Origin of the sequence: Litchfieldella xinjiangensis, assembly GCF_000759345.1 — a bacterium.
GTDB lineage: Bacteria > Pseudomonadota > Gammaproteobacteria > Pseudomonadales > Halomonadaceae > Litchfieldella_A > Litchfieldella_A xinjiangensis.
Genome location: NZ_JPZL01000003.1, coordinates 513,228 through 557,437, shown reverse-complemented (window position 1 = coordinate 557,437; position 44,210 = coordinate 513,228). Strand labels below are relative to the sequence as shown.

Annotated in this window: 41 protein-coding genes and 1 tRNA gene (1 of these 42 only partly in view); 14 read left to right on the top strand and 28 right to left on the bottom strand. The window is 60.7% G+C overall.

The genetic code is table 11. The annotated features are described in order from the left end of the window. Positions 1–100 precede the first annotated feature (100 nt). On the bottom strand, positions 101–937 hold the full coding sequence (gene pssA, locus JH15_RS14830) for a CDP-diacylglycerol--serine O-phosphatidyltransferase (protein ID WP_043531626.1): 837 nt from the start codon (positions 935–937) through the stop codon (positions 101–103). A 145-nt stretch (positions 938–1,082) separates the two neighbouring features. Then, positions 1,083–2,099, bottom strand: a complete 1,017-nt coding sequence (gene ilvC / locus JH15_RS14825; protein ID WP_043531624.1) for a ketol-acid reductoisomerase — start codon at positions 2,097–2,099, stop codon at positions 1,083–1,085. 171 nt (positions 2,100–2,270) lie between these two features. On the opposite strand from ilvC, the gene ilvY reads away from it, so the two are divergent. Next, positions 2,271–3,149: an HTH-type transcriptional activator IlvY gene (gene ilvY / locus JH15_RS14820; RefSeq protein WP_043531622.1), complete on the top strand. Its 879-nt coding sequence runs from the start codon at positions 2,271–2,273 to the stop codon at positions 3,147–3,149. A 51-nt stretch (positions 3,150–3,200) separates the two neighbouring features. On the opposite strand, the gene ilvN is transcribed toward ilvY, so the two are convergent. From ilvN to clpB, 3 genes are all read right to left on the bottom strand, one after another. Continuing rightward, positions 3,201–3,692, bottom strand: coding sequence for an acetolactate synthase small subunit (gene ilvN, locus JH15_RS14815; protein WP_043531620.1), 492 nt, complete (start codon positions 3,690–3,692; stop codon positions 3,201–3,203). Next, on the bottom strand, positions 3,692–5,416 hold the full coding sequence (locus JH15_RS14810) for an acetolactate synthase 3 large subunit (RefSeq protein WP_043531618.1): 1,725 nt from the start codon (positions 5,414–5,416) through the stop codon (positions 3,692–3,694). The genes ilvN and JH15_RS14810 overlap by 1 nt, the downstream gene beginning before the upstream one ends. 505 nt (positions 5,417–5,921) lie before the next feature. Next, positions 5,922–8,528, bottom strand: coding sequence for an ATP-dependent chaperone ClpB (gene clpB, locus JH15_RS14805; protein ID WP_043531616.1), 2,607 nt, complete (start codon positions 8,526–8,528; stop codon positions 5,922–5,924). Between the two features lie 205 nt (positions 8,529–8,733). Here clpB and treF point away from each other — a divergent pair, with 205 nt between their 5' ends. After that, positions 8,734–10,356 (top strand): alpha,alpha-trehalase TreF, encoded by a 1,623-nt coding sequence (gene treF, locus JH15_RS14800; protein ID WP_043531775.1) that lies wholly within the window; start codon positions 8,734–8,736, stop codon positions 10,354–10,356. A 5-nt stretch (positions 10,357–10,361) separates the two neighbouring features. On the opposite strand, the gene pgeF is transcribed toward treF, so the two are convergent. Both pgeF and rluD read right to left on the bottom strand, forming a co-directional pair. Further along, complete coding sequence (gene pgeF, locus JH15_RS14795; RefSeq protein WP_043531614.1) at positions 10,362–11,132, bottom strand: peptidoglycan editing factor PgeF; 771 nt, start codon at positions 11,130–11,132, stop codon at positions 10,362–10,364. Continuing rightward, on the bottom strand, positions 11,129–12,088 hold the full coding sequence (gene rluD, locus JH15_RS14790) for a 23S rRNA pseudouridine(1911/1915/1917) synthase RluD (protein ID WP_043531613.1): 960 nt from the start codon (positions 12,086–12,088) through the stop codon (positions 11,129–11,131). Before rluD ends, pgeF begins: the two co-directional genes overlap by 4 nt. A 163-nt stretch (positions 12,089–12,251) precedes the next feature. Here rluD and JH15_RS14785 point away from each other — a divergent pair, with 163 nt between their 5' ends. Next, a complete protein-coding gene (locus JH15_RS14785; RefSeq protein ID WP_043531612.1) occupies positions 12,252–13,067 on the top strand; it encodes an outer membrane protein assembly factor BamD in 816 nt (271 codons plus the stop codon). Between the two features lie 73 nt (positions 13,068–13,140). Here the strand turns inward: JH15_RS14785 and JH15_RS14780 are convergent, their stop codons facing one another. Continuing rightward, positions 13,141–14,772, bottom strand: a complete 1,632-nt coding sequence (locus JH15_RS14780; RefSeq protein WP_043531610.1) for an NAD+ synthase — start codon at positions 14,770–14,772, stop codon at positions 13,141–13,143. A gap of 100 nt (positions 14,773–14,872) precedes the next feature. Between JH15_RS14780 and JH15_RS14775 the strand changes: the two genes are divergently transcribed. Then, positions 14,873–15,133, top strand: a complete 261-nt coding sequence (locus JH15_RS14775) for a PP0621 family protein (protein WP_043531609.1) — start codon at positions 14,873–14,875, stop codon at positions 15,131–15,133. Positions 15,134–15,159: 26 nt separating this feature from the next. Here the strand turns inward: JH15_RS14775 and thiO are convergent, their stop codons facing one another. Beyond that, on the bottom strand, positions 15,160–16,254 hold the full coding sequence (thiO, locus tag JH15_RS14770; protein WP_043531607.1) for a glycine oxidase ThiO: 1,095 nt from the start codon (positions 16,252–16,254) through the stop codon (positions 15,160–15,162). An 89-nt stretch (positions 16,255–16,343) separates the two neighbouring features. Here thiO and JH15_RS14765 point away from each other — a divergent pair, with 89 nt between their 5' ends. Further along, on the top strand, positions 16,344–16,901 hold the full coding sequence (locus JH15_RS14765) for a GspH/FimT family pseudopilin (RefSeq protein WP_043531605.1): 558 nt from the start codon (positions 16,344–16,346) through the stop codon (positions 16,899–16,901). A 102-nt stretch (positions 16,902–17,003) separates the two neighbouring features. On the opposite strand, the gene JH15_RS14760 is transcribed toward JH15_RS14765, so the two are convergent. The 15 genes from JH15_RS14760 to rplU all read right to left on the bottom strand — a co-directional run bounded on the left by JH15_RS14760 (position 17,004) and on the right by rplU (position 30,141). Continuing rightward, positions 17,004–17,543 carry a PilW family protein gene (locus JH15_RS14760; RefSeq protein WP_043531603.1) on the bottom strand — a complete coding sequence of 180 codons (540 nt, stop codon included), beginning with the start codon at positions 17,541–17,543 and terminating at the stop codon, positions 17,004–17,006. A 1-nt stretch (position 17,544) separates the two neighbouring features. Continuing rightward, the gene (gene pilV, locus JH15_RS14755; protein WP_043531601.1) at positions 17,545–17,964 is read right to left on the bottom strand and encodes a type IV pilus modification protein PilV; all 420 of its coding nucleotides are present in this window, start codon (positions 17,962–17,964) and stop codon (positions 17,545–17,547) included. After that, entirely contained in the window at positions 17,961–18,422 is a 462-nt protein-coding gene (locus JH15_RS17590) for a GspH/FimT family pseudopilin (protein ID WP_052384143.1), read from the bottom strand. The genes pilV and JH15_RS17590 overlap by 4 nt, the downstream gene beginning before the upstream one ends. Then, positions 18,409–18,780: a type IV pilin protein gene (locus JH15_RS14745; RefSeq protein ID WP_043531599.1), complete on the bottom strand. Its 372-nt coding sequence runs from the start codon at positions 18,778–18,780 to the stop codon at positions 18,409–18,411. Before JH15_RS14745 ends, JH15_RS17590 begins: the two co-directional genes overlap by 14 nt. Before the next feature lie 123 nt (positions 18,781–18,903). After that, complete coding sequence (ispH, locus tag JH15_RS14740; RefSeq protein WP_052384142.1) at positions 18,904–19,857, bottom strand: 4-hydroxy-3-methylbut-2-enyl diphosphate reductase; 954 nt, start codon at positions 19,855–19,857, stop codon at positions 18,904–18,906. 25 nt (positions 19,858–19,882) lie between these two features. Continuing rightward, a complete protein-coding gene (fkpB, locus tag JH15_RS14735) occupies positions 19,883–20,329 on the bottom strand; it encodes an FKBP-type peptidyl-prolyl cis-trans isomerase (protein WP_043531597.1) in 447 nt (148 codons plus the stop codon). Positions 20,330–20,366: 37 nt separating this feature from the next. After that, positions 20,367–20,909 (bottom strand): signal peptidase II, encoded by a 543-nt coding sequence (gene lspA, locus JH15_RS14730; protein WP_043531594.1) that lies wholly within the window; start codon positions 20,907–20,909, stop codon positions 20,367–20,369. Further along, positions 20,902–23,736: an isoleucine--tRNA ligase gene (gene ileS / locus JH15_RS14725; protein ID WP_043531592.1), complete on the bottom strand. Its 2,835-nt coding sequence runs from the start codon at positions 23,734–23,736 to the stop codon at positions 20,902–20,904. Before ileS ends, lspA begins: the two co-directional genes overlap by 8 nt. Further along, positions 23,733–24,818, bottom strand: coding sequence for a bifunctional riboflavin kinase/FAD synthetase (gene ribF / locus JH15_RS14720; RefSeq protein WP_043531590.1), 1,086 nt, complete (start codon positions 24,816–24,818; stop codon positions 23,733–23,735). Before ribF ends, ileS begins: the two co-directional genes overlap by 4 nt. 81 nt (positions 24,819–24,899) lie before the next feature. Beyond that, complete coding sequence (murJ, locus tag JH15_RS14715) at positions 24,900–26,423, bottom strand: murein biosynthesis integral membrane protein MurJ (RefSeq protein WP_081949059.1); 1,524 nt, start codon at positions 26,421–26,423, stop codon at positions 24,900–24,902. Positions 26,424–26,642: 219 nt separating this feature from the next. Next, positions 26,643–26,909, bottom strand: a complete 267-nt coding sequence (gene rpsT, locus JH15_RS14710) for a 30S ribosomal protein S20 (protein WP_043531588.1) — start codon at positions 26,907–26,909, stop codon at positions 26,643–26,645. A gap of 193 nt (positions 26,910–27,102) precedes the next feature. After that, positions 27,103–28,242, bottom strand: a complete 1,140-nt coding sequence (proB, locus tag JH15_RS14705) for a glutamate 5-kinase (protein ID WP_043531586.1) — start codon at positions 28,240–28,242, stop codon at positions 27,103–27,105. Between the two features lie 18 nt (positions 28,243–28,260). Continuing rightward, positions 28,261–29,454 carry an Obg family GTPase CgtA gene (gene cgtA / locus JH15_RS14700; RefSeq protein WP_043531584.1) on the bottom strand — a complete coding sequence of 398 codons (1,194 nt, stop codon included), beginning with the start codon at positions 29,452–29,454 and terminating at the stop codon, positions 28,261–28,263. An 85-nt stretch (positions 29,455–29,539) separates the two neighbouring features. After that, a complete protein-coding gene (rpmA, locus tag JH15_RS14695; protein ID WP_043531582.1) occupies positions 29,540–29,797 on the bottom strand; it encodes a 50S ribosomal protein L27 in 258 nt (85 codons plus the stop codon). Between the two features lie 32 nt (positions 29,798–29,829). Then, complete coding sequence (gene rplU, locus JH15_RS14690; RefSeq protein WP_043531581.1) at positions 29,830–30,141, bottom strand: 50S ribosomal protein L21; 312 nt, start codon at positions 30,139–30,141, stop codon at positions 29,830–29,832. Positions 30,142–30,394: 253 nt separating this feature from the next. Here rplU and ispB point away from each other — a divergent pair, with 253 nt between their 5' ends. The 4 genes from ispB to JH15_RS14670 all read left to right on the top strand — a co-directional run bounded on the left by ispB (position 30,395) and on the right by JH15_RS14670 (position 34,572). Further along, positions 30,395–31,369, top strand: a complete 975-nt coding sequence (gene ispB / locus JH15_RS14685; protein ID WP_043531579.1) for an octaprenyl diphosphate synthase — start codon at positions 30,395–30,397, stop codon at positions 31,367–31,369. A 71-nt stretch (positions 31,370–31,440) separates the two neighbouring features. Beyond that, positions 31,441–31,517 (top strand) — tRNA-Pro (locus tag JH15_RS14680). 210 nt (positions 31,518–31,727) lie between these two features. Then, positions 31,728–33,479: a mechanosensitive ion channel family protein gene (locus JH15_RS14675; protein ID WP_052384141.1), complete on the top strand. Its 1,752-nt coding sequence runs from the start codon at positions 31,728–31,730 to the stop codon at positions 33,477–33,479. A gap of 88 nt (positions 33,480–33,567) precedes the next feature. Next, a complete protein-coding gene (locus JH15_RS14670) occupies positions 33,568–34,572 on the top strand; it encodes an aldo/keto reductase (RefSeq protein ID WP_043531577.1) in 1,005 nt (334 codons plus the stop codon). Positions 34,573–34,579: 7 nt separating this feature from the next. Here JH15_RS14670 and JH15_RS14665 read toward each other — a convergent pair whose 3' ends face one another. Together JH15_RS14665 and JH15_RS14660 are read right to left on the bottom strand one after the other, a co-directional pair. Then, positions 34,580–35,545 carry a zinc-binding metallopeptidase family protein gene (locus tag JH15_RS14665; protein ID WP_043531575.1) on the bottom strand — a complete coding sequence of 322 codons (966 nt, stop codon included), beginning with the start codon at positions 35,543–35,545 and terminating at the stop codon, positions 34,580–34,582. A 760-nt stretch (positions 35,546–36,305) separates the two neighbouring features. Further along, positions 36,306–36,593, bottom strand: coding sequence for a hypothetical protein (locus JH15_RS14660; RefSeq protein WP_043531573.1), 288 nt, complete (start codon positions 36,591–36,593; stop codon positions 36,306–36,308). A 126-nt stretch (positions 36,594–36,719) separates the two neighbouring features. Here JH15_RS14660 and JH15_RS14655 point away from each other — a divergent pair, with 126 nt between their 5' ends. Further along, complete coding sequence (locus tag JH15_RS14655) at positions 36,720–37,142, top strand: VOC family protein (RefSeq protein WP_043531571.1); 423 nt, start codon at positions 36,720–36,722, stop codon at positions 37,140–37,142. Here JH15_RS14655 and JH15_RS14650 read toward each other — a convergent pair. Then, entirely contained in the window at positions 37,139–37,378 is a 240-nt protein-coding gene (locus JH15_RS14650) for a hypothetical protein (RefSeq protein ID WP_043531569.1), read from the bottom strand. The two genes, JH15_RS14655 and JH15_RS14650, sit on opposite strands and share 4 nt — an antisense overlap. A gap of 103 nt (positions 37,379–37,481) precedes the next feature. Here JH15_RS14650 and JH15_RS14645 point away from each other — a divergent pair, with 103 nt between their 5' ends. Both JH15_RS14645 and rapA read left to right on the top strand, forming a co-directional pair. Then, positions 37,482–38,282 carry a TlpA disulfide reductase family protein gene (locus JH15_RS14645; protein WP_043531567.1) on the top strand — a complete coding sequence of 267 codons (801 nt, stop codon included), beginning with the start codon at positions 37,482–37,484 and terminating at the stop codon, positions 38,280–38,282. 128 nt (positions 38,283–38,410) lie between these two features. Further along, entirely contained in the window at positions 38,411–41,356 is a 2,946-nt protein-coding gene (gene rapA, locus JH15_RS14640; RefSeq protein WP_043531565.1) for an RNA polymerase-associated protein RapA, read from the top strand. Positions 41,357–41,376: 20 nt separating this feature from the next. On the opposite strand, the gene JH15_RS14635 is transcribed toward rapA, so the two are convergent. Beyond that, positions 41,377–42,273, bottom strand: a complete 897-nt coding sequence (locus tag JH15_RS14635; protein WP_043531563.1) for a TIGR01777 family oxidoreductase — start codon at positions 42,271–42,273, stop codon at positions 41,377–41,379. A 280-nt stretch (positions 42,274–42,553) separates the two neighbouring features. On the opposite strand from JH15_RS14635, the gene JH15_RS14630 reads away from it, so the two are divergent. Both JH15_RS14630 and phrB read left to right on the top strand, forming a co-directional pair. Further along, entirely contained in the window at positions 42,554–43,465 is a 912-nt protein-coding gene (locus JH15_RS14630) for a MerR family transcriptional regulator (RefSeq protein WP_043531561.1), read from the top strand. 27 nt (positions 43,466–43,492) lie between these two features. After that, on the top strand, positions 43,493–44,210 hold the 5' portion of the coding sequence (gene phrB / locus JH15_RS14625) for a deoxyribodipyrimidine photo-lyase (RefSeq protein WP_043531559.1). It continues 689 nt past the right edge of the window; 718 of the gene's 1,407 nt are visible here — the first part of the coding sequence; it begins with the start codon at positions 43,493–43,495; its stop codon lies beyond the right edge, outside the window.

Below are 44,210 nucleotides of genomic sequence, written 5' to 3'. Positions count from 1 at the left end.
TTGCACCATCCTCCACCGCCTGCAACGTTGCCCGTCGCCGGCAGCGGATGCGTACTTTACGTTTCCCGGGGCGACATGACAAGCCCCTGGTGAAACTTTTTCATGGCTTGCTCGAGGCGGGCTTCATCTTGCGCATCACGGCCAATACTGGGCCCGATGCTACATAAGCGCCGAATAGCAGCAAGAGCATCACGGATGGCTCAACCGAGATGACCACGAAGCCCAGCACAATGGCCAAAAGCACAACAAAGGGCACCGGCCCTTTGAGGTCGATGTCCTTGAAGCTGTAATAGCGAATGTTGCTGACCATCAGCACACCTGCTGCTGCGACGACAAATAACATGAGTAGCTTGAAGGCGAATGCATCCGCGTCAAAGCTATGAAAGGTCCAGACGCTGGCAGCCACGACGGCAGCTGCCGAAGGGCTTGGCAAGCCAATGAACCACTTCTTGTCCACGCTTCCTATTTGGACGTTGAAGCGCGCCAGACGTAGCGCTGCGCAGGCCACAAACAGGAAGGCCACGACCCAGCCGGTTTTACCAATGTCCTGAAGAATCCAGGTAAAGGCCACCAACGCCGGAGCGACGCCAAAGGAGAGCATATCGGCCAGACTATCGTATTCGGCGCCGAAAGCACTTTGGGTATTAGTCATCCTGGCCACGCGCCCATCCAAGCCATCCAACACCATGGCAATGAATATCGCCACGGATGCCGCAGTGAAATCCCCGTTGATACCCGCCACCACGGCGAAGAAGCCCGAAAAAAGTGCCGACGTCGTGAACAGATTGGGAAGTAAGTAGATTCCCTTGCGTCGCACCTTCTTGCCATCTTCCACGGACTCCTCGACCACCTCGGTTTCGCGGATAAAGGTCGACGCGATATCGTCATCGGCGTGCTCGGCCTTTCGGTGCTCGGTGTTGCTGGGTTCTTGGCTCATGACTCAGGGCTCCCTTGCCGCACGTAAGCGCCTAGCTGGCGCCCGTCCATTTTACACACTGACCCTAAACGATAGCGAAGGATGACGACACCCCAACGAAAAAGGGCACGGAAATCCGTGCCCTTCTTGCCGTGCTGATGAACAATCAGTTTTTGGACTTGTCGACCAGCTGATTGGCAGCGATCCACGGCATCATGCCACGTAGCTTGGCACCGACCTGCTCGATCGGGTGCTCGGCGTTGAGGCGACGACGGGCAGTCATGGAAGGATAGTTGGTATTCCCTTCCTGAATGAACATCTTGGCGTATTCGCCGGTCTGGATGCGTTTGAGCGCATTGCGCATGGCTTCACGAGATTGTTCGTTGATGATCTCAGGGCCAGTCACGTACTCGCCATACTCCGCATTGTTGGAGATCGAGTAATTCATGTTGGCAATGCCGCCTTCATACATGAGATCGACGATCAGCTTGAGCTCGTGCAGGCACTCGAAGTAAGCCATCTCGGGGGCGTAACCGGCCTCGGTCAGGGTCTCGAAGCCCGCCTTGACCAGCTCTACAGCACCGCCGCAAAGAACGGTCTGCTCACCGAACAAGTCCGTTTCGGTTTCGTCCCTGAAAGTCGTCTCGATGATGCCGCTGCGTCCGCCACCGATGGCCGCCGCATAGGAGAGAGACAACTCTTTTGCCGATCCCGTGGCATCCTGGTGAATGGCAATGAGGTCAGGAATTCCGCCGCCACGCACGAACTCGGAACGAACGGTATGCCCAGGCGCCTTGGGCGCGACCATGATCACGTCGAGATCTTTACGCGGCTCGATCTGGTTGTAGTGGATATTGAAACCATGAGCGAAGGCCAGCGTCGCCCCCTCCTTGAGGTTGGGCTCGATCTCCTGCTCGTAGATGGCCTTCTGGTTTTCGTCAGGCGCGAGGATCATGACGACGTCTGCGCTTTGGCAAGCCTCCGGCACGGAAGCAACCTTGAGGCCAGCGCCTTCGGCCTTAGCCGCGGAAGAAGACCCCGGGCGCAGGGCAACGGTCACATCGACGCCGGACTCCTTGAGGTTATTGGCATGGGCATGCCCCTGGGAGCCGTAACCCACGATCACCACCTTCTTGGCCTGGATCAGCGACAGGTCACAATCCTTATCGTAATAAACGCGCATGACTATTCTCCGATTTTAAATTAGGTATCAGCGTTGATGGCCACCCGTGCCGTCTTATGCGGCACTGGGTTGAGTTGTCGTAACCCAAGGCATTGAGGGCACAATACGGCAGGCAAAACGTTGCGTAAAACGCTATATTTGCAATAACACATTTCATTTATTGAAACGCTAATGGATATCCGCTCGCTACAGCAATTTCTGACATTGGCCGAGAGCCTGCATTTTGGTCGGGCCAGTGACGCTTGCCACATCAGCCCATCGACGCTGAGCCGCACTATTCGCCAGCTGGAAGAGACCCTAAGCGCGCCTCTCTTCGAGCGAGACAACCGCCATGTCTCGCTGACACCCCAGGGTAAACGCTTCCAGGCATACGCCCGGGACGCTATCGAGCAGTGGGAGACGGTATGCCACGCCCTGATGGAAGAAACCCACTCGCTATCCGGCGCAATCAGCATTTATTGTTCTGTAACAGCCAGTTACAGCTTCCTCTATGAATTGCTGAGCGACTTTCGGGTGCGCCACCCCCGGATCGAGATCAAGCTGCACACCGGGGATCCGGCCGAGTCGACAGCGAGAGTGCTTAGCGGGGAAGAAGACATGGCAATAACGCCCCGACCGCGCACCTTACCCGATGCGTTGGCATTCAAGCCCATGACCACCTCGCCGCTGGTATTCATTACTCCGCGGGATGGCGCCGCCTGGCTCCCCGAGACGCCTGACATACCCACTCCCTCGCAATGGCGTGGCGTACCGATGATTCTTTCCGAATCGGGCCTGGCACGTGAGCACAGCGATACCTGGTTCAAGGCTCTAGGCGTGACACCACAGATCTATGCCCAGGTCGCCGGCAACGAGGCCATCGTCAGCATGGTGGGACTGGGCTTCGGGGTAGGCGTGGTGCCAAAGATCGTGCTCGATAACAGTCCGCTGATCGACCGCATCCGGATCCTGCCCGTCAAGCCTGAGCTTCCCCATTACGATGTGGGGTTATGCGTAGCGCAGCGGCGGCTCAAGAGCCCCCTGATTAGCGCACTCTGGGCGGAAGTGTAGGAGAAGCAAATAAAAAAGCCGCTCCGAAGAGCGGCTTTGAATGGCAAACACCTAGAGGCTCAACACCTTGTCGCCGCGGGCAATGCCCGAGACCCCCGTGCGCGCCACTTCAAGGATACCCACCGGCGCCATCGCCTGCAGGAACGCATCGAGTTTACCCGCATCACCGGTGATTTGAACGGTGTACAGGCTGGGTGTCACATCCACCACCTGGGCGCGGAAGATATCCGCCGTACGTTTGACCTCATCACGGGCAGCACCTAGTGCCTTGACCTTGACCAACATCAATTCACGCTCGATATGATTCCCTTCGGTCAGATCGACCAGCTTGACCACATCGATGAGCTTGTTGAGATGCTTGGTGATCTGTTCGATGACCCGGTCATCGCCATTCGTGGTCACTGTCAGGCGAGACAGGGTTGCATCTTCGGTCGGCGCCACGTTCAGCGTCTCGATATTGTAGTTGCGCTGGGCAAACAGCCCCACTACCCGGGACAGTGCGCCAGGTTCGTTTTCCAGCAGGATCGAAATGATATGGCGCATCAGGTCCGCTCCGTCTTCGAAAGCAACATGTCACGCATGGCGCCCAGCGGCACCTGCATCGGATAGACGTGCTCGTGCGGGTCGACATAAACGTCCAGGAACACCAGCTCGTGCTTGTCGGCCAGGGCACGCTCCAGCGCAGGCTCAAGCTCTTCTTTGGTGTGCACCCGCAACGCGGTGAAGCCATAGGATTCGATCAATTTCTGGAAATCAGGCAGCGACTCCATGTAGGAATGCGCATGACGGGACTTGTAGTTGAGGTCCTGCCATTGGCGCACCATGCCCAGCGATCCATTGTTCAAGTTGACGATCTTCACACCGACCCCGTACTGCTTACAGGTCGAGAGCTCCTGCATCATCATCTGAAAGCTGCCCTCGCCGGTGATGCACACGACATCATCGTCGGGATAACTCATCTTGACGCCCATGGCGGCCGGGAAACCGAACCCCATGGTGCCCAGCCCGCCCGATGTGATGAAGCGATTGGGCTTGGCAAACTTGTAATACTGGGCAGCGAACATTTGATGCTGACCGACATCGGTGGTGACGAAGGCCTCCCCACGCGTCGCCCGATAGACCGCCTCGACCACCTCCTGCGGCTTGAGAACCTCACCCTCATTAGACGGCTCGTAGAGTTTGCCTTGTCGCTCGGCCCGCCACCCTTCGATCTTTTCCCACCACTCGGTCAGCGCCTCGGGGTGAGCGATATCCTTGCCCTGGATGAGACTGATCATCTCGTTGATGACGCTACCCGCCGGGCCGACGATGGGCACGTCGGCGCGCACCGTCTTGGAGACGGAACTCGGATCGATATCGACATGCACGATCTTGGCGGTGGGGCAAAACTTGGAGGTATTGTTGGTCACGCGATCGTCGAAACGCGCCCCGATGGCAATGACCAGATCGGCATGGTGCATGGCCATGTTGGACTCATAGGAACCATGCATGCCCAACCATCCGAGGCACTGACGATCACCCTGCGGGTAGGACCCAATGCCCATCAGGGTCGTGGTAATGGGGAAGCCCAGCCGCTGTACCAGATCGGTCAGTCCCTCGCTGGCATTGCCGGTCACCACCCCGCCCCCGGTGTAGAACACCGGACGCTTGGCCTTTAGCATCAGCTCGACCGCTTTCTTGATCTGCCCTGTGTGGCCACGCGTCACCGGATTGTAGGAGCGCAGTTTGACCTTCTTGGGATACACGTACTCGTAACGCTCGGTGGGAGCAGTCATGTCCTTGGGAATGTCCACGACCACCGGCCCCGGACGCCCCGTCGAGGCCAGATAAAAGGCCTTCTTGAGCACTTCGGGAATCTCGGAAGGATGGCGTATCGAGAAGCTGTGCTTCACGATTGGGCGCGTCACCCCCACGATATCGGTTTCCTGAAAGGCATCGTCCCCGATCAGGTGGCTCATCACCTGACCGCACAACACCACCATGGGAATCGAATCCATATAGGCGGTGGCGATACCGGTCACGGCATTGGTCGCACCAGGCCCGGATGTCACCAGCACGACCCCCGGCTTGCCTGCCGCGCGGGCATAGCCGTCGGCTGCATGGGTAGCCGCCTGTTCATGGCGCACCAGGATGTGCTTGACCTTGTCCTGACGGAACAGCGCATCGTAAATGTGAAGCGCCGCCCCACCGGGATAGCCATAGATATATTCGACGCCCTCGTCCTGGAGGAAGCGGGCGATCATGTCGGCGCCGGAAAGAAGTTCCACAGTATGTCTCCCCTGGAGGTCTCGAGTGCCATGTCGGGCCGTTGGCCACGACGTCGAGTGCGGCGGTATGCCGCTGCCGGTCACACCGGCACCTGATGCCAAACCCTGGCATATGACCCGGTTAGGGCCTGCACTCTCATTCGGGAACCCCGACTCATGACTGCGTAAGGCCTTTGCCTTCGCTCGCGACATGAACCAGAGGCTCCCTTTCACGGCGGTTTGCCGCGTCGGGGGGGTTGGCCAGGTCAGGCGGTTAGCCCGGACCCGGTAAGTCCTTCGGCGGGTAGAGGCCATGCAGCCTACCCTTCGCGCGGCAGTAGGGGATTGCCCGTTGAAGCCCGCGCCCGCAATCAGGAACCGACAAGATTCCAATAGCGATGCATGACTGTCAACCGCGAAAGTGCTGGGGGTAGCCCATGGTCTAGCCAGGCGCAAGCGTGAGCAATAAAAAGCCCGCCCCTCCGGGGCGGGCAAGACAGGCCATTGGACGCGACCCGATTAAGCGTTACTTGACGAAGACCAGCCTGCCGCCTTCGGCATCGACACGGATGGTATCGCCCGGCGTGAACTTGCCGGCGAGGAGATCCTGTGCCAGCGGGTTTTCGATACGGCTCTGAATCGCCCGCTTGAGCGGCCGTGCACCGTATACCGGATCGAAGCCAGCTTCGGCTAACTGCGTCATGGCGGCCTCGCTTACCTCGAGAGACAACTCATGCTCGGCTAGCCGGTCCCGCAGGCGATTGAGCTGGATATCCGCGATGGATCGAATCTGAGCCTGACCCAGGGCATGGAACACCACGACCTCGTCGATGCGGTTGATCAACTCGGGGCGGAAATGATCGGCCACGACCGCCATGACCATCTCCTTCATCTCATCGTAGCTCTTCTCGCCCTGTTCGCCTTCGGTGTTGCCAACCCCCATACGCTGGATGATGTCCGACCCCATATTGGACGTCATCACGATCACCGTATTTCGGAAATCGACAGTGCGGCCCTGGCCGTCGGTCAGACGACCATCCTCGAGCACCTGGAGCAGGATGTTGAAAACATCCTGATGCGCTTTCTCGACCTCATCGAGCAGAAGAACCGAATAAGGCTTCCGGCGCACGGCCTCGGTCAGGTAGCCACCCTCTTCATAACCGACATAGCCGGGAGGCGCCCCGATCAGGCGGGCCACAGAGTGTTTTTCCATGAATTCCGACATATCGATGCGGACCATGGCGTCTTCGGTATCGAACAGGAAACTGGCCAGGGACTTGCACAGCTCAGTCTTGCCTACACCGGTCGGGCCCAAGAACAGGAACGATCCATTGGGGCGGTTGGGATCGGCCAGGCCCGCCCGGGAGCGGCGCACGGCGTTGGCCACCGCATTGACGGCTTCATCCTGGCCGATCACCCGCTGATGCAGGGCTTCCTCCATACGCAGCAGCTTGTCGCGCTCACCCTCGAGCATCTTCGACACCGGGATACCGGTCCAGCGTGAAACGACCTCGGCAACCTCTTCTTCGGTGACGTTGGAGCGCAGCAGCTTGTGCTCGGCGGCGGGAGAGCCCTCGCTCTCCTCGGCCTCCTTGATCTTGCGTTCGAGCTCGGGAATCACGCCATACTGCAACTCGGACATGCGGCCCAGGTCACCCTGTCGCTTGGCCGCGTCGAGTTCGACACGTGCCTTATCGAGATCGGCCTTGAACTGTGCGGCGCCCTCGATGCTGGATTTCTCGGCCTTCCAGACTTCCTCGAGGTCGGCATATTCCCGCGCCAGCTCATCGATCTGCGCTTCGAGCGTTTCCAGCCGCTTGCGGGAGGCCTCGTCGGTCTCCTTCTTGAGTTGCTCCCGCTCCATCTTCAACTGGATCAGACGTCGGTCGAGACGATCCATCTCTTCGGGCTTGGAATCGAGCTCCATCCGGATACGCGACGAGGCCTCATCGATGAGATCGATCGCCTTGTCGGGCAACTGGCGGTCAGTGATGTAGCGTGCCGACAGCTTGGCCGCGGCAATGATGGCCGAGTCGGTAATATTCAGGCGGTGATGAACCTCATAGCGCTCCTTGAGACCGCGCAGGATGGCGATCGTGTCCTCTTCGGACGGTTCATCGACCAGCACCTTCTGGAAGCGACGCTCCAGCGCCGCATCCTTCTCGATGTACTTGCGGTACTCATCGAGTGTGGTGGCCCCCACACAGTGCAACTCGCCACGTGCCAGGGCCGGCTTGAGCATGTTGCCTGCGTCCATGGCGCCCTCGGCCTTGCCGGCACCCACCATGGTATGCAATTCGTCGATGAACAGGATCACGCGACCCTCTTCCTGGGCGAGTTCGTTGAGCACGGCTTTCAGGCGTTCTTCGAACTCACCACGGAACTTGGCCCCCGCGAGCAGCGCACCCATATCCAGCGACAGGACACGCTTGTCCTTCAACCCTTCTGGGACCTCACCATCGATAATCCGATTGGCCAGCCCCTCGACGATAGCGGTCTTACCCACACCAGGTTCGCCAATCAGCACCGGATTGTTCTTGGTACGACGTTGCAGCACCTGGATGGTGCGGCGAATCTCGTCGTCGCGGCCAATGACCGGATCGAGCTTCCCTTCGGCGGCACGCGCCGTCAGGTCGAGAGTATATTTCTCCAGCGCCTCGCGCTTCTCTTCGGCATTGGCATCATCGACACGCTGGCCGCCCCGCAAGCTGTCGATGGCCTCGGCCACCCCCTTGCGCGTCAGGCCGGCCTGAGTCAATACCTTGGAGACAGCATGGTTGAGATCCAGTGCCACGAGCAGAACCAGCTCGCTGGCAATGAACTGGTCGCCCCGCTTCTGGGCTTCCCGGTCAGCCAGGTTTAACAGTCGCACGAAGTCCCGGGAAGGCTGTACCTCGCCGGTGAATTGACCGACTTCTGGCAAGTTCTCGAGATACTCTGACAGCTCACTTCGAAACTTCGCTACATCGCCGCCGGCCTTCTGTACCAACCCCTTGATGCCAGTATCGGACGCATCAAGCAGCGCCATCAGCAAATGACCGGGGTCGAGCTGATTGTGGCCACGGCCTACCGCCAACGATTGGGCATCGGCCACGGCATTTTGCAATTTTCCGGTAAATTTATCGGGTCGCATCTAATTCCTCCATCGGGGTGACGGTGCGTTCGGACGCACCGTATCGGCCCTGTCTTACGTCTTGACCTTATCTATGGAGGTGTCACGGAGCGCTTTCAAGCTTCGAATAATAAATCGACCCACGCTTTGATGAAGGTCAACCAAGGCACCTATCTTGAAAGCCAGCCCCCTGCCTGGCTGTCACGCCTTTGATAAGGAGCCTGTCATGACGCGTCGAACCTCACCCGCTGTCTCGCTATGCATGCTGCTGGCGCTCGGCCTTCTTTTCGCCTCTTTAGCCTCGGGCAATGACCGAACTGCAGCACGAAACGAGACGCCGCCGCCTCCCGATGAACTATGGGGGGATTTGTTCGTCGAGGTGCAACTGCGCGGTATCTTCGAAGACAGTAAGACCTTCGTCGATCTGGTTCCCACCGAAGCGCCCGAAACGGTACTCGAAGCCTTCGCTCGGCAGCGTGAAAAGGGAGCACTGAGCGACGAGGCCCTGTCACGTTTCGTCGAGACGTATTTTCGAGAAGAGGATACAGGCGATGCCGATACACCACCGGACGGCCTGCCTATCACCGAGCATATCGACGCCTTGTGGCCCATGCTGACCCGGGAGCCCGACAGCGACACCCCTCGTTGGTCGTCACGCCTACCGCTTCCCCATGCCTATGTCGTGCCCGGCGGGCGCTTCGATGAAATCTACTATTGGGATTCCTATTTCACCTTGCTTGGCCTTCTGGAAAGCGGCGAAACACAGCGCGTGCGTGACATGGTGGCTAACTTCGCTCATTTGATCGATCACTACGGCCACATTCCCAACGGCAATCGCACCTACTACCTGACGCGCTCGCAGCCCCCTTTCTTTGCCGCCATGGTCAACCTGCTCGCCTCACTGGATGGCGAAGATGTCTATACCAATTATTTGCCGGCGCTCCAGGCTGAATACGACTACTGGATGGCTGGGGCAGATGAACTCGCCCCTGGCAGCGCTCACCGCCGTGTCGTTCGACTCCAGGACGGCGCACTACTCAATCGCTACTGGGACGACACCGACACGCCACGCCAGGAATCGTACCGCGAGGATGTCGAGACAGCCGAGCGAACCTCTCGCCCCAAGGAACAGGTATGGCGGGACCTGCGCGCCGGCGCCGAGAGCGGGTGGGATTTCTCCTCCCGCTGGTTGGCCGATGGTGAACGGCTCGCCACCATCCGCACCACGCAAATCGTACCCGTCGACTTGAACAGCCTGCTCGTCCATCTCGAGGAGACGTTAGCCAAAGCCTACCAGCTTGAAGGAAACCCGAAAGCGGCCGAGCGCTACCATAGGTTGGCAGCCCAACGCAGCGAAGCCATACGGGATATCTTATGGAGCGACTCACTCGAGGCCTTCGGTGATTACTTGTGGGCTTCTGGCGAATTCACTGGCGTGCTGAGTAGCGCCAGCGCGTTTCCCCTCTACTTCGGCATCGCCCACGACGAACAGGCCGAGCGTTTGGCAAGGACACTCGAAGCGAGGCTATTAGCGCCCGGAGGGCTGCGTACCACGCAGCACCGGTCCGGCCAGCAATGGGACGCCCCGAATGGCTGGGCCCCACAACAATGGGTCGCCATACAAGGGCTAAAGCGCTATGGCAAGGAGGGCCTGGCCGAGACGATCGCGACACGCTGGATCGCCACCAATCTCGAACGCTTCGAAGAGGAGCACAAGCTGATCGAGAAGTATGATGTGATCGACAACGAACGCGCCAGCGGCGGGGAGTACCCCGCCCAGGACGGCTTCGGCTGGACCAATGCCGTACTGCGTCGCCTGCTGGCCATGTATCCGCAAGCAGCCGAATGAACCCTTCAGCGCAACCAGATCACACTGGCCATGCGACCGGTGTGACCATCGTCACGGCGGTAGGAATAAAAGCGTGGCTCGCAGGCGGTACAAAAATGCCCCCCACTAATGTGGGAGACCCCAAGACGCTCCAGGCGCAAGCGCGCCAGGCGGTAGAGGTCGGCCATGAAGTGCCCAAGCCGGTAAGGGCTTGGTTCGAAGGCACTGGCCGCCTCGGGCTGCACGGCAACGAAGGCATCGCGCACTTCGGGCCCGACTTCGAACTGGGCGTTGGAAATCGCCGGGCCTAGCCAGGTCATGATCTGTTCGGGCTCCAGACCCAGGGCCGCTACGCTAGCTTCCAGCACGCCGCTGGCCAGGCTGCGCCAGCCCGCATGCGCCACGCCGACACGTGTACCCAGCCTGTCGCAGAAAAACACTGGCAGGCAGTCGGCTGTCTGCACCACACAGGCATAACGCTTGTCGAACGCCACCGCCGCATCGGCCTGGGGCAATGCCTCGGAATAGGCCTGCTGGACCTTGGCCCCATGCACCTGGTCCAGCCACATCAGCGGCCGATCGTCATCCAGCTGCGCTCTGAGCAATTCACGGCATTGGGCTACATCCCGCGGATCGTCGCCCACATGCATCGCGGTATTGAAAGCCGCAAAGGCGCCCTGGCTGGGCCCGGTTTCACGCGTGGTGACAAAGGCCCCCACCGTGGTCGGGGCCGGCCAGTCGGGCAGTATCAAAGTCGGATGCTGCAGGGAGGTATTCGCGCCGGAGGCTTCGGTCATCGCATCGTCTCATGGTCGTTGCGCAGGTAGTCGAGCAGCATCAGCATATCGTCGGGCAGGTCGGCACGAAACGTCAGCTTGCGCCCGCTGGTCGGATGCAGGAACGCCAGCCGGCGTGCATGCAGCGCCTGACGGGGAAACTCACGCAGCAGGTCCTTAAGTGCCTCATCGGCACCGGGCGGCAATTTCAAGCGCCCCCCATAGATGCTATCGCCCACCAGCGGAAAGCGCTTATGCGCCATATGCACACGAATCTGGTGAGTACGCCCTGTCTCCAGGCGGCAGCGCACATGGCTATGGGCGCGGAATCGCTCGGTCACCCGATAGTGGGTCAAAGCGGGCTTGCCGGCAGTGGTCACGGCCTGGCGTTTGCGATCCTTGGGGTGTCGGCCAATCGGCGCATCCACGGTGCCACCGGCAGTCATTACACCGGTAACCACAGCGTCGTATTCCCGTGACACCGTCCGCGCCTGGAGTTGCTCGACGAGAGCTGCCTGAGCTGCCAGCGTCTTGGCGACAACCATCAGGCCCGTGGTGTCCTTATCCAGACGGTGAACGATGCCCGCCCGTGGCACGCTGGCCAATGCCGGATCATGATGCAACAACGCATTGAGCAAGGTGCCATCCGGATTGCCTGCTGCAGGATGCACCACGAGCCCCGCCGGCTTGTCGACGACCAGTACGTCATCATCTTCATGGACGATAGCCAGCTCGATGGCCTGGGGTTCGAAGCGCCGGTCTTCTTCCAGTTCGGCCTCGAGCACCAGGGTTTCGCCCCCATAGATCTTGTCCTTGGGGCGTGCCGTGTGGCCATCCAGCGTGAGTGCCCCCTGCTTGATCCAGGCCTTGAGCCGCTCCCGCGAAAATTCGGAGAAGAGCGTCGCAGCGACCTGATCAAGTCGCTGACCGGCCAGGTCGTTGGGAATGCGTTCGTGTCGATTGACGGTTTCGGTCATAAAATTAGGGCGCCTTGCGTGAATCGGAAGTGCCGACGGGCAGAGCCAGGAGCCGGTCCGTATTTCATGGCGCCCGACAGTCCTTTATAGTGAGTGCTTTACAGTGAGCCCAATGCGGTGAATTCTACCACGGCCGCCCCGGGTGATAGACATGAGGATGATGATGCGCCTTTTCACACGCGGTACCCGGCTGGGTGCCTTCGCCCTCGCTGCCATCATGGTTTCCGGCTGCGCCAGCAATGGCAGCGAAGAGGAGTCGGTTCCCCAGATCCCCGAGGACGAGCTCTATCGCCAAGCCAGCACCGCACTGGAGGATGGTCGTTACACCACCGCCGTGGAGCGGCTCGAGGCCCTGGATACCCGCTACCCCTTCGGCGAACATGCCGAGCAGGCGCAGCTGGAATTGATCTATGCCTACTACGAGACCGATGACTGGGACGCCACCCGGGCCGCGGCCAGCCGCTTCATTCGGCTCAACCCCGATCACCCTCAGGTGGATTACGCATATTACATGCGTGGCCTGGCCGCCTATCAGGCCGGACGTTTCAGCCTGGAGCGCCTGAAACTGATCGACATCTCCAAACGCGACCTCGGGGCGTCACGCGATGCGTATACCGATTTCCGTGAATTGGTGCAGCGCTTCCCCAATAGCGAATATGCTGCCGATGCACGTCAGCGCATCGTCTATCTACGCAACGTGATGGCCGAGCATGAACTGCATGTTGCCGATTTCTACCTGCGCAAGGGCGCCTATCTGGCTGCCGTCGAGCGCGGCCGCTGGGTCGTCGAGCAGTATCCGCAGTCGCAATCCACCCGGGATGCGCTCGCCGTCATGGTGGAGGGTTATCTAGGGCTCGACATGCGTGACCGGGCCAGTGAAGTACTATCGGTGCTGATCGAGAACGCCCCCAACCATGAGCGATTGAATGGCCGTACGTTCCGCCCGCTGCATGTCGACGCCCGCCCGCTGTCCGTGTGACATGTCATGAACGCCTAGGTTTGACCCCGCTTCGGCGGGGTCTTGCGTTTCTGGCAGTACTCACCGCCTTGTGTCATTCGCCCGGCTGCCAACCGTTGACGATCGGGTAACGACGATCCCGTCCGAAACCGCGCGGGGTGACACGAACGCCCACGGGCGCCTGGCGCCGCTTGTACTCGTTGCGATCGACCAATTTCACGACCTGATAGACATCATCGCGGGAGAACCCCTCATCGATGATCGCCTCGGCGCTCATGTCGCCTTCGATATAGCGAGACAGGATCGCATCGAGCGTGTCGTAGCCAGGAAGCGAGTCGCTATCTTCCTGGTCTTCGGCGAGTTCCGCCGAGGGGGGCCTGGTAATCACTCGCTCGGGAATTGCCGGCTCCTCGGCGTTGCGCCAGCGTGCCAGTCGGTAGACCCACGTCTTGTAGACGTCTTTCAAGGCATTGTAACCGCCGACCATGTCGCCATAGAGCGTGGCATAGCCCACCGCCATCTCGCTCTTGTTGCCGGTGGTAAGCACCATCAGCCCCTTCTTGTTCGAGATGGCCATCAGCAGTACGCCTCTTACCCGCGACTGCAGATTTTCTTCCGTGGTGTCCTCGGGTAGCCCGGCAAAGCTCTCCTTCAGGGTAGTATCGAAGGCCTCGACCATCGGTGCGATGGGCATGACCTCGTAATGCACACCCAGCATCTCGGCTTGTTTGGCCGCATCCTCCCGTGAGATATCCGAGGTGTAGCGGTAGGGCATCATCACCGCCTGAACGCGCTGCGCACCCAGCGCATCCACGGCGATGGCCAACGAGAGCGCAGAGTCGATGCCCCCAGATAGCCCCAATACCACGCCCTTGAAACCGCTCTTGTTGACGTAGTCGCGCAAGCCGGTGACCAGCGCGCAGTAGAGGCTCTCTTCGGGTGTCACCTCGGGTTCGGTTTCCCCGGCCTGGGGAACCCAGCCAGCAGCGTCCTTGACGAAGCGTACCGGCATCAGCCCCACCTGCCAGTGCGGTGCCTGCACGCGAAGCTGTCCTTGGGCATCGACTACCGACGAGCCGCCATCGAAGACCAACTCGTCCTGGCCCCCGATCTGGTTGACATAGACCAGGGGACACTGAATCTGAGCGGCGCGTTGGCTCAGCAGCGACAGCCTCTCCGCGGTCTTGTCCTGATGATAGGGCGAGGCATTGAGGCTGACGATGATGTCGGCCCCCGCCTCGCTCGCCTGGGCGGCAGGCGCCTCTTGCCAGATATCCTCGCAGATCAGTACACCCAGCCGCGCGCCCTGGTGTTCAATGACCAGCGGATCACGCCCACGACTGAAGTAGCGCTGCTCATCGAATACCAGGTAGTTGGGCAAGGCCTGCTTGGCATACTCGCCCTGCCACTCTCCGTTATAGAGAACGCCAGCCAGGTTATAGAGCTTGCCGTCACGACGCCCGGGGTAGCCGACAATGACCATGACGTCTCGGGCCATTTTTGAAGCCATGCGAGATCGCGCCTCGGCCAGGCGTGTTTCCATGGAAGGACGTAGCAACAGATCCTCGGGAGGATAGCCCGTCAGAAACAACTCGGGCAACACGACGACATCCGCACGGTGCTCGATCCGCGCCTCGCGGACGGCCTCGATCGCCAGGTCGGTATTGCCAGGAATATCCCCGACCAGCGGGTCGAGTTGGGCCATTACCAGCGTCAGCTCTTGCATGGGCGTAGAAATCTCTCGAAACTCAGGGGTTACCGTCATTGTCCCGCATGGCCGCGCCCCAGGCAAAACGTCAGCGGCTTCACAAGGGAGTCATAGAAGGATGAACCTGTTGATCATTCGTCTGATCATTTTCGTCGTGCTGCTTTACGCCGGCATCAAGCTTTATCGCATGTATCGCGAGTGGAAGCTCGAGCGCGACGCACCTGCCGAACGCCAACGAGTACAGGGAGATCCCATGGTGCGCTGCATATACTGCAAGGTGCACCTGCCCGAAAGCGAGGCCCTGCGAGAACGCGGTGAATGGTTCTGCTCGCGCGATCACCGTGACAAGTATCTCGCGGAGCAAACGCCCCGCGACTGATTCACGACGACCCTCTAATTCAGCGCCTACCCGGGCAGCCGATAGGCCGTCGGGTCGACAATCGGTGTCCGACCCAGCAAGCCGTCGACCAATAGTCGGGTCGACGCCGGTGCCAGAACCAGTCCGTTTCGATAATGGCCGGCATTGACGTATAGATTGCCAACCCCCGGCACAGCGCCGATAAACGGGATTCCTGCTGGCGACCCCGGGCGCAACCCGGCCCAGTGATGCTCGACAGGACATTCGGCCAGGGCCGGGACGATGCGCTTAGCGCTCTCCCACAGCGATTCACGCGCTTCCTCGCTGGTGGAGCGGTCGAAACCCGTCTCCTCGAGCGTCGACCCGGCAAGCACCCGTCCATCGGCACGCGGAATCACGTAACGGCCGTCCATCAGCACTACCCGATTCACCACGCCCGGTTCAGTCTTGAATAAAATCATCTGTCCCTTTACGGGGCGCACCGGCAGCGTGACCTGCACCGAATCGAGCAACGTTGCCGCCCAGGCCCCTCCGCAAACGATGACTTGCTGCCCAGCGCCAACCGAGCGGTTGCCCGCCTCGGTTTCCAGCGCGGCAATGTCGTTTCCACTACGCTTGAGCGCATTGATTGCCACGCCCTCTTCGAGACGCACCTGGGGCATCGCTTGAAGCCGCGCTCGCAAGGCCCGGGTCAATCGCGGGTTGCGAATGCTACCTAAGGTCGGCATCCACAGCGCCCCGTCACATCCCGGAGCCACGTTCGGTTCCTTGGCATAGAGAAACGCCGCATCCACTCGCTCGAGCGGCTTGCCGACATCACGCGCCCACGCCAAGGCCTGCGGGGCGTCCTCGACCCGCAGGTAGAGCAACCCCCGCTGGCGGTACTCCGGATCGATGCCCGTCTCTTCCAGCAAGCGCAGCGCCAGCTCGGGATAGACTCCCTCCGACCAGCGTGACAACTGCGAGATCGGGGCACTGTAGCGCCACGGATACAGCGGCGAGACGATGCCACCTCCCGCCCAGGAAGCTTCTCGGCCGCATTCGCCTCGCTCGAACAGTGTGACCCCATGACCTGCATCGCCCAGTTGCAATGCAGTCAGCATGCCGATCACGCCGCCGCCAATAATCAGAAAATCACTCACGTCAGCCATCACTCACACGAAGTTACGAAATGGCTTACAAGCGAATCGGGTAAGCTGGTAAGCCACGCGAGACTGCCAGGGAGGGCAGCATGTCTTTGTTTCCAGAGGATAACAGGCCGACCCCAGGGAGGGGGATTGATACAGGTCAGGGGCCGGAACGTTATCGGGGCTTCACGTTGATCGAATTACTCGTCGTCATTGCCGTGGCCGTTATCATCGCCACGGTTGCCGTCCCTAACTTCCAGGCCTTTGCCGCACGCAATCAGGTGAATGCCGAAGTGTTGCGGATCAGAACGGCGCTGGCCATGGCCAAGAATACTGCCGTAACCCGGCGCAAGACCATTACCGTTTGCCCGAGCATCGACCGGACGGAGTGCCTCACCGACTGGAGTGCCCCCCTGATGGTTGTCGAAGGTCCTATGGACAAGGGGGTCCGCAAGTCAGACGAGCCCGTGCTCAAAGTGCTCGAGGCCGGTAATGCCAGCAGTGTCTCGTTCCGCAACGACTATCGTTATATCCGATTTCCGCAAACTGGGTGGCCGCGCGGATACAATGGCACCTTCGTCGTTTGTAGTGATGGGGGGGCAGGCGCACATGTGGTGTTGAGCAATCTGGGAAGAGTACGTAACGCGCGCATGGATTGTTGATTAACGTGTTGAGAGACCCAACAGGAGCGCCACGACCATCAAGACCAGGCTGACAATCAATACCGCCCCCCCTTGTCGTACTCACATATTGGCGACCTCGTATCAGTTTCGGCTCAATGCGGCGTGGCGATTCGTCACGACAAATTCGAAGTGGCGGCTGGTGTCGTCCTCACCCTCAAGGGCATTGAACGTCACTTCATTCCTGACACTTCTTCCTCCAAGCTCCCTGAAGACCAGCTCCTCGACACTCAATAACGCATCGGCGTTCGAGCTTCCGACTAGGGGCTCTGTCGAGACTATCCCATTATCACAGGTGACTTTCAGATTGATAGCTCCGCTATCCCTAGCGTATTCCACCGCGGACAGACCAGCGGAACTGCAATAAGGATCGTTTTCTCGACCACTACCATAGCTTAGGCTCAACACATCCCCTGTCACAAAGAAAGTATCGGCACTACGAATATCCAATGATAAGGAATCGACCAAAAAGCGTAACGCCTCCTGCCTGGCAGCCAGCATTTCTACACGCTGATAACTCGCATGGCTCACAACAAATAACTGGGACGCACCTAAAATAATGATCAGCCCAATAACCAAGGCAATCATCAACTCGATCAATGTGAACCCCTGATTCCGCCTCATCTCAATTTCCCGGCAGACGAGAGGCATAGTGGAGGGTCGAGACGTCTTCTTCCCCATCGTTAATTGCAAAACGCGAGTCGTCCCAAACAAGGTTTATGGTGAAACGACAGTCGCCTTCTGCCGTAATGCCACTGGCCGATAGATCATTGAAATGGGCAGACCAAGTGCTCTTCCAGTCAGCTTCCATGCCTGTCTCGCTGGGACAGGTAAAGCTACTGCTGACAGAATCAAAGGCCAGCCCGGACCATAGCCGCTCAATGGCATCCTGCGCGGCTATCGTGGCGATGGTTCGCTGGTAGGAGACATGAGCACTCTGCATGGCCTTCAGCTGCATCGCCGCGACACCAAGCAAGCCAAGCGAGAGTACCAGCAGAGCAATCAGTGCTTCTACAAGAGTGAACCCCCCTGACGCTTGCCTCATACCCCGCCACCTTGCTCGGCAGGCTTCCCAACCTGTCCCATTGGATTGATCTGTATCGCTTTAGTCGCAACATTGACGGTACATTCGACGCTCGAACAGCCTGCTCGTCTTCCAAGGGCATTGAAGGTCACTGAGAGGGAACCCGTCGCGGTCTGCCCCGCACCTGACTCACGGATCGCCAACGCATCGCCATCGACGACCTTGACGATCATTTTCCATTTGCCGCTTTCATCGGCAACCAAGGAAGCACTAACGGGGTCACGCCGCTTGACTGCCTCGCTACGGGCGTAGTTAAAGCCTGTCAGGATCTCGTTGTAGTCGCTTGTGACACGACTGCTTGAGATCAAATTCTGAAAACCCGGGACAGTGACGGTGAAGACAATGATCACCACGGCGAGGGTGACCAGCAGCTCGATCAAGGTGAAACCGGAATGAGGCCTAGCCTTACCAACACGCATCAGGCCCTCGCACCCCCCGATGAGTCAGGGTCAGATTCCCATCGCAGCCATCGTCACCGCCACCGACATAATGGGCAGTAAGGGTATAGGCTGTTGAAGTGCTGCTGCCGGTCAGGCTTATTGCATAATTGCTGTCGGGCGACGTGGCGGTGACAGTACAACCGCTATAAGAGCTTTGCACGGTATAGCACCGCTCCAGCTGTTGCGCGGCGTTCATCAATCCCGCGTGACCGTCCGTGCGTCGAGCACGTTCCACGTAGCCGCTATAGACCGGAAGGGCAATTGACGCCAGGATACCTACCACGACCACAGCGATCATGAGCTCGATCAATGTAAAGCCCCTCTCGCGTCGACGCATTGGCTTACCTGTATCAGTGAGTATTGTTTCAGTATGTAGCACTCTACATGACCCTGTCAGCAAAGCATCCATAAAAAAGTCGGGCCAAAGCCCGACTTTTCATTGAATTGGCGATAAGCCTTGTCAGCTGCTGACGATGACTTGCTCGCGAAGCTCTCGCGGCATCGAGAAGGTGATGGTCTCCTCCTCGCCGGGCCGTTCCTCGGGCGCTTCGGCGCCTAGCGCCTGTAATCGCGCGATCACGCCTTGAACAAGCACCTCGGGAGCACTGGCGCCGGCCGTGATGCCGATGGCATTCATCCCGTCCAGCCAGGCGGGATCGATCTGCTCGGCATTGTCGATCAGGTAGGCCGGTGTACCCATGCGCTCGGAGAGTTCGCGCAAGCGATTGGAGTTTGAGCTATTGATACTTCCCACCACGAACAGCACATCGCTTTCGGCGGCCAAGCCGCGTACGGCATCCTGGCGATTTTGCGTGGCGTAGCAGATGTCATCCTTGCGCGGTCCCTCGATGTCAGGGAACGTGCTCCTCAGGGCATCGATCACCCGTGAGGTATCGTCCATGGACAGTGTGGTCTGGGTCACGAAGGCCAGGCGGCTCGGATCCTTGACCTCGAGGGAGGCCACATCGGCCTCGTCCTCGACCAGATAGATGGCGCCACCATAGGTGGTATCGTAGCGTCCCATGGTGCCTTCCACCTCGGGATGCCCTGCGTGACCAATCAGGATGCACTCCTGGCCGCGCCTGGCGTAGCGAAGCACTTCCATGTGGACCTTGGTCACCAACGGACACGTGGCATCGAAGACGCGCAAGCCACGCCGCTCGGCCTCGACCTGCACCGCTCGGGATACACCATGGGCCGAGAAGATCACCAGGGTGTCATCGGGCACCTCGTCCAGCTCCTCGACAAAGACGGCACCGCGCTCACGCAGGGTGTCGACCACGAAGCGGTTATGAACGACTTCGTGCCGAACATAGATCGGCGGGCCGAACACATCCAGCGCACGATTGACGATCTCGATGGCACGATCGACGCCGGCGCAGAAGCCGCGGGGATTGGCCAGCTTGATCTGCATGTCTTGCCTCGCTTGCCCGTTGGGCTTAATGAGTGGTCGCAGGCCGTACGCCAAGCACCTCGACCTCGAAAGTCAACGTGCGCCCGGCCAAGGGATGGTTGAAGTCGACATCGACCTGGTCGCCTTCGACACTGGCAATGACCCCCGGCAGCTCGCCACCGGCAGGATCGGAAAACGACATCACCGTGCCCGGCTCCAGTTCGATTTCCTGGAAGTCTTCACGCTTCAGGCGCTGTACGTTCTGGGGATTATGCTGGCCAAAGGCATGTTCTGGTGCAATCTCGTAGCTACCCTGATCGCCATCAGTCAGCCCCTTCAAGGGCGACTCGAAACCGGGCGGCAGATTTCCGTCACCCACCTGGAACGTGGCAGGCGCCTTGTCTCGCGTGGAGTCGACCACGGTGCCGTCCTCCAGCTTGAGAGTAAAGTGAAGGGTCACTTCCATCCCTTCACCGATGCGGTATTCGCTCATGTTAGCCTCGTTGCCACCAGAGTGGCGTAATAGACATTCAACTCTTCTTGTGACGTCGCATATCGCGTAAAGATTCCCAAATCAGGCCGATGGCCCCCAGGGTGATCGCGATATCGGCGAGGTTGAATGCCGGGAAATAGTGTTGTCCCCAATAAAAGGACAGAAAATCGACGACATAGCCGTGCACGAGCCGGTCATAAAGATTGCCCAGTGCGCCCCCGATGATCGCAGCCAGCGAGGCGGCCAGGAGCCGCTCATCGGCCCGCAGCCGGCTCATCCAGATCGTCAGCCCGACACTGGCGCCAATGGCCACCACGGCGAAGAACCAGCGCTGCCAGCCGTCATGACCGGCCAAGAAACTGAACGCAGCGCCCGTATTGTGGAGCAGTGTCAGATTGAAGACCGGCAGGATCTCCACCGGCTGGCCATAGCTCAACCAGGCACTGGCCATGGCCTTGGTCGCCAGGTCGAGTGCCATCACCAAGACCGCCAACCATAACCAACGCAGAGGCTTGCGCATGGGGGCCGTCTGTGGCGCGTCACTGCCCGTGGTCGAGGCTCCCTGACTAGATTCAGGCATAGCGACGCGTCTCGCCAGGACCGTCCGGTAAGTTGCTGATGCAGCGACCACAGAGATCCGGATGGTCATCATGCGTCCCGACGTCCTTCCGATGGTGCCAGCAGCGCTCGCACTTGGCATGCGGGCTTGCCACCACCGAAACACGCAGCCCGGCGACATCGGTCTTCTCGGCAGTGGGACCTTCGGCAATCGGCAGCAGGGTGACTTCGCTGGTCAGCAATACGAAGCGCAGCTCCTCCCCTAGTTTTTCCAGCGTCTTCATCAGCGGGTCGTCGATATACAGCGTGACGTTGGCCGCCAGACCGCTCTTGATGCGCTTGTCGTTGCGCGCATCCTCGAGGCACTTGTTGACCGCCTGCTTGACGTCGAGCACCTGCTCCCAGAACTCGCGCCCCAGTTCGGCGCCGTCATCCAGGGTGGAAAGGCCCGAGTAATACGTCTCGAGCAGGACGCTCTCCTGCCGCGACCCCGGGATGTGCTCATGCACCTCTTCGGCAGTGAAGGACAGGATAGGCGCCACCCAGCGCGCCAGGGCCTCGACCACGTGATAGAGCGCGGTCTGGCAACTCCGGCGCGCCAAGGAGTCGGCCTGGGTGGTGTACTGGCGATCCTTGATCACGTCGAGGTAAAAGCCCCCGAGTTCGCGTGAACAGAACGTATGCACCTGCTGGTAGACATCGAGGAAACGGTACTCGGCATAGGCCGTCTCGATGCGCGCCTGGAGCTGGGCGGCACGGTCCACTACCCACTGGTCCAGAGCCAGCATGTCGTGAAACGGGACACTGTCACGCTCGGGCTCGAACCCGCTGAGGTTGGCCAGCAGGAAGCGCGCCGTGTTGCGAATGCGACGATAGACATCAGCGGTACGCTTGAGGATCTCGTCGGATACCGCCATCTCCCCCGAGTAGTCGGTAGAAGCCACCCACAAACGAAGAATGTCGGCACCCAGCTTGTCCATGACCTCCTGCGGCGCCACCACGTTGCCCACCGACTTCGACATCTTGCGGCCCTGGGCGTCGACGGTGAAACCATGGGTCAGCAAGCCACGATACGGCGGATGGCCATCGATGGCGCAGCCGGTAAGAAGCGACGAATGGAACCAGCCACGATGCTGATCGGACCCTTCCAGATAAAGATCGGCCCGCGGGCCACTCTCATGGCCATGCGGGTGCGAGCCGCGCAATACATGGCGATGCGTTGTGCCGGAATCGAACCACACGTCCAGGGTGTCGGTGACCTTTTCGTAGTCGGCGGCGTCATCGCCCAGTAACTCGGCCGGGTCGAGACGGAACCAGGCATCGATGCCCTCAGCCTCGACACGCTGGGCGACGTCCTCCATCAGCTCGACGGTGCGGGGATGCAGCTCACCGCTGGCCTTATTCAAGAAGAACGGAATCGGCACCCCCCAGTTGCGCTGGCGTGAGATGCACCAGTCGGGGCGGTTGGCGATCATGGCGTGCAGGCGCGCCTGACCCCAGGCCGGAGTGAACTGGGTCTGCTCGATGCCTTCCAAGGCACGTTCACGTAGCGTGCGGCCATCGGCACCCTTCACGTCCATGCCCACGAACCACTGCGCGGTGGCCCGGTAGATCACCGGTGTCTTGTGGCGCCAGCAATGCATGTAGCTGTGAGTGATGACCTTGTGTGCCAGCAGTGCATTGGCCTCGCGCAGGGTGTCGACGATCTGCGGGTTGGCCTTCCAGATCATTTGGCCACCGAAGAGCGGTAGATCGCGAGCATAGACACCGTCGCCCTGAACCGGGCTCAGGATCTGGCTGAAATCCATGCCATGGGCACGACAGGTAACGAAGTCGTCGACACCGTAAGCGGGCGCCGAGTGCACGATCCCGGTGCTGCCCACTTCACACTCGACGTAGTCGGCGAGATAGACCGGAGACAGGCGATCATAGAGCGGGTGGCGAAAGTTGATCAGGTTGAGCGCCTCGCCGCGGGCTGTGGCGATCACTTTCCCGGTCAGGTCGAAGCGCTCCAGGCACGACTCCACCAGTTCCTCGGCCAGCACCAGCAGGCGGTTGCCGGTATCGACCAGGGCATAGGTGAACTCGGGATGGACGTTGAGCGCCTGGTTGGCCGGAATGGTCCACGGCGTGGTGGTCCAGATCACGATGGCCGCCGGCTTGGGTAGCGCATCCAGGCCGAAGGCTGCCGCCAGCGTGTCGGCATCTTCCACGGGGAAGGCCACGTCGATGGCATCGGATTTCTTGTCCTGGTACTCCACCTCGGCTTCAGCCAGCGCCGAACCGCAGTCGAAACACCAGTTGACCGGCTTTAGCCCCTTGAACACGTAACCTGCTGAGACCATGTCGGCCAGAGCGCGAATCTCACCGGCCTCGTTGGCGAAATCCATGGTGCGATAGGGCTTGTCCCAATCGCCGATTACTCCCAGCCGCACGAAATCCTGTAACTGGCCCTGAATCTGCTCGGCTGCGTACTCGCGGCACAGCCCACGAGCCTGCTCGGGCTCGAGGTGCTTGCCATGAGTGGTTTCGACCTTGTGCTCGATCGGCAGGCCGTGACAGTCCCAGCCCGGAACATAGGGCGCATCGAAGCCTGCCAGGCTCTTCGACTTGACGATGATGTCCTTGAGGATCTTGTTGACGGCATGCCCGATGTGAATGCTGCCGTTGGCATACGGAGGGCCATCGTGCAGCACGAACGTCTCGCGGTCCCGGCCCTGCTCGCGCAGCCGCCGATAAATGTCCATCTCCTGCCAGCGGGCGACACGCTCAGGTTCACGCTTGGGCAAATTGCCACGCATGGGAAAGTCGGTTTCGGGCAGGTTCAGGGTATGCTTATAGTCGCTCATGAGTGTCCGTCATCGTCGCGTCCGGCTGGCCCAGAGGCTGCCGGTGAGTCGTAAGTCGCAGCGTCGCGCGCCAGCGGCGCCGATGCCAGAGGAAGTCGCGTTTCGTTCAATGGCTCGTCCTGCGGGCCGTCGGGCTCCAGCCCCTGATGCTCAAAATATCGCCGCGCCTGGTCCAGATCGGCATGAATTTGCTGAGTGAGTGCCTCGATGCCGTCGAAACTGATTTCACCACGTAGGCGTGCACAGGGCAGGACTGAAAGCCGTTGGCCATAGAGCGTCTCGTCAAAGCCAAACAAGTGCACTTCGAGCACGGGCCGCCGGCTGCCCACCGTGGGCCGCCAGCCAATGTTGGCCACCCCGGTGTACCGGCGGCCATCGTCCAGGTCCGCCAACACGGCGTAGACCCCGCGTAGCGCCAAGGGGCGTGGCAGCAGTGGAAGATTGGCTGTCGGCACGCCAATGGTCCGCCCCAGCTGACGGTCGCTGACCACACGCCCGCTTAAGCGGTAGGGGCGGCCCAACATGCGTCGGGCCTGGGCGAAGTTGCCACTTGCCAGCAGGGTACGTACCCGCGAACTGGAAACCCGCTCGTCATCGAGCGCGAAGGTTCGCGTATGCTCGACCCCGAACCCCCGGTCGGGCCCCATCTCCCTCCCGATCCGAGCCAACAGATTGAAATCACCGTCACGCTCGCGGCCAAAGCGGAAGTCGTCGCCCACCACCAAGTGGCGTACACCCAGACCATCGATCAGTACACGCTCGATGAATTCACGCGCGGTCAGGCTGCGCAGAGCATCGTTAAAAGGTAAACACAGTACCCGTTCTGCCCCATGGCCCACCAGCAGCTGTACCTTGTCACGCAAGCGTGTCAGGCGAGGCGGCGCCTGGTCGCCAGAGAAATACTCCCGGGGCTGTGGCTCGAAAATCACTACAGCGACCGGCAAGCCCAACGCAGCGGCATGTTCCCGACACTGCTCGAGAATGGCCTGATGACCACGGTGCACCCCATCGAAATTACCGATGGTAGCCACGCAGCCTCGATGCCTCTCGCGCAGGTTGTGCAGTCCTCGGATCAACTCCATGCGTTGCTCACGGCCAGTTAAAGTTTCCAGTATAACGGCCCACCCGACACGCGCCTATCCACCTCTCGAAAGCGATCCCGCCTAGCCTTGTAGACGGAAGTGCCTCAGGCGAATACCGGCAAGGGCCAGCCAAGTAAAGTAGGTGGCCGCGCCGCCGACCACCAGGGCGAGCAGCGAATAGACTCGCTGCCAAAGCCCCCAGCCCAGCCACTGCTGCCAATCCGGCGAGAACCAGGCCAGGCCCGCCCCCAAAAGCAGGCAGCCACCGCCAAGTTGAATGGAAAAGCGCGCCCAGCCGGGCTGCAGGTGAAACACGCCCTGCTTGTACAGTAACCATCCCAGCAGACCGGCATTTAGATACGCAGACAATGCCGTGGCCAGTGCCAGCCCGGCGTGGGCCAACGGCCAGATCAACAGCAGGTTGAAGACCATATTGGCGACCATCGCCACGATGCCGATCTTCACCGGCGTAGCGGTGTCCTGGCGGGCAAAGAAACCTGGCGCCAACACCTTGATCAACATGAAAGCGACCAGGCCCAATGAATAGGCTCGCAGGCTCATGGCTGCCATGGCGATATCGTGGTCGGTCATCGCGCCATAGTGGAACAGCGAGATCAGTAACGGTTCGGCCAATACGGCCAGCGCCAACGCCGCCGGCAGGCCGAGCAGCAGTACCGCACGCACCGCCCAGTCGAGCATCTTTGCAAAGTGCTCAGGCGATTTCTCGGCATGACGTTTGGATAGCGCCGGAAGAATCACCGTCCCTATCGCAATACCGAACACTCCCAGAGGCAGCTCGACCAGGCGATCCGAATAGTAGAGCCACGATACACTGCCCGCGGTCAGTAACGAGGCCAGCACGGTATCCAGCAACAGGTTGATCTGGGACACCGAAACGCCGAACAGCGCGGGAGCCATCAGCAGCAGGATACGGCGTACGCCGGGATGGGTGAAATTCGGCCAGGGCCGGGGGAGCAAGTCCTGCCGCGCCAGGAAGGGCACCTGAAAGGCAAGCTGCGCGACACCGGCAATCAGCACGCCCCACGCCAGGCCCATGGCCGGCTCTGTCATCATCGGCGTGAGCAGGAGCGCCGCACCGATCAATGAAAGATTGAGCAATACCGGCGTGAACGCCGGCACGGCAAAGCGATTCCAGGTATTGAGCACACTTCCCGAGAATGCCGTCAGCGAGATCAGCAGTAGATAGGGGAACGTCAGGCGCAGCATCTCGGCGGTCAACGCCAGCTTCTCCGGGTCGCGGCCAAAACCCGGCGCAAAGAGCCAGACCAACCAGGGGGCCGCCAGCATGGCCAGCGCCGTGATCAATGCCAACACCACGGTCAGACTGCCGGCGACAGCGTCCAACAGCTCGCGAACTTCGGCCTTGGTGCGCTGGGTTGCGTATTCCGACAACACGGGAATGAACGCTTGATTGAACGCCCCTTCGGCAAAGAGCCGGCGCATGAAATTGGGGATCTTGAAGGCCACGAAGAAGGCATCGGCACCGTTGCTGGCTCCTAGTAGCGCGGCGATCACCACATCACGTATCAGCCCCATGACACGCGACAACATGGTCATGGCACTGACGACGATACCCGAGCGCATCAATCCGGCACGCGCCGGCGGTTGGGCGGGCGAGGCCTTGGCGATATCGCTCTCGGGCGGAGTTTGCGGATCGTGTTCGCTCACGCGCGTGCTCGTCTCGATACGGGAGTGAAGAGGTCGGTACTCACGAAAAAACCGGCCGAAGCCGGTTTTTCGAGGAAGCCTACCCGAACCACCACCTGCAGGTGGCGAGGCCAGGTATTTCCAGAAGCGTCCGGCTTAGGCAGCCAGCGCCTTGATGCGCGTATTCAGGCGGCTCTTCAGACGAGCGGCCTTTTTCTTGGACAGCACATCCTTGTCGGCGATGCGGTCGATCACCGGCTGGGCCGCCTTGAATTCGGTCATGGCCTGGCCGTGATCACCAGCGTTGATCGCCTTGATGACGCGCTTCACATAGGTACGCACCATGCTGCGCTGGCTGGCCTTCAGTACACGGCGGTTTTCCGCCTGACGGGCACGCTTGCGGGCTTGCTTAGTGTTAGCCACTACTGTCTCCTTGGAGAATTTCTTGAACCGTCTATCGGTAATGTGTTGAGCAGACTGGGAAAACAAAAAACTCCCAGCCGGCTTGCCCTACATTGGCTGAAGTCAACCACCGGGCCATGTCTGAGAGGATGGCGCATACTATCATAACCACCCTGCCCCTTGCTACATCCCGCGCGCGGCCGCGACTCTCCGGTTAGAGTACGACGAGATTGTCGCGATGAATCAGTTCGGGCGCTTCCATGTAGCCGAGAATGGCCTCGATCTGGTGGCTGGGCTTGCCGAGTAATTTTGCCGCTTCCTCGGCACCGTAGTTGATCAACCCCTTGGCGACCCGCTCCCCCTGCTCGTCGACGCACACCACCATATCGCCACGCACGAAGCTGCCCGTCACGGCCCGAACCCCGACGGGCAACAGGCTGGACCCTTTGGCACGCAGTACCTGAACGGCCCCCGCATCGAGCATCAGGGCGCCCCGCACCTGGAGCTGACCGGCCAGCCAGCGCTTACGCGCGGCGATCGGTGCCTGCTCGGGGCGCAGCAACGTGCCGAGACGCTCACCTGCGCGCAAGCGCAACAGGATATCGGGCTGCCGACCACTGGCGATGACCGTCACTGCCCCTGAACGTGCCGCCAGCCTGGCCGCCTGCATCTTGGTGGTCATTCCTCCGCGGCCCAGACGTCCGCCTCCACCCGCCATCGCTGCCAAGGCGGGGTCATCGGCCTGTCCTTCATGAATCAGGCGGGCATCGGAGGTGTGACGAGGATCAGCATCATATAGCCCTTCCTGGTCAGTCAGGATGACCAGCGCATCGGCTTCGAGCAGGTTGGCGACCAGCGCGCCCAAGGTGTCGTTATCCCCGAAGCGAATCTCGTCGGTGACCACGGTATCGTTCTCGTTAATCACCGGCACGACACGCAGGTCCACCAGGGTCCGCAACGCCGAACGGGCATTGAGGTAGCGCTTGCGATTGGACAGGTCGTCGTGGGTCAGCAGTACCTGGGCGGTCAGCAGCTCGTGACGTGCGAAGTGGGTTTCGTAGCATTCGGTGAGACCGTTTTGCCCAACCGCGGCGGCCGCCTGCAATTCATGCACTGCAGAAGGTCGAACCTGCCAGCCAAGACGCACCATGCCCGCCGCCACCGCGCCCGACGACACGAGAACGATCTCGACCCCCTGACGATGGAGTGCGGCAATCTGATCAACCCAGCCGCCGATCGCCTCGTCGTCCAGACCCCGGCCGTCATTGGTCAGCAGCGCACTGCCAATCTTCACTACGACCCGTCGAGCGCTAGTTAGCGCCTCTCGCCCCAAACCCTGCTGGTTGCTTGCCACGTCGCTATCTCCGGCGGCTTACTCGACGTACTCGACTTCGACGTCATAGTCATCGTCGTCAAAGTCATCGTCGTCGATATCATCCTCTTGCGGCTTACGCCGACGCCCCAATCTGGCTTCAGTGCGCGCCACGGCCTCGGCTTCCATGCGCTCGCGCATGTCACGCTCGTGCTCGGCGACCTCTTCGTCTTCGTTCTCGAGCCGGCGCTGTTCGGTCAGCCAGCGGTGCGCGGCCTGAACCAACGCATCGGTCCCCTCGCCACTGATCGCCGAGATCTGAAAGACAGGGCCGTCCCACGCCAAACGTTCAACGATCGCCTCGGCCCGCGCTTCACGCTCTTCCTCAGGCAACAGGTCCAGCTTGTTGAGCACTAGCCAACGCGGCCGTTCGGCCAAGGTCGGCGAGAACTGCTCCAGCTCATGGAAGATCGCTTCGGCAGCGACGACCGGGTCCGACTCGTCGAACGGCGCCACGTCGATAACGTGAAAGAGCAAGCGAGTACGTGTCAGGTGCTTCAGGAAGCGAAGGCCCAACCCGGCGCCATCGGATGCGCCTTCGATCAGCCCCGGCACGTCGGCCATGACGAAATGCTCGTACTGACCCAGCTTGACCACACCGAGGTTGGGCACCAATGTCGTGAAGGGATAGTTGGCCACCTTGGGCTTGGCCGCCGACACCGCACGAATCAGTGTCGATTTTCCGGCATTGGGCATACCCAGCAGACCGACATCGGCCATGACCTTCATTTCCAGACGCAGGTTGCGACGCTCGCCCTCGGTGCCCGGCGTGGTGCGTCGTGGCGCGCGATTGGTCGACGACTTGAAATGGATGTTGCCAAGACCGCGGCGGCCGCCCTGGGAAACCAGTACCACCTGTCCGATTTCGGTCACATCGGCAATCACTTCGAGCGTATCCTCGTCGATCACCGTAGTCCCCACCGGCACCTTGACGTGCAGGTCGTCGCCGGCCTTGCCACTCATTTGCCGACCCATGCCCGGCTGTCCGTTCTGGGCCTTGTAGAAACGCTGATACTTGAAGTCGATCAGCGTATTGAGGGCATCGTCGCCTATCAAGTAAACGCTACCGCCATGACCCCCATCGCCGCCATCGGGGCCACCCTTGGGCACATACTTCTCACGGCGGAAGCTCAGGCAGCCACTGCCGCCATTGCCGGCTTCCACGATGATCGAGGCTTCGTCGACGAACTGCATCTTTCCTTCTCCTGGCGGACATCCCGCCATGATACAAAAAGGCCCCGCGCTTGCGGGGCCTCTTCGGTGCAACCTACGTGAGGTCTCAAGCGGAGACGATACTCACGAACTTGCGGTTCTTCGGACCCTTGGTCTCGAATTTGACGAAACCTTCGTCCAGGGCGAACAGGGTGTGGTCTTTGCCGATACCCACGCCAGTACCGGCATGGAAGCGGGTGCCGCGCTGGCGGACAATGATATTGCCCGGAGTCGCAGCCTGACCGCCAAACAGCTTGACGCCCAAACGCTTGGATTCTGAATCGCGACCGTTACGCGTGGAACCGGCAGCCTTCTTATGAGCCATTGCAAATACCTCGCTCGTTGGGGGGCTTCCGCTTAGGCGGAGATCCCGGTGATCTTGACTTCAGTGAACCACTGACGGTGGCCCTGACGCTTCATGTGGTGCTTACGACGACGGAACTTGATGATGGTGACCTTGTCGCCACGGCCATGAGATACCACTTCGGCCGCCACTTTGGCACCTTCCACCAGCGGTGCGCCCACTTTCACGTCGTCGCCATCGGCAACCAGCAGCACCTGGTCGAACTCGAGTGAATCACCGGTAGGCACTTCCAGCTTCTCGAGTTTCAGGGTCTGGCCTTCCTGAACGCGGTACTGCTTGCCGCCGCTCTTGATAACTGCATACATAGTCGACTTCTCCAATCACTCATCGGGTTTCGCTCTTGATCGGCCTGCGGCGAGTGGCGCCCCTTTTGGCAACCATCTGACAGGGAGCATGATGAGTCGGGTCGCGGATTATAACTGCGGTCTCGCCAGGGAACAAGGGGAGCGGCACGTACACCCCGCTTGACGCTCTGACGCCCCCCCCATAGCATTAGCGCACATTCCCAGGCCGTTTCGTCATGACCGCGACGGCCCTACCCACGACAAGCCAGCGCCCATGCAGCCATCAGCCTCGCCCATTCATGCCGTGGTGGCGGAAGACTTCGCCGCGGTCGACCAAACCATTCGCTCGCAGCTCGCCTCACGGGTGCCTCTTGTCGAATCCATCGGCCAATACATCACCGAAAGCGGCGGCAAGCGGCTGCGTCCGTTGCTGGTACTGCTGGCAGCGCGTTCCCTTGAGTACAACGGCGACAAGCACATTACCCTGGCCACGTTGATCGAGTTCATGCACACCTCGACCCTGTTGCATGACGATGTGGTGGATGAGTCCCATATGCGTCGCGGCAAGGCCACCGCCAATGACGCCTGGGGCAACGCCCCCTCGGTGCTGGTAGGCGACTTCCTTTATTCACGCTCATTCCAGATGATGGTCAGTGTCGGCTCGATGCGGATCATGGAAGTGCTGTCTGCAGCGACCTGCACGATTGCCGAAGGTGAGGTGTTGCAGCTGACCAACGTGGGCAACCCGGACATCGACGAGGCAGCCTATTTCGAGACGATCCAGGGCAAGACGGCGATGCTGTTCGAAGCCGCCTCGCACTGTGGCGCCATCCTCGCGGACGCATCGCCTCAACAGGAAGCCGCGCTTCAGTATTACGGGCGCTACCTGGGGCTTGCCTTCCAGCTCGTCGACGATCTGCTCGATTATCAGGGCAACGCTGACGCGATGGGCAAGAATGTCGGTGATGACCTGGCCGAGGGCAAACCGACCCTGCCCCTGATTCATGCCATGGCCACGGGAACGCCTGACCAGGCCAAGCTGGTTCGTCAGGCGATTCGCCAGGGTGGGCTCGAACGCCTCGATGACGTACTCGCCATCGTCCGCGATACGGGGGCACTCGATTATACCCGCGCCCGTGCCGAGGAAATGGCCGCCAAGGCCCTCGAGCAGCTCGACCTGCTACCCCAGAGCCCGTATCGCGACAGCATGGCCCAACTTGCCCACCTTGCCGTTGAACGCCAGAACTGAGCGGGCGGATATTGCATCGAAAGATGGAATACGTATAATGAGCCCCCGTTGAGGCGCGCCCTCAACGGCGTCGGAGCGTAGCTCAGCTTGGTAGAGCGCTGCCTTCGGGAGGCAGAGGTCGTAGGTTCGAATCCTGTCGCTCCGACCAAAAAAATATAGCAAAAACCGCCACTTACGGATAACTCCGGGTGGCGGTTTTTCGTTATGCCTCGCTTTTGATAGTCCTCGTGATAGTCCTCGCCCGCTCTTTCATGTTCTTTCTCACCCCAACCAGACTGGACGGGGTCAGCATCGATGCGCTGTACTTCCACCCATAATGAATTAGCACAACCGACTCACCACGACCGGACAGCCTCGCATGAAACTCAAGGATGCATGGCCCCTATGGATAGGGCTGGTACTCGCCTTAGCATTTTCAAGCTTGGGCATGGCGCAAACGAATGAAGGGAAGCAGGCACAGGACGAAGAGAGGACCCTTTGGTTCTCCATCGACTCAGTGAACACGGGCCTCGACGAAGCGCCCGATGAAGTAGAACGCCTGACTCCCCGCGATGCCATACGCAGCTTCGTGGAACTCAGTGAGGAAGAGAACTACGCAGCCGCAGCGCATGTTCTGAACCTATCCAAGTTCCCCCCGGAGGAACAACCAAGCCGAGGTATCGAGCTAGCCAGGCAACTGGCATCGATCCTCAGGCGAGGCGAGTGGCTCAATATATCCTCACTTTCGGGGCGGCAAGATGCCGCAATCGAGGATCCTTCCGGTCAGCACCCTCGGGCAGGAGAGCCGCGCCGCAACCTTCAGTTGGCCTCGCTCGATGTTGGCGGTGAAACGTACGATATTCGCCTTGCCCGATACCGGGTGGATGAAGAAGATCCCATCTGGCTGGTCTCCCCCGAAAGCCTCGCCGCCATCCCGAAACTTTACGAAGAGTATGGCCCGTCGTTGCTGGAGCAATACATTCCAGAGCAACTCCGGACATCGCTGGGCATGCTCGCGCTCTGGGAATGGCTAGCCATCCCGCTTTTTCTGCTGATCCTTGCCTTGGTGGGCTGGGCCGTCTATCGCCTGGTCGGAGTCACGGCACATTGGCTGCCCTCCGGCTCGCCCAGCATTTTCGCCGGACGAATCAAGGGACCCATGGCGCTTATCGTCATGTCTCTCGTGGCCCAGGTACTGCTCAATTATGTAGTTTCCTTTACGGCCGTTGCCACTACGTTCCTACGCATCCTTCTGATCGCCATCATGGCCTGGGGCCTCGGTACGATTGCCCTGCGCCTGGTGGATACCATCATGCTGCGGATGATGCGGCGCCTGGTCGGGGAGATCGATGACACCAAGCCCAAGGATGAACGCAAACTACTGACCTCGCTTTACGCCCTGCGCCGGGCCATCATTCTGATCATGGTGGTGGCGGTCACGGTTTATGCCCTCAGCCAGATCAGCCTCTTCGAGACCCTGGGCATGACCCTCATGGCCTCGGCCAGCGTCCTGGCGGTATTGGTGGGCATTGCAGGCCAGGCCGTCCTCGGCAATATCCTCTCCTCGTTTCAACTATCGTTGGCAAAGCCCATACGTATTGGCGACCTCGTGGTCTTCGAAGGGAAATGGTGTCATGTGGAAGGGATCTTCTATACCTACATTCGGTTGCGGACCTGGGATGAACAACGCGTGATCGTGCCGGTGACCTATTTTGTCTCCAAGCCGTTCGAGAACCTGTCGGTCAAAAGCGCCAAGATGTATCGAAGCCTAGCCATGAAGGTCCACGTGAGCGCAGACATCCAATGTCTGCGTGAGAAATTCATGGAGTATGCCGAGGAAGAAGACAACGTCGTCGAGCATCATAAATTGTGCTGCTATGTGACGGGTCAGACCGACATGGCCCTGGAGTTCACCTGCTACCTGATGACTTCGGAGCCTTACGCCGGCTGGGTCGCGGAAATGAACGTGCGCGAAAAAATGATGACCTTCATTCGGAATCACCATCCCGAATGGTGGCCAAGAGAGGTGGCAATCGTGGGCCAGGAGGATATCGCCCTCGGTACGCAACCGTCGGCGGACGCCTCCCATCCGCCCATCCCCGGGAACACGCCCGACCCGGGGTCGTCATGAAGCAGGCCAGCTTGCGGCACTATGGCTCGGCTCGGCATGATAGCGGCAATGGCTGTCGCCCCTGATCTTCACAAAGGAACTAGCTCGCATGTCGACTCTCGCGTCGCTACTCAAGGAAACTGCCTCGCCAGCCATTGGTCTGGGCTGCATGAACCTTTCGCACGGGTATGGAAGCCCCGTCCCCGAACCCGGGGCGCTGCGCGCGCTCGAGGAAGCCTTCGACATGGGCTACCGCCACTTCGATACTGCCACGCTCTACGGGGATACGGACAACGAGCGTCTGCTGGGTTTGGCCCTCGAAGGTAAGCGTGACCAGGTCCTGCTGGCCAGCAAGTGTGGCATGGCCATCGACCCCGAACTCGGCAAGAAGGTCATCGACGGCCGCCCCGACACGATTCGACGGCAATGCGAAGCGAGCCTCAAGCGCCTGCGGACCGACCATATCGATCTCTATTACCTGCACCGCCTGGATCGGCAGGTACCCATCGAGGAGAGCGTCGGAGCGCTGGGGCAGCTGGTCGAAGAGGGAAAGATACGCGCCGTTGGGCTTTCCGAGATATCCGCCGCTACCCTGCAACGGGCCAATGAGGAATACCCTATCGCGGCCGTGCAGTCCGAATACTCACTATGGACACGCAATCCCGAGATCGCCCTGCTTCACACCTGCCGGGAGACGACAACGACACTCGTCGCCTTCAGTCCGCTGGGAAGAGGCTTCCTGTCAGGGGCTGTCGTCGATCCCTCGCAGCTGGAAGACAACGATATGCGTCGCAGCATGCCGCGCTTCAGTCCCGAGAACTATCCCACCAATTTGGAGTTGCTCGACACGTTTTCAACCATCGCCGTACAGGTAGGCGTGACCCCAGCCCAGCTGGCCCTGGCCTGGCTTCGGGCACAAGGTAGCGACGTCATCCCCATCCCTGGCTCTCGCTCCGTTACGCACATGCGCGAGAATCTAGCAGCGCAGGAGATCCGGCTGGACACCGCGACAGTCGCACGCCTGAATACGCTGATGACGCCGGAGCAAGTCGCCGGCGCACGCTACAGCGAGGCACAGCAGAAAGACATCGATACCGAGGAGTTTACGGCGTAAGCGAGCCTCAGCGCCCCTGGGCCCCTCGGCGCAGCCAGTCATGCACGAAGGCGAGCTTTCTGCGTGCGACCTCCGATAAAACGAAGGGGTAGAGATCCGGTAGCCCCATCGCCCGGTTGACGTTATTGACCCCTACCGCTATCGAAGCCGCCGCATTAATCAGCCTATCGGCATCCGGCTCAGCATAGGGGTCCCAGTTAGGGTTTGGCAACTCGGGCGAGGACAGGCCTGCTGCGACGAAACTATCGGCGATATCCGTCAGGTGCAGCAGATGCGCTGACGTCTCGGCCCAGTCCTCATGAGGGTGAGCCGAGGCATAGGTAGTCAGGAAGCGCTGCGTCCAGTCAGGCGGCGGGCCGTCCGCGTAGTGGCGCTGGAGTGCTGCCTGATAATCCATGCGCTCGTCGCCAAACATTTCACGGAACTCGTCGAGGAAATCGGCACGCAGGCTCAGTCGCCACCAGAGCATGTGTGAAATCTCATGGCGCATATGGCCAATCATGGTCCGGTAGGGCTCCTCCAACGCCTCACGCCGTGTCGTACGCAGGACCGGATCCGCCTCGGCCACGCTAATGGTCACCACGCCACCGACATGTCCCATGGCAACGGGCGTCGCTCCTTCCGCCAGCATATGGAACACCGGTGGTGCCCCCGGATCTTCAGGCCGAAACCAATGCCAGCGGCCCAGGTTGTCGAGCACCCAGCGCTTGGCGGCTTCGGTCTGTGCCCAATTGGGAATGGCGTTGGGAATCGCAGGGTCCGGGGCAAGCGCGGTCATCGCGCAGGACTTGCAGAAAGCGCCTTGCTCCGGCGCAATCCAGTTACAGCCGATGATTTCGCGGTTGGCGCAGAAAGGCGGCATAGGCAGAAATGCCCGTGCATGCGGGTCATACGCAACAGGCGTACCGTCCGCGGTCGCCAGGTTATCGAACCAGAGCGATCCAGAACCGACGGGATTGGTAAAGACGCGCATCAAAGGACTCCAAAACAAGAACGGTCAATAGCGACCCTAGTCCTCAAGATAGTCGTCAATCCGAACAACATGCGAGGCCTCATTCGGACGATCTGCCACTCATCCTGTCATTGCCGTTTCTGAGACCCCAAACCCAACCACAGGCTATAAACGCGAAGAAGCCCGACCAGTAGGCCGGGCTTCTTCATGCACGCTTCCTTGCTATCCACCACGAACGTCCTGTTCGCGCATCCTTGGGTCGTCGAGCGATCCTTGCTCGGGTTCCTTCAACAGAGCCATCCTGGCTCTGGAAACGCATGATGTCACACAGCTCCGCATCACGATTTAACCTGTGATATCAATCTGTGTAAGAAATTGACCACAATTACTATAAATTTACATTATGAAATAGTGCGAGACCCTGACAACCACGAGCAAGATGAAAAAGCCCCGGCCATCGGCCGGGGCAGGTACGAGGTGACGCGATTCTTCTGGCGACCCACAGGACGCGCGATCTCGGCGACCCTCGAACACTGACCGGAGCGTACGAATCGATCGTACTGCCAAAAAAAACCCGACCTTGAACAGGTCGGGCTTCAATCAACGCATCCTTACGACTCATCTCGAGCATCCTGCTCGAGCCTCCCTGGTGCGTAGGTCTCCCTAACCTGATCTTCCCTGAAGGACAATCCGTTGCCCCTGCTGTTGAGCATGATGGCAGGTAACGGCCGATAGCGATGTAGCAGATACGATCCGTATTTGTAGGAGATCTCGTACGTACTCATTGCACCAACCAGCCCAACACCAGCAGAGCCAGTGCCAGCCAAATGAGGCCGGCAATAAAGGATCGGCGCAGCAGAGCGCGGATACCATTGAACAGTAGCGCTATCCCCACCAGCAGTACGAATAGGCTGAAGAGCGTGGGGTTGATACCCAACGCGACCCCGAGTCCCTCGGCGAAACCGACGATCGCCCCCCAGAATCCACCGAACAACTCGCCGAGCACATCGACGACGACACGCACGGCATAGCCGACCATCTCGCCTAGCCAGTTAAAAAAATCAGTCATACATCCCTGTCTCCATAGTTCCCTTCAATGGGTGGTATCGAAACAATCCAGCGGCCTTGCGCCTTGTATTGGTTCAGACTGAAACAAATGACAGACCATAACAATACGTGCCTCAGGAGTACGCCGATGCAACGCCTTTCGCTGGACCGGGCCGTCCTGGAAGTGAAAGACCTGGAAGCCATGTCACGCTTCTGCCGTGATGTGCTCGCGCTTCGTTTGCTAGTGCACACGGAGACGGGCGCCACTTTCGAGCTGGGTACCGACGCACGGGGTCATACGCAGGTCGTCATGCTTCTCGCTTCGGACACCTCGACCCCGCCACGGCGCATGACGCTTGAAGTGACCGATGAAGAGTTTCCTGCGACCTGCCAGCATCTGCGAAACCATGGCGCCACGCTGTTCGAAAGCGAGGGCAGCAGTGCCCCCGGATGCGCATTGCGTGTGCTTCATTGCCAGATGCCCGAAGGGCACCATTTACAGGTCATCAGTATCGACCCACGCCGCTGCGCCCCGTCGCACCCTAGTCTGTCGACTCCTCGCCAAGCCTAGGTTTCATCCTCCTCACGCGCGAGGCGCTCAGCCCTTGCCTTGCGCATCCGATTGCGCCGATACAGGCGAACCAGTGCAATTGCCAAGGCAGCCAAAACCATGGCTGCTAACGTCCAGCCCTGCCACGGGCGTGCTGCATCGCCCATGACGGTTTCCAAGGTGATGATAAGAATGAAGCCCAAGGCTTGGCTGGCAATGGCCAGGGCACGAAGAACGTCGAAGGCAGGCTTGGCCATGGGCGCTCCGGGATGGATGGGTGACAGGCCGAGACGGCGGAGGCTATTGTAACCCCGCCAGGCCCCACTCGCCGACCCTCGACCTTCGGAGCGACACGACCTCATGGACGCCTTCTCCATCGGCCCATTTCTTGTTTCCCTGCCCCGTGTGTACGCACTATTTGCTGCCCTGATGCTGCTGGTGGCTAGCCTGGTGTTGCTGGGCCTGTCCCGCCATCGGCATGTGTGGTGGTTCAATGGCACGCTGATCAGCTGGCTTTTAGGTGCCCGTTTAGGACATGTGCTGATCCACGCCGATTCCTACGCGCAAGCGCCGCTGGATATCCTCAAATTCTGGCAGCCGGGGTATCACGGCCTGTGGGGCTTGCTCGCCGCCGCGATCTGGACGGCCTGGGCTTTGCGCCACCATTTCCTTCGCCTGATGGGTGGCATCGTCCTGCTGGTGGGCTGTTCGGCGCTATGGCTGGTTCTGGTCACCTTGAAACCTTTGGCCGGCGAGATGGCGCTCGACACGATGCCCGAACTGACCCTGGAGAATCTCGAGGGCGAATCGGTCGCATTGCGTGACCTGCCTGGGGAGCATGTGCTGATCAATCTCTGGGCCACCTGGTGCCCACCCTGCCTGCGTGAAATGCCATTGCTCGAGGAGATCGACACACGGGATGGCGTGAGCGTGGCGGTCGTGAACCAGGGGGAGGAATTGCTGCAAGTCGTCCGCTACCTTGACGAGCAAGGACTCACCTTCAGTTATCCGCTGTTGGATCCGCAGCAACAATTGATGGCACTGGTCGAGTCCCCGGGCCTGCCGACGACACTGCTGTTCGATGGTGAAGGGCGTTTGCGTGAGCGGCACGTCGGCGAATTGTCACGTGCGCAACTCGAAGGCTGGCTCGGCAAGCAGTAATAACGCGCTATTTCATATCGTCCCTTAAGCCGCCCCCGACTTTCGGGTAAGATACCGCGCCCCGGCGCCTGGGGTTTCGACCCCGCGGGCGGCCCCGACTTGCGCAGCATCCTGATATTCGAGGCACCATGAGCGAATTTTCTCCCGGTCAGCGCTGGATCAGCGACGGCGAAGCCGAGCTGGGCCTGGGCACCGTCCTGAACTGCGATATCCGCAGCGTGACCGTACTCTTCAGCGCCAGCCAGGAAACCCGCACCTACAGCGTGCGCCAGGCACCACTCACGCGCGTGGCCTTCGGCAGCGGCGATCGCATTCAGTCTGCCGAAGGCTGGCAGATGATCGTCGACGACAGCAAGGAGGTCGACGGGCTGATCGTCTATATCGGCGAGGACGACAGCGGCAACCTGCACGAACTCCCCGAAGCACAGCTGGCCGATACCATGCAGTTCGATCAGGCACGTGATCGATTGCTGACCGGCCAGGTCGACCGCAACGATTGGTTCGACCTGCGCTTTCGGACGTTGCACCACCATCACCGTATCGAGCAGAACCCGGCACTCGGCCTGGCCGGGCCCAAGATCGACCTGATTCCGCACCAGCTGTATATCGCCGATGAAGTCGCCAACCGTCACGCTCCGCGCGTCCTCCTGGCCGACGAGGTCGGGCTCGGCAAGACCATCGAGGCCGGCCTGATCCTTCACAGGCTGCTGCTGACCGGACGTGCCGAGCGCGCCTTGATCCTGGTGCCCGATAGCCTCACCCATCAATGGTTGGTCGAGCTGCTGCGTCGCTTCGCCCTCGAGGTGACCCTGCTCGACGAACACCAGAGCCAGGCCCAGGCCGAGGCCAACCCCTTCGAGTCGGGACAATTGATTCTGGCCAGCCAGCAGTGGCTGTTTGCCAATCCGCAGCGACAGGCCCAGGCCAACGCCTGCGACTGGGACCTGTTGATCGTCGACGAAGCGCATCATCTCGACTGGTCACCGCAAGGTAGCGGACCCGGTTATGCCTGTGTCGAGCGATTGGCCGCGTTCACGCCCGGCCTGTTGCTACTGACCGCCACGCCCGAACAAATGGGCGTCGAGAGTCACTTCGCTCGTCTGCGCCTGCTCGATCCCGACCGCTACCAGAGCCTCGAGCGTTTCAAGGCCGAGGAGCAGGGTTATGTCCAGGTCGCCGAGGCCATCGATGCTCTGGATCGACTCCCGCCCGAGAAGGGCAACTCGGGGGCAGCGGATCGCGACGCCGTGGGCAGCGTGATCGACGATGCCGACAGCCAGGCGCTACTGAACACCCTGAGCGACCCCGAACGCAGCCCCGAGCAGCACGCGGCTGCCCGAAGCCAGTTGCGCGAGCAGCTTCTCGACCGCCACGGTACCGGCCGGGTGATGTTCCGCAACAGCCGTCGCCATGTGGGTGGCTTTCCCGAACGTCACCTGAACGTGACCTCGCTCGAGCTGCCGTCCCCCTATCGCCGCGTCCTGCGCCGCCTGGAACGCGACGAGGATTACCTCGACGACCTGCTGATCGAGACCGGGCTCGACCACCCCGAGGTCATACTGCACCTCGACGCCATGTATCGCGCCCAGGCGGAAGATCCGCTGAACGCCGAACCATGGTGGCAACTCGATCCCCGGGTCACCTGGCTACTCGAATTGCTCACCGAGGTCGGTCGCGACAAGGTGTTGGTGATCGCCCACCATCGGGACACGGTCGAGGGCCTGGCCGAGGCGCTCCGCGTATTGGGCGGCATTCATGCCCCCGTGTTCCATGAAGGGCTGACCCTGATCGAGCGGGACCGGGCCGCCGCCGCCTTCGCCGATGAAGAGGAAGGCAGCCAGGTCATGGTGTGCTCGGAGATCGGCTCGGAGGGACGCAACTTCCAGTTCTGCCGTCATCTGGTAATGTTCGACCTGCCGCTACACCCCGACCAGCTCGAGCAGCGCATCGGGCGTCTCGATCGCATTGGTCAACGACACGCCATCGAACTGCACGTGGCCAGCTTTGCCGATAGCCCGCTGGCACGACTGCTGCGCTGGTACGACGAGGGCATGGATGCTTTCAGCGCCCCACATGGCATTGGCAGCGAACTCTACGACGCCTTCGGCGACGCCTTGGCGGATGCCCTCCTGGACGGCGACGGCCTCGACGAGATCATCAGCGAGACACGGAGCCTGTTCCAGGCCCGGCTGACCGAACGCGACGCTGGCCGCAATCGCCTCCTTGAACTCAATGCATGCCGTCATGAGCGCGCCGACCGGGTCATCGAGGCGATCCGAGAACTCGACACGGATTCCGCGTTGCCGCGCTACCTCGACCAGGCGCTGGATATCTTCGGGGTCGATAGCCAGGAACTCGGCGGTGAATTGCTACTGCTCGAGCCCAGCCCGCAGATGCTGGATGGCCTGCCGGGACTGGTAAAAGGCGAGGAGGGTTTCAGCGCCACGTTCTCCCGGTCACGTGCCCTGGCCCGCGACGATGTGCAACGGCTCTCCTGGGAGCACCCGTTGCTGCGCGAAATGATGGGCCGGATCCTCAGCGGCACTATGGGCAACACGGCCTTGGCCCTGCTCAAGCATCCCAGCATCCCGCCGGGCCGTATCATGGCCGAGCTGATATTCCGGACCCATGCGCCGGCCCCGCAGCGCCTGCACGTCAATCGCTTCCTGCCGCCGACGGCGGTGCGTGTACTCCTCGACGAGTCGGGCGCCAACCTCTCGGACAAGGTGTCATTCACGGGCTTGTCCAAGAACCTGCAGAAGGTGAAGAAAGCCGTCGCCCGCGATCTGATCAAGAGCCGCCACGATCAGCTCCGGGAGCTACTGACTCAAGGCGAGACCGAGGCCGAGCGTGAATTGCCGAGTATCGTCGAAGCCGCTCAGCACCGTATGCGGGAATCGCTGGATGCCGAGCTTGTCCGGTTGCATGCCTTGGCACAGCACAATCCGGCGGTACGCGAGGACGAATTGCAGGCGTTGCGTGACGAGCGGGCGGCGCTGGACGCCGCTATCGAAGGCACACGCCTGCGCCTGGACGCGGTGCGTGTGATCGTCACCGTGGAGCAGGAACGCTAGAGACCAGTGACAGGAACAGCCTAGCGAGACAGGATGTTTGTCAGTGCCATATCGAGGCGGGGGTAACGAAACTGGAACCCCGCCTCCTCCAGGCGCTGCGGTCGCATATCCACCCCTCCCAAGAGCAGCTGTGACATCTCGCCCAGTCCGGTCTTGAGCGCAAATGCCGGCACTCGAAACAGCACCGGGCGGGACAGCTGCGCGGCCAGGCAACGGGTGAATTCGGCATTGGTAACCGGCCTTGGTGCCGAGGCGTTGAATGCCCCGCTGAGGTCATCTCGCGTCAGCAGAAACTCGATTAGTCGCACCAGATCCTCGCGATGCACCCACGGCATAAACTGTCGCCCGCTGCCTAGCGTTGCCCCCAGCCCCAGACGGTAGGCTGGCAGCATCATCTTGAGGCTACCTCCGTCGCGCTCCAGTACCAGACCGATACGCACCCGCGCCACACGCACCCCGCTAGCTTCGGCCTCCTGAGCGGTCGCTTCCCAACGCGTGCACAAGCGGTGAGCGAACTCGTCGTGAGGGGGCGTGTCTTCCGTCACGGGCCGATCGCCCTGATCGCCGTAATAACCCATGGCTGAACCGGACACCATGACACGAGGTGGTGTGTCGAGCCGCTGGCACAGTGCGGCCAACGCCTGCGTAATGGTTACGCGGGAATCGATCAGCCGGTTTTTCTGCGCCTCGCTCCAACGCTTGGCGAAGATCGACTCACCGGCCAGATTGACGATCGCCTCGGGTGACTCCTCGTCGAACTCGTCAACCCTGCTGCGAATGAGCGCACTGGCGGGGAGCAAGGACCGCACTGCATCAGGCCGTCGCGATACGACCAGCAAGGAATGCCCCGCCTCGGCCAGCCGCTGGCAAAGGTGCCGCCCGACGAAACCGCTGCCGCCCGTGATTAGGATACGCATGGCTCTCTCCCGATTCGTGCTCCAATCCCGACGGCCGCCGCCAGGAACCTTTCAGAACGTTAGCGGAAAACCGACTTATACAGTATTTGTACCTTTCTGCTAGTCTTGTTCAAGTACTCGATAGCCTCCGAGCGCAGCGAGGACGCAGCATAATGTTGTACACAGGGATTGCCCTGTACAATATTCTGCCGCATCCTGTGGGCGACCGTCCCCTAGGGACTCGACTGGCCAGCGGCGATTCGAAACGCAATCCGCCGATTCGTAAGAGGTAGCAGTGCGCATGAGTGACAAGGCGACACACCCGGCCGATGCGCCGCTCTATCCAATCCGTGAAGTCTCGCGCCTGACCGGAGTCAATTCGGTGACCTTGCGTGCCTGGGAGCGTCGTTATGGCCTGATTCGTCCGCAGCGCACTCCCAAAGGACATCGTCTGTACGCGAGCGACGACATCACCCGAATCGAGCGAATTCTCCAATGGCTCAATCGGGGTGTGCCAGTCAGCCAGGTTCGCGAGTTGCTTGATCAGCCACAGGCCACAGAAACACCCGATCCGGTGGCTGGGGATTGGACGAGCCAGCGTCAACAGCTGGTGACGGCAGTGGAATCGATCGACCTGGCCAGGCTCGACGCGCTATTCAATCAGAGTATGGCCCTGTATCCCGTTGACACCTGTATCAGTGAGCTGCTCACGCCCATGGTCACTCAGCTCGAAGAGCATTGGGACGATCAGCTTGGTGCGCTGTTGCAGCGTCGTACGCTGGAATCCTTCCTGCGGACCCGCATTGGCATTCGGCTTTACCATGCCAACCTCACACGACGTGGCCCGACCGTTCTGGTCGCCCCCCTGCCGGAGGAGCAAGGGGCCCTCTGGGGCATGTTGATCGCACTCTCGGCGTCCCACGCAGGCTATGCCGTGCATCTCTTCGATACCCCAATGCCGTTCGCCGAATTGCCGCTGGGTGTCGAGCGCCTACGCGCCGACGCCTTGCTGCTCTGCAGCGGCCAGGCCGAACGTGCCGACCTGATACGCCGCCAATTGCCCAGGCTTGCCGAGCAGCTCGATGTGCCGGTCGGTTTATGTGGTCCCGTGGCACGTATCCGCGAGGGCGATCTCGAGGCGAGCCAGGTCGCCCTACTCGGCGATGATCCCTCCCAAGCGATCGTGCGCCTGGACCCCCTGATTCGCCGTTGAGTCGCAACAGTCCCGATGGGAGAGCGCATGCCCCCGATCCTGGTCTGGTTTCGCAGTGACCTGCGCACTGATGACAACACAGCCCTCAGCCAGGCGGCCTCACGAGGACCGGTGATTGCAGTCTTCCTGCGTAGCACCGCGCAATGGCAGCGTCATGGCCACGGTCCCAATAAGCTGGATTTCTGGGCCCGTGGCGTGGCGGCGCTTCGCGACGATCTGGCCGGCCTGAACATACCGCTGCTTCACCGGACTGCCGATAACTTCGAGGGCGCCGCACAGGCACTCCTGACCGTAGCCCGTGAACAGGGCGCACGCGGCATCTACTTCAATCGCGAGTATCCGCTCAACGAGCGTCGTCGTGACCAGGCGGTACTCGACGCCTTCAAACAGGAAGGCTTCGAGGCCCGAGGCTTCACCGATTCGGTGGCCTTTGCCCCGGGGGAACTGCTGACCGGCCAAGGCGATTACTATCGGGTTTTCACCCCCTTCGCCAAGGCCTGGCACCGTCAGCTCGAGGCCTCGCGCATCGCCTTGCGAGACACGCCTTCGCCCCAACCCAGGCTGGCCATCGACTCGGACCCGCTACCCGAATCGCCAAAGGACGCCTCGATCGCGAATGCCACCCTATGGCCAGCGGGACAGGCCGTCGCCGCCTCGCGGCTCCAGCGCTTTCTCAGGTACCGTGCACGCCATTACCACGTCCAGCGTGATTATCCGGCACAGGCTGGAACCAGCGAACTGGCGC

Bases quoted from the DNA above. Each gene is read 5' to 3' on its own strand.
- pssA (WP_043531626.1), bottom strand. From the start codon at position 937: ATGAGCCAAGAACCCAGCAACACCGAGCACCGAAAGGCCGAGCACGCC.
- ilvC (WP_043531624.1), bottom strand. From the start codon at position 2,099: ATGCGCGTTTATTACGATAAGGATTGTGACCTGTCGCTGATCCAGGCC.
- ilvY (WP_043531622.1), top strand. From the start codon at position 2,271: ATGGATATCCGCTCGCTACAGCAATTTCTGACATTGGCCGAGAGCCTG.
- ilvN (WP_043531620.1), bottom strand. From the start codon at position 3,692: ATGCGCCATATCATTTCGATCCTGCTGGAAAACGAACCTGGCGCACTG.
- clpB (WP_043531616.1), bottom strand. From the start codon at position 8,528: ATGCGACCCGATAAATTTACCGGAAAATTGCAAAATGCCGTGGCCGAT.
- treF (WP_043531775.1), top strand. From the start codon at position 8,734: ATGACGCGTCGAACCTCACCCGCTGTCTCGCTATGCATGCTGCTGGCG.
- pgeF (WP_043531614.1), bottom strand. From the start codon at position 11,132: ATGACCGAAGCCTCCGGCGCGAATACCTCCCTGCAGCATCCGACTTTG.
- rluD (WP_043531613.1), bottom strand. From the start codon at position 12,088: ATGACCGAAACCGTCAATCGACACGAACGCATTCCCAACGACCTGGCC.
- JH15_RS14785 (WP_043531612.1), top strand. From the start codon at position 12,252: ATGCGCCTTTTCACACGCGGTACCCGGCTGGGTGCCTTCGCCCTCGCT.
- JH15_RS14780 (WP_043531610.1), bottom strand. From the start codon at position 14,772: ATGCAAGAGCTGACGCTGGTAATGGCCCAACTCGACCCGCTGGTCGGG.
- JH15_RS14775 (WP_043531609.1), top strand. From the start codon at position 14,873: ATGAACCTGTTGATCATTCGTCTGATCATTTTCGTCGTGCTGCTTTAC.
- JH15_RS14765 (WP_043531605.1), top strand. From the start codon at position 16,344: ATGTCTTTGTTTCCAGAGGATAACAGGCCGACCCCAGGGAGGGGGATT.
- JH15_RS14760 (WP_043531603.1), bottom strand. From the start codon at position 17,543: ATGAGGCGGAATCAGGGGTTCACATTGATCGAGTTGATGATTGCCTTG.
- pilV (WP_043531601.1), bottom strand. From the start codon at position 17,964: ATGAGGCAAGCGTCAGGGGGGTTCACTCTTGTAGAAGCACTGATTGCT.
- JH15_RS17590 (WP_052384143.1), bottom strand. From the start codon at position 18,422: ATGCGTGTTGGTAAGGCTAGGCCTCATTCCGGTTTCACCTTGATCGAG.
- JH15_RS14745 (WP_043531599.1), bottom strand. From the start codon at position 18,780: ATGCGTCGACGCGAGAGGGGCTTTACATTGATCGAGCTCATGATCGCT.
- ispH (WP_052384142.1), bottom strand. From the start codon at position 19,857: ATGCAGATCAAGCTGGCCAATCCCCGCGGCTTCTGCGCCGGCGTCGAT.
- fkpB (WP_043531597.1), bottom strand. From the start codon at position 20,329: ATGAGCGAATACCGCATCGGTGAAGGGATGGAAGTGACCCTTCACTTT.
- lspA (WP_043531594.1), bottom strand. From the start codon at position 20,909: ATGCCTGAATCTAGTCAGGGAGCCTCGACCACGGGCAGTGACGCGCCA.
- ileS (WP_043531592.1), bottom strand. From the start codon at position 23,736: ATGAGCGACTATAAGCATACCCTGAACCTGCCCGAAACCGACTTTCCC.
- ribF (WP_043531590.1), bottom strand. From the start codon at position 24,818: ATGGAGTTGATCCGAGGACTGCACAACCTGCGCGAGAGGCATCGAGGC.
- murJ (WP_081949059.1), bottom strand. From the start codon at position 26,423: ATGCGCTCGGGTATCGTCGTCAGTGCCATGACCATGTTGTCGCGTGTC.
- cgtA (WP_043531584.1), bottom strand. From the start codon at position 29,454: ATGCAGTTCGTCGACGAAGCCTCGATCATCGTGGAAGCCGGCAATGGC.
- rpmA (WP_043531582.1), bottom strand. From the start codon at position 29,797: ATGGCTCATAAGAAGGCTGCCGGTTCCACGCGTAACGGTCGCGATTCA.
- rplU (WP_043531581.1), bottom strand. From the start codon at position 30,141: ATGTATGCAGTTATCAAGAGCGGCGGCAAGCAGTACCGCGTTCAGGAA.
- ispB (WP_043531579.1), top strand. From the start codon at position 30,395: ATGCAGCCATCAGCCTCGCCCATTCATGCCGTGGTGGCGGAAGACTTC.
- JH15_RS14675 (WP_052384141.1), top strand. From the start codon at position 31,728: ATGAAACTCAAGGATGCATGGCCCCTATGGATAGGGCTGGTACTCGCC.
- JH15_RS14670 (WP_043531577.1), top strand. From the start codon at position 33,568: ATGTCGACTCTCGCGTCGCTACTCAAGGAAACTGCCTCGCCAGCCATT.
- JH15_RS14665 (WP_043531575.1), bottom strand. From the start codon at position 35,545: ATGCGCGTCTTTACCAATCCCGTCGGTTCTGGATCGCTCTGGTTCGAT.
- JH15_RS14660 (WP_043531573.1), bottom strand. From the start codon at position 36,593: ATGACTGATTTTTTTAACTGGCTAGGCGAGATGGTCGGCTATGCCGTG.
- JH15_RS14655 (WP_043531571.1), top strand. From the start codon at position 36,720: ATGCAACGCCTTTCGCTGGACCGGGCCGTCCTGGAAGTGAAAGACCTG.
- JH15_RS14650 (WP_043531569.1), bottom strand. From the start codon at position 37,378: ATGGCCAAGCCTGCCTTCGACGTTCTTCGTGCCCTGGCCATTGCCAGC.
- JH15_RS14645 (WP_043531567.1), top strand. From the start codon at position 37,482: ATGGACGCCTTCTCCATCGGCCCATTTCTTGTTTCCCTGCCCCGTGTG.
- rapA (WP_043531565.1), top strand. From the start codon at position 38,411: ATGAGCGAATTTTCTCCCGGTCAGCGCTGGATCAGCGACGGCGAAGCC.
- JH15_RS14635 (WP_043531563.1), bottom strand. From the start codon at position 42,273: ATGCGTATCCTAATCACGGGCGGCAGCGGTTTCGTCGGGCGGCACCTT.
- JH15_RS14630 (WP_043531561.1), top strand. From the start codon at position 42,554: ATGAGTGACAAGGCGACACACCCGGCCGATGCGCCGCTCTATCCAATC.